This window comes from Aeromonas sp. 600948 (assembly GCF_049174875.1).
GTDB lineage: Bacteria > Pseudomonadota > Gammaproteobacteria > Enterobacterales > Aeromonadaceae > Aeromonas > Aeromonas veronii_A.
In genome coordinates this window covers 230,687-284,273 of record NZ_JAAKTY010000003.1, presented here as the reverse complement: position 1 = coordinate 284,273, position 53,587 = coordinate 230,687, and the positions used below count along the sequence as shown (strand labels likewise).

The 53,587-nt window shown below is 59.9% G+C and carries 43 protein-coding genes (1 of these 43 only partly in view); 28 read left to right on the top strand and 15 right to left on the bottom strand.

Features of this window, described 5'->3' with window-relative positions; all coding sequences use genetic code 11:
• Positions 1-252 precede the first annotated feature (252 nt).
• Complete coding sequence (locus tag G5182_RS04375; RefSeq protein WP_421254215.1) at positions 253-4,053, bottom strand: translocation/assembly module TamB domain-containing protein; 3,801 nt, start codon at positions 4,051-4,053, stop codon at positions 253-255.
• Positions 4,054-4,114: 61 nt separating this feature from the next.
• The gene (locus tag G5182_RS04370) at positions 4,115-5,890 is read right to left on the bottom strand and encodes an autotransporter assembly complex protein TamA (RefSeq protein WP_421254214.1); all 1,776 of its coding nucleotides are present in this window, start codon (positions 5,888-5,890) and stop codon (positions 4,115-4,117) included.
• Positions 5,891-6,402: 512 nt separating this feature from the next.
• On the opposite strand from G5182_RS04370, the gene G5182_RS04365 reads away from it, so the two are divergent.
• The 10 genes from G5182_RS04365 (at position 6,403) to mltB (ending at position 16,252) form a co-directional block, all read left to right on the top strand.
• Positions 6,403-6,777, top strand: a complete 375-nt coding sequence (locus G5182_RS04365; RefSeq protein WP_213389145.1) for a hypothetical protein — start codon at positions 6,403-6,405, stop codon at positions 6,775-6,777.
• A 133-nt stretch (positions 6,778-6,910) separates the two neighbouring features.
• On the top strand, positions 6,911-7,189 hold the full coding sequence (locus G5182_RS04360) for a peptidylprolyl isomerase (protein WP_040066119.1): 279 nt from the start codon (positions 6,911-6,913) through the stop codon (positions 7,187-7,189).
• Positions 7,190-7,368: 179 nt separating this feature from the next.
• Positions 7,369-8,043 (top strand): DUF1499 domain-containing protein, encoded by a 675-nt coding sequence (locus G5182_RS04355; RefSeq protein WP_421254213.1) that lies wholly within the window; start codon positions 7,369-7,371, stop codon positions 8,041-8,043.
• Positions 8,044-8,068: 25 nt separating this feature from the next.
• Positions 8,069-8,650 (top strand): carboxymuconolactone decarboxylase family protein, encoded by a 582-nt coding sequence (locus G5182_RS04350; RefSeq protein ID WP_021231092.1) that lies wholly within the window; start codon positions 8,069-8,071, stop codon positions 8,648-8,650.
• The gene (locus G5182_RS04345) at positions 8,650-10,803 is read left to right on the top strand and encodes an FAD-dependent oxidoreductase (RefSeq protein WP_227340865.1); all 2,154 of its coding nucleotides are present in this window, start codon (positions 8,650-8,652) and stop codon (positions 10,801-10,803) included. Before G5182_RS04350 ends, G5182_RS04345 begins: the two co-directional genes overlap by 1 nt.
• A gap of 17 nt (positions 10,804-10,820) precedes the next feature.
• On the top strand, positions 10,821-12,020 hold the full coding sequence (locus G5182_RS04340; protein WP_227340866.1) for an ABC transporter substrate-binding protein: 1,200 nt from the start codon (positions 10,821-10,823) through the stop codon (positions 12,018-12,020).
• Positions 12,021-12,097: 77 nt separating this feature from the next.
• On the top strand, positions 12,098-13,732 hold the full coding sequence (locus G5182_RS04335; protein ID WP_227340867.1) for an ABC transporter permease: 1,635 nt from the start codon (positions 12,098-12,100) through the stop codon (positions 13,730-13,732).
• Positions 13,733-13,755: 23 nt separating this feature from the next.
• Complete coding sequence (locus G5182_RS04330) at positions 13,756-14,406, top strand: ATP-binding cassette domain-containing protein (RefSeq protein ID WP_227340868.1); 651 nt, start codon at positions 13,756-13,758, stop codon at positions 14,404-14,406.
• Positions 14,407-14,422: 16 nt separating this feature from the next.
• Entirely contained in the window at positions 14,423-15,037 is a 615-nt protein-coding gene (locus G5182_RS04325; protein WP_042010154.1) for a CDP-alcohol phosphatidyltransferase family protein, read from the top strand.
• Positions 15,038-15,169: 132 nt separating this feature from the next.
• On the top strand, positions 15,170-16,252 hold the full coding sequence (gene mltB, locus G5182_RS04320; RefSeq protein WP_227340870.1) for a lytic murein transglycosylase B: 1,083 nt from the start codon (positions 15,170-15,172) through the stop codon (positions 16,250-16,252).
• Between the two features lie 102 nt (positions 16,253-16,354).
• Here mltB and pgm read toward each other — a convergent pair whose 3' ends face one another.
• Positions 16,355-18,019, bottom strand: a complete 1,665-nt coding sequence (gene pgm, locus G5182_RS04315) for a phosphoglucomutase (alpha-D-glucose-1,6-bisphosphate-dependent) (RefSeq protein WP_227340871.1) — start codon at positions 18,017-18,019, stop codon at positions 16,355-16,357.
• A gap of 58 nt (positions 18,020-18,077) precedes the next feature.
• A complete protein-coding gene (seqA, locus tag G5182_RS04310) occupies positions 18,078-18,587 on the bottom strand; it encodes a replication initiation negative regulator SeqA (RefSeq protein WP_227340872.1) in 510 nt (169 codons plus the stop codon).
• Positions 18,588-18,861: 274 nt separating this feature from the next.
• Here seqA and G5182_RS04305 point away from each other — a divergent pair, with 274 nt between their 5' ends.
• The 4 genes from G5182_RS04305 to fldA are packed head-to-tail and all read left to right on the top strand — an operon-like array spanning position 18,862 to position 20,801.
• Positions 18,862-19,644, top strand: coding sequence for an alpha/beta fold hydrolase (locus tag G5182_RS04305; protein WP_227273363.1), 783 nt, complete (start codon positions 18,862-18,864; stop codon positions 19,642-19,644).
• A gap of 55 nt (positions 19,645-19,699) precedes the next feature.
• Entirely contained in the window at positions 19,700-19,921 is a 222-nt protein-coding gene (locus tag G5182_RS04300) for a DUF2788 domain-containing protein (RefSeq protein ID WP_005334296.1), read from the top strand.
• 19 nt (positions 19,922-19,940) lie between these two features.
• Positions 19,941-20,237: a LexA regulated protein gene (gene ybfE, locus G5182_RS04295; protein ID WP_005334297.1), complete on the top strand. Its 297-nt coding sequence runs from the start codon at positions 19,941-19,943 to the stop codon at positions 20,235-20,237.
• A 39-nt stretch (positions 20,238-20,276) separates the two neighbouring features.
• On the top strand, positions 20,277-20,801 hold the full coding sequence (fldA, locus tag G5182_RS04290; protein ID WP_005334298.1) for a flavodoxin FldA: 525 nt from the start codon (positions 20,277-20,279) through the stop codon (positions 20,799-20,801).
• A gap of 90 nt (positions 20,802-20,891) precedes the next feature.
• On the opposite strand, the gene G5182_RS04285 is transcribed toward fldA, so the two are convergent.
• A complete protein-coding gene (locus G5182_RS04285; protein WP_005334300.1) occupies positions 20,892-21,365 on the bottom strand; it encodes a DUF4442 domain-containing protein in 474 nt (157 codons plus the stop codon).
• Between the two features lie 242 nt (positions 21,366-21,607).
• Between G5182_RS04285 and fur the strand changes: the two genes are divergently transcribed.
• Positions 21,608-22,036, top strand: coding sequence for a ferric iron uptake transcriptional regulator (gene fur / locus G5182_RS04280; RefSeq protein WP_005334301.1), 429 nt, complete (start codon positions 21,608-21,610; stop codon positions 22,034-22,036).
• Between the two features lie 115 nt (positions 22,037-22,151).
• Here the strand turns inward: fur and glnS are convergent, their stop codons facing one another.
• The 3 genes from glnS to nagE all read right to left on the bottom strand — a co-directional run bounded on the left by glnS (position 22,152) and on the right by nagE (position 28,432).
• Positions 22,152-23,813, bottom strand: coding sequence for a glutamine--tRNA ligase (glnS, locus tag G5182_RS04275; protein ID WP_421254212.1), 1,662 nt, complete (start codon positions 23,811-23,813; stop codon positions 22,152-22,154).
• A gap of 355 nt (positions 23,814-24,168) precedes the next feature.
• Positions 24,169-26,832: a beta-N-acetylhexosaminidase gene (locus tag G5182_RS04270; RefSeq protein WP_005334304.1), complete on the bottom strand. Its 2,664-nt coding sequence runs from the start codon at positions 26,830-26,832 to the stop codon at positions 24,169-24,171.
• A 121-nt stretch (positions 26,833-26,953) separates the two neighbouring features.
• Positions 26,954-28,432, bottom strand: a complete 1,479-nt coding sequence (gene nagE / locus G5182_RS04265; RefSeq protein WP_058056009.1) for an N-acetylglucosamine-specific PTS transporter subunit IIBC — start codon at positions 28,430-28,432, stop codon at positions 26,954-26,956.
• Positions 28,433-28,705: 273 nt separating this feature from the next.
• On the opposite strand from nagE, the gene nagB reads away from it, so the two are divergent.
• The 3 genes from nagB to nagC are packed head-to-tail and all read left to right on the top strand — an operon-like array spanning position 28,706 to position 31,880.
• Entirely contained in the window at positions 28,706-29,506 is an 801-nt protein-coding gene (gene nagB, locus G5182_RS04260) for a glucosamine-6-phosphate deaminase (protein ID WP_005334308.1), read from the top strand.
• Positions 29,507-29,515: 9 nt separating this feature from the next.
• Positions 29,516-30,661 carry an N-acetylglucosamine-6-phosphate deacetylase gene (gene nagA, locus G5182_RS04255; RefSeq protein ID WP_421254211.1) on the top strand — a complete coding sequence of 382 codons (1,146 nt, stop codon included), beginning with the start codon at positions 29,516-29,518 and terminating at the stop codon, positions 30,659-30,661.
• A gap of 4 nt (positions 30,662-30,665) precedes the next feature.
• Complete coding sequence (gene nagC / locus G5182_RS04250; protein WP_216954163.1) at positions 30,666-31,880, top strand: DNA-binding transcriptional regulator NagC; 1,215 nt, start codon at positions 30,666-30,668, stop codon at positions 31,878-31,880.
• A 71-nt stretch (positions 31,881-31,951) separates the two neighbouring features.
• On the opposite strand, the gene G5182_RS04245 is transcribed toward nagC, so the two are convergent.
• Positions 31,952-33,568, bottom strand: a complete 1,617-nt coding sequence (locus tag G5182_RS04245; RefSeq protein ID WP_421252182.1) for a phosphoethanolamine transferase — start codon at positions 33,566-33,568, stop codon at positions 31,952-31,954.
• A gap of 226 nt (positions 33,569-33,794) precedes the next feature.
• Here G5182_RS04245 and G5182_RS04240 point away from each other — a divergent pair, with 226 nt between their 5' ends.
• The 9 genes from G5182_RS04240 to G5182_RS04200 all read left to right on the top strand — a co-directional run bounded on the left by G5182_RS04240 (position 33,795) and on the right by G5182_RS04200 (position 44,739).
• Positions 33,795-35,030 (top strand): HD-GYP domain-containing protein, encoded by a 1,236-nt coding sequence (locus G5182_RS04240; RefSeq protein WP_421171966.1) that lies wholly within the window; start codon positions 33,795-33,797, stop codon positions 35,028-35,030.
• Between the two features lie 353 nt (positions 35,031-35,383).
• Complete coding sequence (locus G5182_RS04235) at positions 35,384-37,054, top strand: LytS/YhcK type 5TM receptor domain-containing protein (protein ID WP_421254210.1); 1,671 nt, start codon at positions 35,384-35,386, stop codon at positions 37,052-37,054.
• Positions 37,051-37,755 carry a two-component system response regulator BtsR gene (gene btsR, locus G5182_RS04230; RefSeq protein ID WP_421230655.1) on the top strand — a complete coding sequence of 235 codons (705 nt, stop codon included), beginning with the start codon at positions 37,051-37,053 and terminating at the stop codon, positions 37,753-37,755. The genes G5182_RS04235 and btsR overlap by 4 nt, the downstream gene beginning before the upstream one ends.
• 140 nt (positions 37,756-37,895) lie before the next feature.
• Positions 37,896-39,317: a carbon starvation protein A gene (locus tag G5182_RS04225; RefSeq protein WP_421254209.1), complete on the top strand. Its 1,422-nt coding sequence runs from the start codon at positions 37,896-37,898 to the stop codon at positions 39,315-39,317.
• Between the two features lie 223 nt (positions 39,318-39,540).
• A complete protein-coding gene (locus G5182_RS04220; protein ID WP_257124649.1) occupies positions 39,541-39,879 on the top strand; it encodes a DUF3302 domain-containing protein in 339 nt (112 codons plus the stop codon).
• 3 nt (positions 39,880-39,882) lie between these two features.
• Positions 39,883-40,920, top strand: a complete 1,038-nt coding sequence (locus G5182_RS04215; RefSeq protein ID WP_421221454.1) for an HlyD family secretion protein — start codon at positions 39,883-39,885, stop codon at positions 40,918-40,920.
• Between the two features lie 115 nt (positions 40,921-41,035).
• On the top strand, positions 41,036-42,796 hold the full coding sequence (locus G5182_RS04210) for a DEAD/DEAH box helicase (RefSeq protein WP_421254208.1): 1,761 nt from the start codon (positions 41,036-41,038) through the stop codon (positions 42,794-42,796).
• Between the two features lie 112 nt (positions 42,797-42,908).
• The gene (gene dacB / locus G5182_RS04205; RefSeq protein WP_005350510.1) at positions 42,909-44,348 is read left to right on the top strand and encodes a D-alanyl-D-alanine carboxypeptidase/D-alanyl-D-alanine endopeptidase; all 1,440 of its coding nucleotides are present in this window, start codon (positions 42,909-42,911) and stop codon (positions 44,346-44,348) included.
• Between the two features lie 94 nt (positions 44,349-44,442).
• The gene (locus G5182_RS04200) at positions 44,443-44,739 is read left to right on the top strand and encodes a GrxA family glutaredoxin (protein WP_223849348.1); all 297 of its coding nucleotides are present in this window, start codon (positions 44,443-44,445) and stop codon (positions 44,737-44,739) included.
• Between the two features lie 125 nt (positions 44,740-44,864).
• On the opposite strand, the gene G5182_RS04195 is transcribed toward G5182_RS04200, so the two are convergent.
• Positions 44,865-45,710 (bottom strand): endonuclease/exonuclease/phosphatase family protein, encoded by an 846-nt coding sequence (locus G5182_RS04195; RefSeq protein ID WP_005337873.1) that lies wholly within the window; start codon positions 45,708-45,710, stop codon positions 44,865-44,867.
• Between the two features lie 107 nt (positions 45,711-45,817).
• Here G5182_RS04195 and G5182_RS04190 point away from each other — a divergent pair, with 107 nt between their 5' ends.
• Complete coding sequence (locus G5182_RS04190; protein ID WP_005344394.1) at positions 45,818-46,042, top strand: hypothetical protein; 225 nt, start codon at positions 45,818-45,820, stop codon at positions 46,040-46,042.
• Here G5182_RS04190 and yciA read toward each other — a convergent pair whose 3' ends face one another.
• The 5 genes from yciA to G5182_RS04165 form a co-directional block, all read right to left on the bottom strand.
• Positions 46,043-46,447: an acyl-CoA thioester hydrolase YciA gene (gene yciA / locus G5182_RS04185; RefSeq protein WP_005337875.1), complete on the bottom strand. Its 405-nt coding sequence runs from the start codon at positions 46,445-46,447 to the stop codon at positions 46,043-46,045.
• Between the two features lie 59 nt (positions 46,448-46,506).
• Positions 46,507-47,325 carry an NAD-dependent epimerase/dehydratase family protein gene (locus tag G5182_RS04180; protein WP_421254207.1) on the bottom strand — a complete coding sequence of 273 codons (819 nt, stop codon included), beginning with the start codon at positions 47,323-47,325 and terminating at the stop codon, positions 46,507-46,509.
• Positions 47,326-47,549: 224 nt separating this feature from the next.
• Complete coding sequence (locus tag G5182_RS04175) at positions 47,550-48,200, bottom strand: hypothetical protein (RefSeq protein WP_421252178.1); 651 nt, start codon at positions 48,198-48,200, stop codon at positions 47,550-47,552.
• A 241-nt stretch (positions 48,201-48,441) separates the two neighbouring features.
• Entirely contained in the window at positions 48,442-52,017 is a 3,576-nt protein-coding gene (nifJ, locus tag G5182_RS04170) for a pyruvate:ferredoxin (flavodoxin) oxidoreductase (protein WP_421254206.1), read from the bottom strand.
• A protein-coding gene (locus G5182_RS04165; RefSeq protein WP_421254205.1) for an NAD(P)-binding protein crosses the window boundary here: on the bottom strand, positions 52,017-53,587 show its 3' portion. Its footprint extends 73 nt past the window's final position; 1,571 of the gene's 1,644 nt are visible here — the last part of the coding sequence; its start codon lies off the right edge, out of view — the gene reads right to left on this strand; its stop codon occupies positions 52,017-52,019. The genes nifJ and G5182_RS04165 overlap by 1 nt, the downstream gene beginning before the upstream one ends.

The window sequence follows — 53,587 nt, the reverse complement described above, 5'->3', positions numbered from 1 at the left end:
CCCGAGCGGCCAAAGGGATCAGACTGTAAATCTGACGGCTCTGCCTTCGAAGGTTCGAATCCTTCTCCCTCCACCATCATTCAGAAAACCCGGCCTAGTGCCGGGTTTTCGCATTTTTGGCCCATCGCAATTCATTCTCCCTCTGCACTGCCAACCTTTATCACGGCTTGCCCGCGGCCGATCGAGCAATACAAAACGGGAGGCCTGCGCCTCCCGTTTAGATTCATATCAGCCCTGTTACGGGATGAAGCGTTACAGAGTAAAGCGATAGAAGATATCGACCGCCTGAGCCACCCCGCTCATCGCCTGCAGATAGAGCCGTGGCAATACCTCGTAGCGCAGCTTGAACTCGGCGATGGGGCTGAAGACCCCGACCCCGTACTGGAACTGCAGGCCCGGCAGCAGATATGCAGACAGAGTCACCTGGGTGTTGTCACCACTGCCCGCCGTATCGAGGGAGACATCGCTCATCCCCAGCGACTCGCCGATGCTCGACACCACGCCGTTGGCCTGACTCACCGCGCCGGCTACCAGCAGGCCGTTGAAACCGCCATCCTCACCGCCGGTCTGCAACCCTTTGCCGCGCAGCAGATAGGAGAGCTGTTCCGACTGCGCCATCTGCGGTTCGGAGTAGACAGTGATCTCCGGCTTGCTGGCAGGGCCAGTCACCCGCACCCCGACCGTCACCTGACCCTCGATGGTATCGGGATCCCGGTTGGCCTCGATGTTGAGGAACGGCCGATCCAGCGGACCGGAGAAGAGGATCCGCCCCTCCTTGATGATAAGGTTCTGACCATAGGCCTTGAAGCGGCCGTTGGTCAGCACCAGCTGGCCGTTGCCTGCCAGCGGTTTCTCGGGATCCTGACGGATATTGAGGCCACCGGAGACATCTGTCTTCAACCCCATGGCATCGAGCTTCACATCGTTGCCAAGGCGGATCGCCACCTTCATCGCCAGCGGCAGACTTGCCTGCTTGGGAGCAGGGGGCAGATCGTCATAGACCACGGTCACATCATCGGAGACCGCCACCGCCGAATCCGGCAGACTCTTGACCAGAATGCGCGCCCAGGGAATATCCACCTGACCGGTAATGCGGGTCTCCTCACCCAGCGACACCGCGATATCGGGCGAGACTCTGACCCGGCCCATGCCTGGATATTGCGCCTCCAGATCCTTGCCCTGAATGGTGAGGCTGCCGCTGACCGGCATCTTGGCCCAGCTGAGCCAGCCTCCCAGTGCCAGCGGCCCCTTGCCCACCAGCATGGAGCCATCGAGCTCGGCGCGATTTCCCTCGATCTTGAGGCGGGTCACCAGCTTGGTCAGGGTCACCATATCGGAGTGAGTCTGCACTTCACCGTCACGCAGGTTGAGCTGGCCAAACAGCAGGGGCGCCGCAAGCGTGCCGTCGAAACGGGCATCGGCGGAGATGATCCCTTGCAGGGAGCGCACCTCAGGGATGAGCGGCGCGAAGGTATTGAGCTTGAGATCGTCAAACTTGAGCTGACCACCGAGCAGACCGCGACCGGCAGGCTCCCTGATCAGCAGATCGGTATCGATATTGCCGATCTGTTTGGAGGCAAAATCGAGGCGAATGGCCGCCTGCTGCCGCTCGAAATCCAGGGCCAGAGCCAGCTGCTGATAGTCGGTCTTGAGGCCATCTGCCACAAAAGTGCCCGGCGTGGTGCGTACCACCGCATGCAGGGTCGGCTGATTGCCACGCCAGCTGGCACGCCCATCGGCCGAGAGCATCGCCTGCCAGCGGAAGTTGTCCGGCAACCAGGGGCGCAGCCGCTTGAGATCAAACTCGCTCAGGGCAAACTCCAGAGTCCCCTGGGCAGCGGAAACCTGACTCCCCTTGACGCAGAGGCTGGCCCCCTGGGAGCCGAGGCAGAGATCCCCCATCGCCAGACGCTGACGCGGCAGATCGAGATCCAGTGCCCACGGGGAGCTCAAGTCCCAACGGCGCAGCGGGGTTTTCAGCCGCAACTCGGAGAGCGCCCCGCGCCAGTGATCCCCGCGCACGCCGCCACCCAGTTTGAGGTTGGCCGCAACAGGGTCACCCTTCATGGTCAGGGTCAACAGATGTTGACTGATATCGCCGCTGAGGTTCAGGGCAAGCTGGCTGAGCTTGGTTTCGCCCTGTTTCAACTGCGCCACCAACAACGCGAGATCACCGGCCGGTTTGGCGCCGATCGCCGCATTGCCCTTGAGGCTAATACCCTTCATGTCGGTGCCGGCATAGTAGAGCCGCTCGGAGGCGAGATCCGCATCGATTTTTGGCGTCTGCTGATTGCCACTGACCTTCACCTGTCCCTTGATATCCCCTTTCAGGCCGGGATAGATGCCCCCCAGCTGGGGAGCCAGCAGGTTGGCATCGAGCTTCCACTGGGCGCTGCTGATACTGCCCTTGGCCTGCAACTGGTTGGGGCCACTTTGCAGCGAGAGCGTCGGGATCAGCCACTCCATCTTGTCGTTACCGCTAAGCTCCCCCTTGAGGGCCAGCGGATACTGGTTGAGTTTGCCATCCACCTTGAGCTTGGGCAGTTTCAGCTCCCAGTGGCCCGCTTCGTTCATCACGAAACGGCTCTCCAGCTCACCGGCCAGCGTCCCTTTCAGCTCGGGCAGCAGCTCGGCCGGATTGATCCCCTTGAACAGGGTGGTTCCCTGCCACTCGATCCCCTTGTTCCAGGCGAGCTTGCCATCGAGCTTGAGCTCCCCCTTGAGCGCATTGAGCTGCAAGGCGATCTTGCTGAGCCGCTCCAGATCCCCCTTCCCGTCCAGCGCAAGCTTGAAGAGGGGCACATCGGTCCCCTTGCCGGAGGTATTGAGGGCAAACTGGTAGCCGGAGAGCTTGCCCTTGGCAGTCAGGCTCCCTTTGTCCAGCCGATAGCTCGGCTCATCTTTGGCAGGCTTATGAAATGGCCAGCCGAGGCTCTTCCAGTCGAGGGCCAGATCAAAAGGGAGATCCGGGTCGAGGGCGGCCAGCGAGCCCCTGAGATTGGCGGCGACCGGCCCCTTGGCCGACAACGCCAACCCCAGCTTGCCGACCGAACCGCTCAGCGCCAGCGTGGCCTGCTCCCCTTGCAGCTCGCCATCCAGCAGTCCCTTGCGGGCCTTGGCATCCAGCGTCACCGCCAGCGGGTAGTCGTCACTGAGCTGGATGTGCCCCTTGAGCGCCAGACCGGCCATGGCGTGGCGCAGCGAGAGCTCGCGCACCTCGATGCGATCGTCGGCAGCAGTGGCCGACAGCAGCAACCTGTCGAGCCCTTCGATCAACTCGCCCTGCTTATATTGCACCCGGGTCGCGCTGACCCCTTCCAGCTTGATGGGGAAAGGAAGATGAATGGCGGGCAGGAGAATGGGGGCAGCCTTTGCCGTATTTGCAGCTGGCGCCCCTTTGCCCTGTTTGGCTGTCTCGGCGCTGGCCTTGTCGTTGCGCGCCACCGCAGCACCGGCTTGCTTCTCGTTAGCGGCTGGCTGCTTGGCAGATTTGGCTGCGCTGGCGGGTGCCGCGTCATCCAGCGTCACCGTCAGGTTATCAAGCACCGGGCCGCGTACAATCAGCCCCTTGCGGTTGAGGGTGGCGCCGATATCGAGGGACCCCAGGGTCACGGCAACACCGGGCACCGCCAGATCGAGATCGGCCACCTTGAGGCTGTCGACCTGAATTTTGAGTGGCAGCGGGCGCCAGACAAAGGGTTCGGAAGGCTCTTCCGGTGCAGGCTCCGAGTCGGCCACCTTCACCACCGGATGAGTCACTTCAAGCGATTTGATCCAGAGTTTGCCCTGCAGCAACTTGCCGAGATCCCAGTCGAGCACGGCGCGATCCACAGTGACATCCACCAGCTCATCCTGCCAGCCGGCCCCTTCCAGGGTCCAGCCATAGCCAAGCTGACCGGCAACCAGCTCCCCCTTGAGGGAAGGCAGCGCCCCTTTGGCCTGTTGCCACAACCACTTGTTGCCCTGATGGGTAAAGCCCAGCAGGCTGACGCCGATGAGCAGCAGGAACACCAGCCCCATCAGCCAGAGAAAGATGCGTTTTAGCCAGATCACAATGCAGACCCCCGCGAAAGATACAGCCGCAGCGGCCAAAGAAAAAAGCGTTTAGACAACATCATAATTCAGGCCCCAGTGCGAAATGCAGCCGCAAGGGCTTGTCCTCCTCCGATACCCCGACCGCCAGATCCAGCCTGACCTGGCCGATGGGGGTGACCCAGCGCACACCGACGCCGGTACCTATTTTCCAGGGCTCGCTGTAATCGGTGGTGGAGGTGCCGCCATCCACAAACATGGCCCCCAGCCACTTCTCGCTGAAGCGGTAGTTGTATTCCAGACTGGCCACGCTGGTGTAGCGGCCACCGGTCAGCTTGCCATCCGGCCCGGTGGGGGAGATGCTCTCGTAACCAAAGCCGCGCACCGTCTGATCGCCACCGGTAAAGAAGCGCAAAGACGGCGGCACCAACGAGAAGCTGTCACCTATGATGGCCCCCTGCTCTGCCCGCATCAGGAATCTGTGGTTATCGCCGAGGGTTCGCAGCCACTTGCTGCGTCCCCACACCCGCATAAAGCTGATGTCGGAGCCCCATCTGGGGTCGGAGAACTCCAGCGTCAGCTGCTGGCGATCCCCCCAATCGGGCACCAGGGTGCCGCGCACCCGCAGTCGGGACCAGGAGACCCCGGGGATCAGCAGCAAGCTGTTCCCCTCGTCGGCGCCCTGGGTATAGATCTCGTTCTCCAGCCGGATAAAGACGTCCCGATCCCAGCTCTCCGGCCGCCGCGTCCAGCGGTGCACACCGATGGTAGTGAGATCGGATCGGGTATCGTTGTTGTCCTTGTACTGGTAACCGGTCTGGATGGAGTAGTAGTCCCGCAGCGGGTTGCCCACCGGGATCTGGTAGTCGAAGCTGAGCTCGGCCTCCGGCGCCGACACCTTGGCGGTGGCAAACAGGCGGTGGCCGTAGCGGTTGACCCAGGGCTTCTCCCAGGTGGCACTCATCCGCGGCCCTACGTCGGTGGCATAACCGATACCGGTCTCGATTTCGTGATCGACCCGGTTATCCAGCGTCACCGCGATGGGCACCCGATAGTTGCTCGCCTCGCTCAATACCGGCTTGATATCGACCTGACGGAACAGCTTGGTGGAGGAGACATCCTGCGACATCTCGGCCAGACGGATGGCGAGATAGGGGTCGCCGCTCTTGATGTTGATAAGCGGGCGAATAAGGTGAAGCGCTTCGGGGGTGGCATCGTAGCGGATCTCGCCAAAACGGTAGCGATGGCCCGATTCGAACAGAATAAAGATCTCTGCCGTCCCCTTGTCCGGGAACACCTTGACCTGACTCTTGCTCAGCTTGGCATCAAAGTAACCGCGGGCCAGCCCGAGGCTGCCGAGATCGGCCTTGATGGATTCATATTTGGCGTGATTGAGGGGCTCCCCCTCTTTGAGGGGCAACTTGTCCAGCAAGGCGCTGTAGAGCTCGTCGCTGCCCGCATCCCCCTCCAGCAGAATATCGAGGCGGGAGACGATGACCGGTTCCCCCTTGTCCACCTCAATCACCACTTTGGACGGAGTCTTCTTGTCGCGGCTCAGGGTGATTTTCGGCTGGTAGTAGCCATAAACCTGCAGCGCCTTTTGCACACTCTCGGTAATTTTGGCGCGGGCCGGGCGGTATTGCCGCTCCTGATAGACCGGCAAGGCATTGAGGTAGGCTTCAACGTTATCCTTGTTCTCCCCTTTCAACCCCTTGACCTGATAGGTGAGCTTGGCGGCAAACGCGGGCGCAGCCAGCAGCGACAGCAACAGGCCCACCCCCAGTACCCGCAGGCCGCGGCGAAACGCAGGGCCGGACAGTGAACGCCCTGCCAGCAGGGATGAAATGCATCCTGTCAAAGGTCAATATTCCTGAATCTGTGGTGAAGGAAACCAGCGCCCTTTCGGGCCACCCGAATGCGGCGCAGCACGCCATGCCGTGCATGGCCGTGACACAAAAATGCGCGCCAGAAAAATGGCGAACCTTATCCTAACATAGGCATCGGCCAGCGACAGCGCGGTGCCATTGGCAAATTCACCATATCTTTTAAGAGGTTGACCACAAATCACACATTTTGGTGACAATGACGCCGCCCGCTTTCCCGATGGAAGCGAATTGACCTGCCCTGAATAAGGCTCACCCCACCATCAGGCACCATTTGTCACCTCTCCTCCTCTCTTTGCAACCAGAAACCCACCACGACAGAGTTTGTCGGCATCGCCCCACCCTCACCGTTTAACAGGCCCGGCACACCCTAAAGCCCGCCGTAGCGGGTGATTAAGAATTGCTCGTTCAGCGCAATCGAATTATCCCGCTGCCTTTGCGAACGTCCCTCCCTCACACTTGAACCATCAACTGAAGGAGACACATCATGCATGCACGTAGCGAACAGATGGCTGACTATATTGCCGATCGTCTCGAGTTCATCACCTTTCTAGCCTGTTGCAGCGCCCTGCTGGCCCTGCTGACCGGCATGAGTGGCCAGCAGGCGCTGGCCTTTACCGCCCTGAACCTGCCGTTTGGCCTCGGCATTTTGCTAGCGATGGCGCTGCTGGCCCCCCTGCCCGCCCACTGGCGGCTGCCGGGGATCACCTTGCTACTGGCAGGTTGCGCTCTGATGACCCTGCAACTGGGGGGCGAATGGCTCAATCCGCTGGCCATCTGGAGCCTCTACGCCCTGCTCGGGCTGGAGATCATCTGGCAAGCGCGCCCACGCGCCATGCTGGCCACCCGCGCTCGCCAATAACAGGGCTGACGAGCGCCGGTAAATGGCGGGCTGTGATGGCTGACGCCGGTGGCAAATTGGGGTACTCTTGCGCCCCGATTTGCTACCAACCTTGGCGTTAACAACCTTCGCCATCACTCCCAGGAGCGCCCCGATGAAAAAAGCCTGTGCCCAGCACATTCTGGTCAAGACCGAAAAACAGTGTCTGGAGATCAAGGAGAAGATCGAGAAGGGAGCCGACTTCGGCCAGATGGCCAAGCGCTTCTCTACCTGTCCCTCAGGCAAGCGTTTTGGCGATTTGGGAGAATTTTCCAAGGGAGATATGGTGAAAGCATTTGACGATGCCGTATTCAAGGGTGAACTGCTCAAGGTGCTGGGGCCGGTGCGCACCAAGTTCGGCTTCCATCTGATCAAAGTGCTCTATCGCAACTAAGTCATCGCAACTTAACATTATCTCGGTGAAGCTCCCGTCAGGCGGGCTTCACCGACCTCTGTATACCCCTCGCAAAACTGACCAAAACCACGCCAAACTCTCATCAATTTACTAACGTTATCAGGCAATTAAGTTTATCCTTCTCGGCATTGTCCACATTCGACGATGGATCCCGTGCTATGCCCCGCTCTTGCTTGTGGCCCCTGATGGCTTGGTTACTCCCGCTCGCTGGCGCCCTCGGCAGCCGCTTTCATCTCTGGCCTTGGTGGATAGGTTTTGCGATCTGTCTCATCGGAGCCCTTGTCTCCCTGATCTTGCTGGTACGCCTGCCCTGGAGCCGTAACCGCTATGCCAGCGGCCTTGGCGCCTTGCCACTGCTGCTGCCGCTGACCTTTGTGGCGCAGGCGCTGCGCATGCCGCTGATCAACGATGTGAGCACAGATCCCTACAATCCCCCCCAGCTACGCTGGGCGGCAGAGCTCAGAACGGCGCAGGATCTGCCAATTAATAGCGCACCGCTGAAAGCATTTGAAAGAAATCCCGGTCCTCTCTTTACCCATACCGCCCCCGAAGAGGTGGTTATTGAGGCTGAGGAGCTGATGCAGGAGCTGGGCTGGCAGGTACGACCCAGCCCCGACGGTCTGGATGCAGTGGTCACCACCGGCTGGTTCGGCTTTCAGGATGATGTGGCGCTGCGGGTCTTTGCTGGCCCCAAAGAGACCCGCATCGATATGCGATCAGCCTCCCGTCAGGGGCAAAGCGATCTGGGCACCAACCGGGCGCGGATCGAGGATTTCCTGACCCGCCTGAACGAGCGCCTCGGCCAGGCCTACAAACCCAATTTGAAACCGTAAGTGTGAAACAACAAGAAGGTAACTGATGCGCGTTGAGGTCAAACCCGACCGGGAATATGCCTGGTTTATCCGCCCCTTTTTCTGGCTGCAAAAGCGCAACTATGGTCAGGTGCTTATTCCGGGCAAGTGCTGGGGCCGCTCGCCGCGCCTCTTTGCCGCCGTCGCCACCCTCTATGGCGTCATCAACCGCAAGCGCTCCCCCATAGATCCCGTGCTGCGCTCGCTGGTGACGGTGCGGGTCTCCCAGCTCAACTGGTGCCGTTTTTGCGTCGACATCAACGCCATGACCTTGGTAAAGAGAGCCGGTTCCAGCGAGAAAGTGGAGGCGCTGGCCAACTGGCGCGAAAGCCCCTTGTTTGACGAGCGGGAAAAAGCGGTGCTCGACTATACCGAAGCGATGACTGGCCTCGATGGGGTCAGCGATGAGCAGGCCGCCCGCCTCAAGCCCTGGTTTGACGACGACGCCATGGTGGAGCTGACCGGCCTCATCGCCTTCCAGAACATGTCGGCCAAGTTCAACGCCGCCCTCGATATCGCCCCGCAGGGCTTCTGCCAGCTGCCGGTGCAACCGGAACGCCCTGCCCAGCCAGACAGCAAGGACGCCTGATGAACCGGACCCGCCTGCTGCTTGCACTGGTGATGGGGAGCCTTATCGGCACCTTTTTTGCCCTCGATCTTGGCCGTTACCTCACTCTGGACGCCTTGCAGGCCCAGCAGGCGGCAGTGGCGCAATGGGTCGACGGCCACTTTGTCTCGGCCAGCCTGCTGTTCGTGCTTATCTATGTGCTGAGCACCGCCCTCTCCCTACCCGGCGCCAGCTTGCTCACACTGGGTGGCAGCGCTGTGTTCGGCGTCGGCTGGGGGCTACTGCTGGTCTCTTTCGCCAGCACCCTAGGCGCAACCCTGGCTTTTCTCAGCGCCCGCTTTCTGCTGCGCGACTGGGTCGAGCGGCGCTTTGGCGACAAGCTGGCCACCTTTCAGTCCGGCATGGCGAAGGAGGGGGCCTTCTATCTGCTCAGCCTGCGCCTCATCCCCATCTTCCCCTTCTTTTTGGTCAATCTGCTGATGGGGCTCACCCCCATCAGAGTCAGCACCTACTACTGGGTCAGCCAGCTTGGCATGCTGCCCGGCACCTTCGTCTATGTGCTGGCGGGCAGCGAGCTTGGCCAGTTAACCAGCACCGGCAATATCCTCTCCCCCGGCCTGATGGTCGCGTTGACCCTGCTGGGGCTGATGCCCTGGCTGGTCAAGAAATTGACCGACAAGCTCGCGCTGCGCCGCTTGCTCTCCCCCTACCGCAAACCCGCTCGCTACGACTACAACCTGCTGGTGATCGGTGCCGGTGCAGGTGGGCTGGTCACCAGCTATATCGCGGCAGCGGTGAAGGCCAAGGTGGCGCTCATCGAGAAACACAAGATGGGGGGCGATTGCCTCAACAGCGGCTGTGTCCCCTCCAAGGCATTGATCCGAAGCGCCCGCTTTGCCGCAGAGCAGCGTAAAGCCGACGAGCTGGGCTTTAGCCCAAGCCACTCCCGCGCCGATTTTGCCGCCGTGATGGAGCGGGTGGCTGAGGTTATCAAGGAGGTCGAGCCCCACGACTCCATAGAGCGCTATCAGGGGCTTGGAGTGGAATGCATCGAAGGGGAGGCGCGGCTGGTCTCTCCCTGGGAGGTGGAGGTTAACGGCCAGCGCCTTGCCAGCCGCCATATCGTTATCGCCACCGGCGCCCGGCCGCTGGTGCCCAAGCTGCCGGGGCTGGATCAGGTGCCTTACCTCACCTCGGATAGCCTCTGGCAACTGCGCACCCCGCCGCGCCGCCTACTGGTGCTGGGCGGTGGCCCTATCGGCTGCGAGCTGGCCCAGAGCTTCGCCCTGCTCGGCATTCCCGTGACCTTGGTGGAACTCTCGGAGCAACTGCTGCCCCGCGAAGAGAGAGAGGTAGCCGACGCCCTGGCCGGGCAGATGAGCCGAGATGGCGTGCGGCTACTCACCGGCTGGCGCGCCGAACGAGCCGACTATCTGCCCGCAGCCGAGAGGGATCTTCCCATCCGGCTGCAACTGCGCCGGGGCGATGAGACACAAGTGGTTGAAGGGGATCAACTGCTGCTGGCACTGGGTCGGGTCGCCAACGTCAGCGGCTTCGGGCTCGAAGCGTTGGGGGTCGAGCTGGCCCCCCGCGGCACCATAGCGGTCGATGGCTTCCTTGCCACCAACTTCCCCAGCATACTGGCGGTAGGAGACGTAGCGGGCCCTTACCAGTTCACCCACTTCGCCGCCCATCAGGCCTGGTATGCGGCGGTCAATGCCCTGTTTGGTCAGTTCAAGCGCTTTCGGGCCGACTATCGGGTCATTCCGGCGGCCACCTACACCACGCCGGAGATTGCCCGGGTTGGCCTCAATCGCAAGGAAGCCGAGGCGCAGGGGATTCCCTTCGAGGCGACCCGCTTCGAGCTGGCCGAGCTGGACAGAGCCATCGCCGATGGGGAGCGCCACGGTTTTGTCGAGGTGCTGACCGTGCCGGGCAAGGATACTATCCTTGGCGCCACCATAGTGGGCACTCACGCCGGTGAACGGATCGCCGAGTTCGTGCTCGCCATGCGTCACCGCCTCGGCCTTGGCAAGATCCTCGGCACCATTCACGCCTATCCCACCCTGATGGAGGGGAACAAATATGTGGCGGGTGAATGGAAACGGGCCCACCAGCCCACCCGGGTGCTGGCGTTGCTGACCCGTTATCACCGCTGGCGCCGTGGCGCCTGACAATCAGGGAAACGTTTATGCTCAAGCCATTCTCACAACTCAACTCACAGCTCAAACAGCGGCTAAACGCCCTGCTGTGCGCCCTGCCACTGCTGGCCAGCGGCTCGCTGTTGGCGGCCAATCCAGACGGTAACTGGCAACAGACCCTTGAGGAGGCGAGGGGACAGACCGTCTACTTCAACGCCTGGGGCGGCAGCCCGGAGATCAACGCCTATCTGGTGTGGGCCGGGCAGGAGCTGGCGCGCGACTATCAGGTCAAGCTGGTGCAGGTGAAGGTGGATGACATCGCCCAGAGCGTCAGCCAGTTGCTGGCCAACAAGCAGGCGGGCAAACAGGTAAACGGCCCCATCGATCTGCTCTGGGTGAATGGCGAGAACTTCAAGGCGCTCAAGGAGCAGGGGCTGCTTGGCGCTCCCTTTACCGCCGAGCTACCCAACATGGCGCTGGTCGACAGCAGCCTGCCGGTGAGTGAGGACTTCACCCTGCCGGTAGAAGGGCTGGAAGCCCCCTGGGGCATCGGCCAGCTCAATCTGATGGTCGACACCGAAGAGGTCGCCAGAGCGCCCACCTCGGCAGCAGCCCTGCTGGCGTGGGCCAAGGCCCATCCCGGTCGCTTCACCTACCCCAAGCCGCCCCAGTTCCATGGCTCCAGCTTTCTCAAGCAGATCCTGCTGGAATTGACGCCAGACCCGGCCCCCCTCTATCGGGAAGCGACCGAGAGCGACTTTACCCAACTCACCGCCCCGCTCTGGGCCTGGCTCGATGAGCTGCATCCGGCACTCTGGCGCAAGGGAAAACTGTTCCCCACCAGCGCCGCCGAGACCCGCCAACTGCTCGATGATGGCGAACTGGCCATGGCCATCAGCTTCAACCCGCAGGAGGCGCAAAGCGCCGCCCAGATTGGCGCCCTGCCCCCCAGTGTGGAAGCGGTCGCCATGGAGAAAGGGGCACTCACCAACAGCCATTTTCTCGCCATCCCCTTCAACGCCAGTGCCCGTGCGGGTGCCAAGGTGGTGGCAAACTTCCTGCTGAGCCCGGCGGCGCAGGCGCGCAAGGCCAATCCGGCCTTCTGGGGTGATCCCAGCGTGCTGCGGGCCGATGCCCTGCCTGACCCCGCCAAGGGGCAACCGGCACTGCGCTTCAAAGCGGTGGCCGAGCCTCACCCCAGCTGGCAGCTCAAGCTGGAAGCGGCCTGGGCCGAGCGTTACGGTCACTGATGAGTGCCGCTGGTCACCCGCTTTCCCGCTCCCGACCGTGGCGCCAGTTGACACGCCACCCCACTATGAGTACGGGGATGGCGGTCATTTATCTGGCACTCTTCGTCATCCCATTGCTGGCGGGGCTGTGGCAACTGCTGGCGGAGGGGATGGCCGCCTCTCATCTCGCCTTGCTGCTCGCCCAACCCGGTCTTTGGCACTCAGCAGCACTGAGCCTGTGGATTGGCGCCGCCTCGACCCTTGGCAGCCTGCTGTTGACCGCCCTGCTGCTGGCCCACAGCGACAGCCGGGCTTTCGGGCTGCTCCGTCGCCTGCTCTCGCCTATGCTGGCCATGCCCCACGTCGCCTTTGCCATCGGCTTTGCCTTTCTGCTCGCCCCCTCCGGCTGGCTGCTGCGGCTCCTCTCGCCAGCTCTAACGGGGTTTGATCTTCCCCCCGATTGGCAAACCATTCGGGATCCTTGGGGGCTCGGGCTGATTGCACTGCTCGTTTTCAAGGAGACCCCCTTTTTGCTGCTGATGGCGATGGCCGCGCAGCAACCCATCCAGCTGGCACGCCAGCAGTGGCTGGGGACAAGCCTTGGCTTCAGCGCCCCCCAGATCTGGTGGCGCCTGCTGCTGCCGGCGCTCTGGCCTGCCCTGCGCCTGCCCATCTATGCGGTGGCGGCCTACGGAGTGGCGGTGGTGGATCTCGCCCAGCTGCTCGGGCCTGACACCCCCGCCCCGCTGGCGGTACGGCTGTGGCTTTGGTATCAGGATCCGGATCTGCTCTGGCGCGGCGCCACCGCCAGCGGCGCCCTGCTGCTGCTCGCTATCACGGCGCTGCTGATCGCCATGCTCAGATTACTGGAGTGGCTTCATCAAGAGGTGGGCAAAGGCTGCTGGCTCGATGGCAAACGAGCTGCGTCCCACTCCTTTGCCAACCGGCTCGCAGCAGGCTCTGCACTCACTCTGATCACCCTCAATCTGGCGGTGCTGGCGGCCCTGCTGCTCTGGTCACTGGCGCGCCGCTGGCCCTTTCCCGCCCTCTGGCCCAGCCAGTGGAGCAGTCATTACTGGCTGGATCTGCTGCCAACCCTGCTGCCACTGCTGGCAACCAGCGTACTGCTGGCGCTGGTGAGCGGCTTGCTGGCACTGGGAATGGCGGTGTGTAGTCTGGAGGCGCAAGCCGGGCGCCGCCCCTGGCCGCTCTGGCTCATCTGCCTGCCGCTGTTGCTGCCACAGGCGAGCCTGCTGTTTGGTATCCGGCTCGGGTTGGACTGGCTTGCACATGACGCGATAAGCAGCGGCATTGGCTGGGGCTGGGTGCTCTGGAGCCAGCTGCTGTTTGTCTTTCCCTATGTCTATTTGTGTCTGCTCGGCCCCTATCGCCAGTTCGATCCACGGATCACCCAGAGCGCCCTGCTGCTGGGGGCAACGCCATGGCGAGCCTGGTGGCAAGTGAAAGCGCCGCTGCTGGCGCGCCCGCTGCTGTTTGCCTTCAGCGTCGGGGCGGCGGTGAGTTTGGCCCAGTATCTGCCGACCCTGCTCTTTGGTGCTGGCAGAGTGGTCACCATCACCACCGAAGCGGTGGCCATCGGCAGCGGCCTCAACCGGCGGCTGGCGGGGCTCTACGGCCTGCTGCAACTGCTGCTGCCGCTCGTTATCTATCTGCTGGCGCTATGGCTGCCAGCGCGGATCAATCAGGCGCTCAAGGGGGGCGGCTCACGATGAACTCTCATAATGGAAACAACCATATGCTGAGCACCACGCCTCTTCGACTTTACCTTGATGAAAATCTGCTGCTTTCGCTGCCCCCCCTGCAGGTGGCCCCCGGCGAGGTATTGACCCTGATGGGGCCAAGCGGCTGCGGCAAAAGCTCCCTGCTGGCGGGGCTGGCCGGGGTACTACCGAGCGCGCAGACAGAAAATGGCCCGATCCGGCTGGAGGGGGAGATAAGGCTCGGCGAGCGGCCACTCAACACCTTGCCTGCGCAAGCGCGGCGCATCGGCATGCTGTTTCAGGATGACCTGCTGTTCGACCATCTGACAGTGGCGGAGAACCTGATGTTCGGCATGCCTGCGATCATCAAGGGAAAACGTGCGCGGCGGGAAAAGGCGCTGACCGCATTGGCACAGGTCGCACTGGCGGATCAGGCTGACAAGCTGCCACAACTGTTGTCAGGGGGTCAGCGAGCGCGGGTCAGTCTGCTGCGGGCGCTGTTGGCGGAACCCGACGCCCTGCTGCTGGACGAGCCCTTCTCCCGCCTCGACAAGCCGCTGCGGGCCGCCTTTCGCGAGCTGGTGTTCGCGCAGATCAAGGCGCTGGCCATCCCCGCCATCCTGGTGACCCACGATGCGGAAGACGCACCGGGCACCATACTCAACCTCACCGAATGCCACTGTTAACCGAGGAGTGTTCACCTTGTTTGATCGCCATCTGATCCCCGTGATCCGCAGCCCCCTCACCCAGCTTGCCAAACCGCTCTGCCGCGCCGGGATCAGTGCCAATCAGGTGAGCCTCACCGGCTTTGCCATCGGCATGTTGGCGCTGCCGCTACTGGCCTTTGGCTGCTATCAATGGGCGCTCGCAGCCATTCTGCTCAACCGGCTGCTGGACGGGCTCGATGGCGCCGTGGCGCGGGAAACCGGCATCACCGATTGCGGTGGCTTTCTCGACATCACCCTCGACTTTATTTTCTACGCCGCCGTGGTGCTGGGCTTTGCCCTCGCCGCCCCCGCCAATGCGCTGCCCGCCGCCACCCTGCTGTTTGCCTTTATGGGCACCGGCTCGAGCTTTCTGGCGTTTGCCATCATGGCGGGCAAGCGGGGCATCGACAATCCGGTCTACCACCACAAATCCCTCTACTATCTGGGCGGCCTCACCGAGGGGAGCGAGACCATCGCCCTCTTTGTGCTGATGTGCCTGTGGCCCGCCGCCTTCGCCCCGCTCGCCTACGGCTTTGCCCTGCTCTGCGCCATCACCACCCTGACCCGACTCTGGAGCGGCTACCACACGCTACGTCCCCCCCAGCCATAAACAGCACAGCCCTCACCGGAGGGCTAATCCATCGCACGATGAATTGGCGGCAAACAAGGCACACGGAACACTTGCACGGGGATGACAATGTTTTACCATGACGGCACTTTTATCAGTCTCTTTGAGAACCCTATGCGTCGCCTTGCCTCTCTTCTCACTCTGTCGTTATTCCCCCTGCTCGGTGGCTGCAGCAGCGCCCCAGCGCCAAAGCCCGTGGTCGTCCCCCAGCCCAAGAGCGCCTTTATCAATCAGGCGCCATCGAGCAAACCCGTTTATACACAAGGGGTTAGCAAGGGGGACTTCGCCAATCGCCCCAACGTGGACAGGTTCGTCCAGAAAATGGTCGAGAAGCACGGTTTTGACAACGCCCAGCTGCATCAGGTGCTGGCACAGGCAGAGCGTTACGACTGGATCATCCGCCTGATGGATGCCCAGGCGCCGACCACCGCGAAGCCCACTGGCCCGACCGGTGCCTGGAACCGCTATCGCGCCAAGTTCATCACCCCGGACAACGTACAGAACGGCGTCAACTTCTGGCGTGAATACGCAAGCGAGCTGAACCGTGCGGAGCAGATCTACGGGGTGCCGCCGGAGATCATCGTCGGCATTATCGGGGTGGAGACCCGCTGGGGCCGGGTGATGGGCAAGACCCGCATTCTGGATGCGCTGGCCACTCTGGCATTTGATTATCCGCGCCGCGCCGAGTTCTTCACGAGCGAGCTGGAAGCCTTCCTGGTGATGACCCGCGACGAGGGGATGGATCCCACCGAACCCAAGGGCTCCTATGCGGGCGCCATGGGCTACGGCCAGTTTATGCCCTCCAGCTTCCAGCGCTATGCGGTGGACTTTGATGGCAACGGCCACACCAACCTGTGGGATCCGGTAGATGCCATCGGCAGCGTCGCCAACTACTTCAAGGCCCACGGCTGGGAGAAAGGCCAACCGGTTGCGGTGCGCGGTCAGGGCCAACTGCCCGGCTATGAGCATGGCTTCCAGACCCGCTACCCGGTCGCTACCCTGCGCCGCGCAGGGCTCACCCCCACCAGCACCCTCGGCAACCACAGCGAAGCGAGCCTGCTGCGCCTCGATGTGGGCACCGGCTACCAATACTGGTACGGTCTGCCCAACTTCTACACCATCACCCGCTATAACCACAGCACCCACTACGCCATGGCGGTATGGCAGTTGGGGCTGGCGGTGAAGGCGGCGCGCTGACAACTCGCTGGCATAAAACAGACAATGAAAAAGGAGCCATTATGGCTCCTTTGTTATATCCAACGTTCCACCCCATCAGGGGCTCAAGGATGGCTACCTGATTTAGACGCCTGCCTTGGCCAGTGCCGCGGAGACGATCTGCTGGGCCTCTTGCTGGATGAGGTCGAGGTGCGCGTCGCCCTTGAAGCTCTCCATATAGATCTTGTAGATGGACTCGGTACCGGAGGGGCGCGCCGCGAACCAGCCGTTCTCGGTCACCACCTTGAGACCGCCGATGGCGGCATCGTTGCCAGGTGCCTTGGTCAGCTTGGCAATGATGGGCTCACCAGCGAGCGTTGAGGCTTCTACCAATGCCGGATCCAGCTTGGAGAGCACCGCTTTCTGGGCGCTGTTGGCCGGGGCGTCGATACGGCGATAGCTGGAGCGGCCAAACTTGGCTTCCAGTGCGTCGTAATGAGCCTGCGGATCCTTGCCGGTGACCGCCAGAATTTCCGCCGCCAGCAGCGCCAGAATGAAGCCATCCTTGTCAGTGGTCCAGACGGTGCCATCTTTGCGCAGGAAGGAGGCGCCCGCGCTCTCCTCGCCACCAAAGCCGAACTCGCCGCTGTAGAGGCCATCCACGAACCACTTGAAGCCGACCGGCACCTCTTTCAGGGTGCGGCCAATCTCACCGGCAACCCGGTCGATCATCGAAGAGGATACCAGCGTCTTGCCAACGGCCGCATCCGCAGACCAGCCGGTGCGATGGGTAAACAGATACTGGATTGCCACCGCCAGATAGTGGTTCGGGTTCATCAGGCCGGACTTGGTGACGATACCGTGACGGTCGTAGTCAGGGTCGTTGCCAAGGGCGATGTCGAACTTGTCTTTAAGGGCAATCAGGCTAGCCATGGCGAACGGGCTGGAGCAGTCCATCCGGATCTTGCCGTCTTTATCCAGGGTCATGAAGGAGAAGGTCGGGTCGACCTTGTAGTTCACCACCTCGATGTTCAGGCCGTAGGTCTTGGCGATAACGTCCCAGTAGGCAACGCCGGAGCCGCCCAGCGGATCGACACCGATCTTGATACCCGCGTTCTTGATGGCGTCCATGTCCAGCACGTTCTTCAGATCATCCACATAAGGGGTGACATAGTCGTGCTCGACCACGAACGGGCTCTTGAGCGCTTCGGCGAACGGCATCCGCTTCACACCGGCCAGACCCGCTTCCAGAATGGCGTTGGCACGATCCTCCACCCACTTGGTGATCTCCCCTTCGGCGGGGCCACCATGGGGCGGGTTGTACTTGAAGCCACCATCTTCCGGCGGGTTGTGGGACGGAGTGATCACCACGCCGTCGGCGCGCACTGCAGGCTTGCTGGCCCCTTCTTTGCCAGAGTTGTAGCGCAGGATGGCGTGAGAGATGACCGGGGTCGGGGTAAAGCCCATACCGGCTTGAATGCGAGTTTCAACGCCGTTGGCCGCCAGCACTTCGACGGCGCTGGCAAAGGCGGATTCAGACAGGGCGTGGGTATCCATGCCGACAAACAGCGGGCCAGTGATGCCGGCCTGCTGGCGATACTCCACCAGGGCCTGGGTCACCGCCAGAATATGGGATTCGGTAAAGGCGCTGTGCAGGGCGCTGCCACGGTGGCCGGAGGTACCAAAGGCCACCCGCTGCTCGGGGCGGCTCATGTCCGGCTTGTTGAGGTAGTAGGCGCTGACCAGACGGGGGATGTTGGTCAGGTCGCTTAAACGGGCCGGTTGACCGGCGTGGGAATGCTGAGCCATGGCGTTTTCCTTGCGTAATGGCGGCCTTGCCGGGCAAGGCCTGAGTCTTGAAGAATCGTTAAATGGCGCCACACACCAGCGCGATCACCTCTTCGCCATAGCCCATGCTGGCCATCAGCTGGGCCACCATGTTCTGCTTGCGGCTGGTGTTGGTGTTGGTGATCACCCAGAACGGGGTCTCCGGTACCGGCTTGGGCTTGGTGGTGCTGCCACTGGCGCGCAGAGCCTCGGGATCCTGCGAGAAATAGACGCGCTTGCGCCCCTTGATTTCGGTGGCCTGGGTAAAGCCTTCCGGGTTATCCCGGTAGAGGGTACTCAGCACCAGCATAAAGCGGTTGATGGACTTCTCTTCCTTTTGCAGCTCACCGGAATCGAGCAAGGCTTGCAGCCCTTGTTGGGTGGCTACCGTACTGGACTGTGCGACGGCAACTGGCTCGGCAACCGACACACCTTGGTGAGCAGGCTGTTCCAGCAGACGGCGCAGGATATCGGAGGCACTCTCACCAATGTGCCGGGTCTGGCTGGCGATATAGAAGTAGAGATCGTCATCAAGCTCGATGGTTTTCATAGGGATGCGCTGGACTCGTCGAAATTCGGATGCGGCGATTATACATAGGCAAACCCGACAGCCCAAGCAAGGGGCTGGCAGATGTACATGAATCTCATCGAGAATACGGCATAATAGCGGGCCAAGTGTGTGATCAGCCGCACTGATAGCCGATCCGGACGGGATTTTTTAGAAAAAAAACCACATAAAATCCCAATCCATTGGACGAAATCCTTTTCTTTCCAGTGCGTTAAATAAAACAGCGATACGCACCCACGACCGACAAGGTGTCATTTTGCAACAAAACAGCATATTGAACTTCAAGGAGCAGGGTCAGGGACCGGCGGTCATTCTGATCCACGGCCTGTTTGGCAGCCTCGACAACCTCGGCCTGCTGGCCCGTGCCCTCGGCGAACACTATCGGGTGGTCAGCGTCGATCTGCGCAACCACGGAGCCTCCTTTCATAGCAGCGAGATGAGCTATCCGGCGCAAGCGGCCGACATCCTGACCCTGATGGATCGGCTGGAGATTGCCGAAGCCACCCTGATTGGCCACTCGATGGGTGGCAAGGTGGCGATGCAGGTCGCCAAGCTGGCGCCAGAGCGGGTGACCAAACTGGTGGTGGCCGACATGGCGCCGGTCGCCTATCCCCACTCCCGCCACCAGAATGTCTTTGCCGGACTCAACGCCACACGACGCACGCCGCCGCAAAGCCGCAGTGAAGCAGAAGCCATGCTGGCGCAGCATATCGAGATCGCCGGGGTACGCCAGTTCCTGCTCAAATCGTTCGCCAGAGGCGAGCATGGCTGGGGATGGTGCTTCAATGTGCCCGCCCTTGAGCAAAACTACGCCAACATCATGGGCTGGCCAGAGGATGAACGCCGCTTCGAGGGGCAGGTGCTCTTTATCAAAGGGGGGGATTCTGACTATATGCAGCCCCAATACAGCGAGACGGCACTGGCCCAATTCCCGGCGGCAAAGGTGCGTGTCATCGCGGGTACCGGCCACTGGCTGCATGCGGAAAAACCGGCTCTGTTCAACAAATTGGTTGTGGATTTCCTGTCGACAGGCGGTTAACAGTTTCAAATCCTTTGTGATATAGTGCGCCCGTCATAAGGAGTGTGCGCAATCCATGCTAAGTGAACATATCGACCTGATCGAAAGTTTGGGCCTCAAGTTATTCTTTGTGGCCATTTTCATATTGATTGGCCTGGCCATTCAGGACGTGCTCAAGCGCGGCAACGTGCCCCGTTTCGGTCGTTTTATCGTCTGGTTGGTACTGTTTCTGGGTTGTGCGGGTTTTGTCGCCAAGGGGCTGATCGAACTGGGCTGGGAAGGCTCAGGACTAGGCTAACAATTTTCATCTGTGATGTATGGCCAAACAGCAAACTGATCGAACAACACTGGATCTGTTCGCAAATGAGAAGCGCCCCGGCAGGCCAAAGACCAATCCACTCCCCCGCGAGACCCAGCTCAAGATCAACAAGCGTAACCAGCTTAAGCGCGATCGGGAAAATGGGCTGAAGCGGGTAGAGTTAAAGGTGGAGGCCGAGTTGCTGGAGCGCCTGAACCAACTTGCGTTACAACAGAACATCAGCCGAGCCGAGCTGATCCAATCTATCCTGAAACAACAGATTGAGTCCGCCTTTGCGGTGGACATTGCAGTCTGAGCGTTGAGCATTAACACCAAATACGGGTAACTAAACACTATGGCAAGTGTAGGTCTGTTTTTTGGCAGCGATACCGGTAACACCGAAGCTGTCGCCAAGATGATCCAGAAAGAGCTGGGCAAAAACCTGATTGAAGTCCGTGACATCGCCAAGAGCAGCAAGGCCGACATCGAGAGCTTTGATCTGCTGATGTTCGGCATCCCGACTTGGTACTACGGCGAAGCCCAGGCCGACTGGGACGACTTCTTCCCCGATCTGGGCGAAATCGACTTCACCAACAAGCTGGTCGCCATCTTCGGTTGCGGTGATCAGGAAGACTATTCCGAGTACTTCCTCGACGCCATGGGCACCCTGCGCGACATCGTCGAAGCCAAAGGCGCCATCATCATCGGTCACTGGCCGACTGCCGGCTACGAGTTCGAAGCCTCCAAGGCACTGGTCGATGACAAGCACTTTGTCGGTCTGGGTATCGATGAAGATCGCCAGCCGGAGCTGACCGCCGAGCGCGTCAAGGGCTGGTGCAAGCAGCTGCACGAAGAGATGTGCCTGGGCGAGCTGGAGTAATCCGCCTCCCCTCATACCTCTGACAACAAGGGCCCCGACGGGGCCCTTGTTGTATCTGCTTGTTGCGATGCCTGCCTTTATTCTTCCCTGTTATTCACCTCTGTGCTCCGGTTTGGCCCGCACATAGAGGGTGCGCTTGACCTGCGCCACCAGCTCGCCGCTCTTGTCTTGTACCGTCACCTCGAATTCGGGGAAATGCTTGTTGCCACCTTCAGTCGCCGCCACGATTTCGGCCAGCTTGCCCTCGGTCAGGTTGAACTCGGCCACCAGCTTGCCCTTGCCCGGCTTGATGTAGTTGATGCTGCCCGCCTTGTCCCAGACGTAGTAGCGATTCTTGAAGTAGCCCATCAGCATCAGCGGATAGATGGGGTCCGTCATGGCAAACATGCTGCCGCCAAACTGAGTGCGGTTGGCGTTCTTGTTCCACCAGCGGGATTTCAGGGTCACCCGACAGTAGCGAAAGTCATCGCTCAGGGTCTCTATCTTGATACCGGCGCCCCAGAAGGGGGGCCAAGCGTTGAGTGCGCGGCGCACCCAGGCCGCATTGTCAAAAAGCCAATCCATGGATCTCATCCGACCAGAAATATGAAAGTTACATCTTATCAACATCTGCCATGCCAGCAAGTCGGACGACACGATTGATTATTTCAATCCAACCGGCCATTTATGGCTAAACCCCTTGAATTGCTGGGTTTATTTTTAGGGAGGCTACGACCTATAATGACAGGCCAAGCGAGTTCAAGGTTGCCATTCCTGCGGCAGTCCATCAGAATAACCCCACCTTCGAGAATGCGAATAAGTAGAATATGGCAGACAACAACCAAGCGTTAAAAAAGGCCGGGCTCAAGATCACCTTGCCCCGGGTCAAAATCCTGGAAATCCTGCAACAGCCGGACTGCCAGCACACCAGCGCCGAAGATCTCTATAAACGACTGATCGACCTGGGTGAAGAGATTGGTCTCGCTACCGTCTATCGCGTTCTCAACCAGTTTGATGATGCCGGTATCGTTACCCGTCACCACTTCGAAGGTGGCAAGTCGGTATTCGAGCTGGCCACTCAGGAGCACCACGACCACCTGGTTTGCCTCGACTGCGGCAAGGTGATCGAGTTCTCCGACGAGGTGATCGAACAGCGTCAGCGCGAGATCGCCAAGAAATTCAATATCCGTCTCACCAATCACAGCCTCTACCTCTACGGTCACTGTGCTACCGGTGAGTGCAAGCACGACGAATAAGTCGCCCGCGACTTGCAGATAACGGACAATAAAAAAGCCAGCATCAGCTGGCTTTTTTATTGTCCGGCGCAGGCCGTGGCATCGCACAGGGCAGGGTCTCCCCTGCCCTACTGAGTTAGCCTTCGACTTTGCCCCAGGAGTCGCGCAGGGCAACGGTGCGGTTGAACACCAGATGCTCCTGGCTGGAGAGCTTGTTGTCGGCGCAGAAGTAACCTTCACGCTCGAACTGGTAAGCTTGCTCCGGCTTGGCGTTCTTGAGCGAAGCCTCGACACGGGCCCCCTCGATGATCACCAGAGATTCCGGGTTCAGCGCGGCTTCGAAGTCATCCTCGGCGCCCGGGTTCGGCACCTTGAACAGACGGTCGTAGAGACGCACTTCCGCTGGCAGGGAGTGAGTGGCGCTGACCCAGTGGATCACCCCTTTCACCTTGCGGCCATCGGCCGGATCCTTGCCCAGAGTCTCGGGGTCGTAGGAGCAGTAGATGCAGGTGACTTTGCCATCGGCATCTTTCTCGATGCGCTCGGCCTTGATCACATAGGCATTGCGCAGACGCACTTCCTTGCCCAGCACCAGACGCTTGAACTGCTTGTTCGCCTCTTCTTTGAAGTCCGCTTCGTCGATGAAGATTTCACGGGTAAAGTTCAGCTCGCGGGTCCCCATCTCGGCATTGCTCGGGTGGGCCGGGGCAGTCAGCACTTCGTCGGCAGCCAGATTCTCGATGACCACTTTCACCGGATGCAGCACGGCCATGGCGCGCGGCGCATTCTCGTTGAGGTCTTCACGGATGCAGGCTTCCAGCATGCTCATCTCGACGATGTTGTCCTGCTTGGTCACGCCGATGCGCTTGCAGAACTCGCGAATGGAGGCCGGAGTGTAACCACGGCGACGCAGACCGGAGACGGTCAGCATGCGCGGGTCATCCCAACCATCGACGTGCTTCTCGGTCACCAGCAGGTTCAGCTTGCGCTTGGACATGACGGTGTATTCGAGGTTCAGACGAGAGAACTCGTACTGACGCGGGTGGCAGTCGATGGTGATGTTGTCCAGCACCCAGTCGTACAGACGACGGTTGTCCTGGAACTCCAGGGTACAGATGGAGTGGGTGATCCCTTCCAGCGCGTCCGAGATGCAGTGGGTGAAGTCATACATCGGGTAGATGCACCACTTGTCACCGGTCTGGTGGTGGTGGGCAAACTTGATGCGGTAAATAACCGGATCACGCATCACCATGAAGGGAGATGCCATGTCGATCTTGGCGCGCAGGCAGGCGGTGCCTTCGGCGAACTCGCCGTTCTTCATCTTGGCAAACAGCGCCAGGTTCTCTTCCACGCTGCGATCGCGGAACGGGCTGTTCTTGCCAGCTTCAGTCAGGGTGCCACGGTACTCGCGCATCTGCTCGGGCGTCAGCTCGTCCACATAGGCCAGACCCTTTTCAATCAGCTCTATGGCGTAGCCGTGCAGCTTGTCGAAATAGTCGGAGGAGTAGCAAATCTCGCCGTTCCACTGGAAGCCGAGCCACTGTACGTCCTGCTTGATGGACTCTACGTACTCGATATCTTCCTTCACCGGGTTGGTGTCATCGAAACGCAGGTTGCACTGGCCCTGATAGTCGCGGGCGATGCCGAAGTTCAGGCAGATGGATTTGGCGTGGCCGATATGGAGATAACCGTTCGGCTCGGGCGGAAAACGGGTATGCACGCTGCTGTGCTTACCGCTGGCCAGATCTTCATCAATGATCTGACGAATAAAGTTAGTTGGGCTGTTCGCCTGACTCATGGCTCACCTCAAAAAAGCGTCACTGGCGGAAGTTGTGCCGGCTGGCACCCTCATCCCCCCGCCGTCAAGCCGGGTATGATCCCTTATTACGGGCGCTGTCTCAACCTGAATTTGGCACTTCCGGGCCATTTCCCGGCCATTGCTCCGCTAAAAACGGCGTGGCTTTGCACATTGCGCCCCAAATGCATAAAAAAGCCCCGCACTAGGCGGGGCCGAAAGTGATGAAAAACACAAAACAGACAATTACACACAACAAAGGCTCACACGCACAGTCAACCTTTCCCAAATCCGATGCGCCATCGCCCTTGGGAAAGGCGGGTCTTGCGACCCACCTCATGTTAACGGTTGACTGCTATCAGTTCAGTTCGGTGACACGGCTGGTGCGTTTGCCATCGAAGCTGGTGGTACGCAGGTAGACCTTGCCGTTCACGCTCGGCTTGGCCGCGGCGTCATAGGCACTCCAGTTGGTACCGTCCAGGCTGTACTGGATGGGCAGACCCGGCAGATCCACGTTCGCTTCCAGCACACCGTTCACTACCTTGGCACCCGGTACGGAGAGGCGGTATTCAACACCGGCCTGATCCAGCTTCGGCAGCACGCGCTGACCCAGTACGTTGGCAAACTGGTTCCACTCTTTGTTGAGGGTGGCCTTGTTGACGAACTTGGTCTCGCCGGAGAACTCGCGACCCTTCACATAGTTCAGCTCAAAGCCACCTTTGTGCCAGGCACGCTCGGCCACAGAGAAGATACGCGGGTAGACCATGTACTCGTACTGAGCATCGGTACGCACAGTTTCACTCCACTGCTGACCGGAGATCCCCTTGAACTTGACCGGATCCTGGTCACCCTTGGCCACGAAGGCATTGCCGTCGCGGTCAACCGAGGTCTCGGCGTTCTGCGGCAGGTTTTCCGGGGCGAAGGCGAACACCTTGCGGGTGTCGTTGAAACGGGTTGCCCAGTAGTAGCCACGCTCGGCCGGGTGTACTTCGTTCGGGAAGTCGAAGTAGAGGTAATCCGGGTTGGACAGCACCACTTGGTAACCCTTGTGGGCCCACTTCATCGCTTCGTTGAAGCCACCCCAGTAGAGGGTTTCCCAGAAGTTGACACGGGTGTTGTCGGTGGCGAAGTCCTTGGCACCGCTGGCGTACTTCAGACCATCTTCCCACGCCTGCAGGGTAGAGAAGCCGCGGTCTTTGACCATCTGGCCCACTTCCTTGGCGAAGTAAACCGGCAGCTCGCCCACTTCCTTGATCTTGCCTTCATCGATCATCTTCTGGCACATCGGGGACTTGCCAAACGGTTTGTCCTGCTTGCTGGAGTCGACGTTACCTTTCCAAGCGACCAGCTCTTCTTTCTTGGTGACGGCCGGATCCTGATAGCCACCGCCCTGCATGATGTTCTTCGCCTCATCACCACCGTAGTGCCATGCGGTCAGCGGCTGACCGGCGGCCTGGTGCATCTGGGCAACTTCATCCATTACCTTGGCCACGAAGGTGGCAGCACCCGGCTGGCAAGGGTTGATGAAGGACATCTTGTCGTAGAACTGGACGGAGGTGACGTTGGAGGTGTCAGCCGGATCAGTCAGACGGAACTGGTTGGCTTCCGCTTCTTTGCCTTCCGCCATCAGACGCTTGTAGCGCGCTTCCATGGAGACCACGGCAGCACGGGCGTGAGCCGGCATGTTGATCTCGGGGATCACGGTCACACCGCGTGCCTTGGCATAACGCACCAGATCCACGTAGTCAGACTTGCTGTAGAAACCGGAACCCTGGTTGTCGCTGGTCGGGCCGGAACCCAGTTGCGGCATCAGGCACTTGGTTTCGGACTCGTCGTGGCAACGCTGGCTACCGACCTGGGTCAGCTCCGGCAGACCCGGGATCTCCAGACGCCAGCCTTCATCGTTGGTCAGGCCAAGGTGCAGCACGTTGAGCTTCATGGCAGACATCTGGTCAACCAGCTTCTTCATGGTATCCAGACTGCGGAAGTGGCGGGCCACGTCGGTCTGCATGCCACGGTATTCAAAGCGCGGCGCATCCTCGACGGTCATCGGGCTCACCAGCTTGTCATCAACACCCAGCAGGGAGATCAGGGATTGTGCACCCCAGAATGCCCCATCGATGTCGCGACCCTGGATCACTGTGCCCTTCTGACCGATGGTCATGTCATAGCCTTCAGCCTGCTTGAGCTTGCTGCCGAGCTTGATGGTCACCGGGTAGCCGGTGTCGGAGAGGGTAACACCCAGCTTGGTCAGTTGAGCCTTCAGGGCCTCGGCGCGATCGCTCGGCAAGTCCAAGGCATTGAGTTTGATGGTGGAGAAGTCAACCTGCGGACCAGCTTTGACTACCTGCTTCATCGGGGTCGGCAGGATCTGGTTGTCAATCTTGCCAGCCGGCAGCAGGGTGCTGGTCTGGTTGGCCGCGAAACGGGTCTCGCTGTTCATCAGGATGTTCTTGTCATCCTTGGTACGCTTCCAGCCATCAGCCGGCATCGGCTTCTCGTAGGTGCTGGCATCATTGATGTTGCTCATGCTGGCCAGTACTTTCGGCTCGGCACCTTCGCTGGCGACATACCAGTTCGGCATGATGTCAGATTCGAACAGTACCCAGTATTCCACCACCAGCGGCACTTCGACCGTGGCATCCTTGGCAAAGCCCTGGAACTTCTCGGTTGGCGTCAAACGATAGAGATCGCCGGTCAGGTGAGTGATGGTGAACTGGTCGTTATCCACACGCTGGATACGACGGATGGAGGAGACGTAGATGCTCCAGTCTTTGGAGGTCACGTCCGCACCGGTATTGGTCAGGTGCAGCTTGGCAACGCCACAGCTCGCCCACTCGGAACCGAGTGCCTGGCAATCGAGGCCGGCACCGGCACCGTCGTTGGTGACCACTTCATACTTGACCACCAGGTTGTTGGCGAGGGAGTCGACCACTGCCTGCTTGGCGGCATCGGCTGCCTGGACCTGGCTGACAAAAACGGTAGACATGGCAATGGCTAACAGAGAATGTTTCAAGTTCATAACTGCTGCTCTCATTTGAAGTAAAGGTTGGATTTTCTTGGCTTTTTTATATGGGGCCCCTGAGCGGGGCCCTTAGTTATGTCAACAATGGACTTAGACTTGAGGTGAGCGAGTCGCTCGATTAACGCAGGGCTTTCATCTCACCGGCGATGATTTCGGCCAATGGGCCCAGAATCACCTGCAGGTTCTGCTCACCGAGTTTGACCACACCGGCCGCACCCAGGGCTTTCAGCTTGCGCTCATCGACGATGCTGCGGTCTTTCAGAGTCAGACGCAGACGGGTGATGCAGGCATCGATGGAGACCAGGTTCTCTTGACCACCCAACACTTCCAGGTATTGCTTGGCCAGCTCGGTACGGTTGGTAGATTGAGCGGCAGCCGGAGCACTCTCTTCGTCATCTTCACGACCCGGGGTTTTCAGGTTCAGCTTGGCAATCACTACGCGGAACACGGTGTAGTAGAGGCCGAAGAAGACCAGACCCTGAGGGATCAGCATGTACCAGTTGGTCGCCAGCGGGTTACGGCTGGAGAGCACCATATCCACCAGACCGGCACTGAAACCGAAACCGGCCATCCACTGCATGGAGGCAGCGATGAACACGGAGATACCAGTCAGTACGGCGTGGATGACATACAGTACCGGCGCCACGAACATGAAGGAGAACTCGAGCGGCTCGGTTACACCAGTGAAGAAGGAGGCAAAGGCAGCTGCGATCATGATGGAAGCAACTTTCTCTTTGTTCTCTTTCTTGGCGGAGTGGTAGATGGCCAGAGCGGCACCCGGCAGACCGAACATCATGATGGGGAAGAAGCCAGCCTGGTACATACCGACCACGCCTTTCACCTGATCCAGGCTCTTGCCAGCGGCCAGAGCGGCATCGATGGTAGCCTGACCACCCAGGAAGTTCGGGATGTCGTTGATACCGGCCACGTTGAACCAGAACACGGAGTTCAGGGCGTGGTGCAGACCGATCGGGATCAGCAGACGGTTGAAGAAGGCGTAGATACCGGCACCGGTAGAGCCCAGGCTCACGATGGACTCACCGAAGGAGACCAGACCACCGTAGATTGCCGGCCATACGGCCATCAGGATGAAGGATACGACGATCATCACCACGGAGGTTACGATCGGTACCAGACGACGACCGGAGAAGAAGGAGAGTGCCTTGTGCAGCTCAACGCTGCTGAAGCGGTTGTACAGCTCAGCGGCGATAACACCACACAGGATACCCACGAACTGGTTGCTGATCTTGGCAAACGCGGCAGGAACCTGCTCCACCGGGATGCTCTTGATCTGGGCCACAGCGCCCGGGCTCAGCAGGGTGGTAACGACCAGGAAGCCGACCAGACCTGCCAGAGCAGCAGAACCGTCTTTATCCTTGGACATACCGTAAGCGACACCGACGGCGAACAGTACGGACATGTTATCGATAATGGCTGCGCCCGCTTTAATCAGGAAGGCAGCCAGCGCACTGTCACCACCCCAACCATTCGGGTCAATCCAGTAGCCAACCCCCATCAGGATCGCGGCGGCAGGCAATACCGCTACCGGCACCATCAGGGCACGGCCGATCTTTTGCAAATAACCGAGAATGTTCACGGTTCCTCTCCTTAGTTAATGTTTTTCTAGAAATTAAGTGCTTATCACGTTTGACGCATAAGCCATCAAGGCTTGATTGGCAGTCTAGGGCTTTTATTTCGCTGCGCAAATTAATAAACCGATAATCGTGATCGTTATCACCCAAACAAGATAAAGGTGGTGGATAGATGTGGCTTAGTTCGCAATCTTTATTTACGCTATAAAACAACTTGAATCCGTCTTAGCCAATTGCCACCGCCAAACCGGTCGCAACCCGACACAGAGGTATCCCATATGCGCCTGATCCCGTTGAAATCTGCCAGCCAAGTAGGCCTGTGGTCTGCTCGTTACATCGTTGACCGCATCAACGCGTTCAAGCCGACCAGCGATCGCCCTTTCGTACTGGGCCTGCCCACCGGTGGCACCCCGCTCAACACCTACAAGCGCCTGATCGAGTTGCACAAAGCCGGTGAAGTGAGCTTCCAGAATGTGGTCACCTTCAACATGGACGAGTACGTCGGCCTGCCGGAAGATCACCCGGAGAGCTACCACAGCTTCATGCACAACAACTTCTTCAGCCACATCGACATTCGTCCCGAGAACATCAACATCCTCAACGGCAATGCCGAGGATCTGGTGGCCGAGTGCAAGCGCTACGAAGACAAAATCAAGTCCTACGGCAAGATCCACCTGTTCATGGGGGGCGTGGGTAACGACGGCCACATCGCATTCAACGAGCCGGCCTCTTCCCTCTCCTCCCGCACCCGGGTCAAGACCCTGACCGAAGACACCCGTATCGCCAACTCCCGCTTCTTCGGTGGCGACATGGAGCAGGTGCCCAAACTGGCCCTGACCGTGGGTGTCGGCACCCTGATGGATGCGGAAGAGATCATGATCCTGGTCACCGGTCACGGCAAGGCACTGGCCCTGCAGGCCGCCGTGGAAGGCAGCGTCAACCACATGTGGACCATCTCCACCCTGCAACTGCATCCGAAGGGAATGATGGTGTGCGACGAGCCCTCCACCATGGAGCTCAAGGTCAAGACCGTTCGTTACTTCCAGCAGCTGGAAGCCGCCAACATCGGCCGTCTGTAAGGAGTCGTCATGTACGCATTGACCAACTGCACCCTCTACACCGGCAGCTGCGTGCTGACCGGCTACGGGGTGCTTATCGAGGGCGACAAGATTGTCGCCATCTCTCACCTGGCCGAGCTGCCTGCAGGCATCGAGCAGATTGACCTCAAAGGCGCCAACCTGACCGCCGGTTTTATCGACGTGCAGCTCAACGGCTGTGGCGGGGTGATGTTCAACACCGACATCACGGTCGAGACCCTGGCAACCATGCAGGCGGCCAACCTCAAATCCGGTACCACCAGCTTCCTGCCGACCCTGATCACCAGTCCGGATGCGGATATGAAGCAGGCCGTTGCGGTGACCCGTAACTACATGGCTGCACACCCCAACGAGGTGCTGGGCGTCCATCTGGAAGGGCCTTACACCAACCTCAAGCGCAAGGGGATCCACCCTGCCGCGCAAATTCGCCAGCCAGCGGACGAGATGATCGACTTCTTCTGCGCCAACGCGGATGCCATCACCAAAATCACCCTGGCACCGGAGCGCAACGAGCCGGCCCATATCCGCCGTCTGGTGGAAGCGGGCATTCTGGTCTCGGCCGGTCACACTGCCGCCAGTTACGATCAGGCGATGGCCGGGTTCGATAACGGTATTCGCTTTGCGACCCACCTCTACAACGCCATGACCCCGACCCTCAACGGTCGCGAGCCGGGCGTCGTGGGTGCCATTTACGATCGCAAGGATGTCTATGCGGGCATCATCGTCGATGGCCACCATGTGCACTGGGCCAACGTGCGTCTGGCTCACAAGGCGCTGGGGGAGCGACTGGTGCTGGTCACCGATGCCACCGCGGCAGCCGGAGCGCCGGAAGGCTTTGAGAAATTTGATTTTTGTGGCACCACCGTCTTTTTACGCGATGGTCAGTGTGTCGATGAGAATGGTACACTCGGCGGTTCCTCCCTCACCATGATTGAGGGGGTGGAAAATCTGGTCAAGCAGGTCGGATTACCGCTCGATGAAGCACTGAGAATGGCCAGCCTCTACCCCGCTCGCGCCATTGGATGGGACTCACGTCTCGGTAGTATCCAGGTCGGTAAAGTAGCCAACCTCACTGTCTTCGATCAGGACTTCACGGTCCGTGGGACCGTGGTTAACGGACACTACACACAACAGTGACATCATGACTGGCGGACAAATAGCAAACGTAGATCTTATCAAGCAGGTCAACAGTGCAGCCGTGTATCGGCTCATCGACTTGCAAGGCCCCATCTCCCGGGTCAAGATTGCCGAGTTGAGTCAGCTGGCCCCGGCCAGCGTGACCAAAATAACCCGGCAACTGATCGAGCATGGCCTGATTAAGGAGACCTCTCCGCAAGCCTCAACCGGCGGGCGGCGTGCCATCTCCCTGACCACCATCAAACATCGCTTTCAGTTTGTCTCTGCCAAGCTGGGCCGCGGCTACCTGCAACTGAGTCTCTATGACCTCGATGGCAAGGAGCTCGACCAGCACGTCATTCAGGTGACCGAGATCGATCAGCAACCCGTGGTCGACATGCTACTGCGGGAGATTGGCGCCTTCATCGATGCCAACAGCGAACGCTGTCGCAACCTCATCAGCATCGCGCTGACCATGCCGGGTCTGGTCAACCCGGAATCCGGTATGGTCATCTACACCCCCAAGTACCAGATCCGCAATCTGGGGCTGGCGAAGCTGCTTGAGAACCACTTCAACCTTCCCTGCTACGTGGGTAACGACACCCGTTCCCTCGCGCTGGCCGAACACTTCTTCGGTGAGTCCCGCGACTGCATGGACTCCATTCTGGTGAGTGTTCACCAGGGGACGGGCTCGGGGATCATCACCAAGGGTCAGGTGTTCCTCGGTCAGAACCGCAACGTCGGCGAGATCGGCCATATCCAGGTCGAACCGCTCGGCAAGCGCTGCCACTGCGGCAACTTCGGCTGCCTCGAGACCATCGCCTCCAACGAGGCCATTGTCGACAAGGTGAAAGAGCTCATCAGCCGCGGTCACCAGAGCGTGCTGCAAGAGAAGCACATCACCATTCAGGAGGTGTGCAAGGCGGCGCTGGCGGGCGATGAACTGGCCCGCAGCGTCATCGAGAACGTGGGTGAGCATCTGGGACGGGCGGTGGCGATTACGGTCAACCTGTTCAACCCGCAGAAGGTGCTGATCGCCGGAGAAATCACCGCCGCCGAAGAGCTCCTCTTCCCGGCCATTCGTCGCTGTGTCGAGCATCAATCCCTGCCGAGCTTCCACCGTGGCCTGCCCATCGTGAAGGCCCGCTTCCAGAACCAGCCGACCTATGGCGGCTTTGCGCTGGTCAAGCGCGCCCTGCTGGAGGGAGATCTGCTGCAGATCATCATGGAGCAGAAGTAAGACACTGATCTTGCGAGATAACAAAACGGCAGCCAGTGGCTGCCGTTTTCTATTGTGTGCTTGCTAGCGGTTTAGCCCGCCCGACATGGCTTGAACAGATCCAGCTTGTTGTCGTAAACACTCGTCTGCACATCCATGATCCCCAGCATGGAGTGAAAGAGGTTGTCATGGGAGAAGCGCTGACTGCTCGCCTCCGCCGCCAGGCAACCCATATCAAGCTGGCGATCGGCCTGTAACTGGGGCGAGAACCAGGTCAGCAGCGGCACCCGGGTCTGATCATCCGGCGCAAACTTGTAGGGCGTGCCGTGCAGATAGAGCCCCATAGCCCCAAGGGATTCGCCGTGATCGGAGAGATAGACCAGTCCCACATCGTACTGGCTCTCCAGCAACTTGAGCTTGTCTATCAGCAGCCCCACCACCTTGTCGGTGTAGCGGATGGTGTTGTCATAGGTGTTGACCAGCTCTTCGTTGCTGCAGTTTTCGATGTCGCTGCGCGGGCAGTCGGGCACGAATACCCGATCAGTGGCAGGATAGCGGCGATAGTAGGTCGGGCCATGGCTACCCATCAGGTGAAAAGCCACCAGCTTGTTGCCCTTCATGCCGGCAATCTGCTGATCCAGCCCCTCAAGCAGCACCTCGTCATAGCAGGACTCCCCCTGACAGAGCGCAGGATAGGATTTGGGGAGGATCTCGATGGTCGGTACATTGCGGCACACCCCTTTGCAGCCGCCATCGTTCTCTTTCCACAGCACAGATACACCGGCATGTTGCAGCACATCGAGCAGGCCGTCACGGGAGCTGGCAAGCTGTTCATCGTAACCGCGGCGAGTGAGGTTGGAGAACATGCAGGGCACCGAGACCGCAGTGGCCGTACCGCAGGAACGCACATCTCTGAACGACACCACCCCCTGCTCTTTTGCCGTAAAGCTGTTGGTCGCCTTGCCATACCCGTTAAGGGAGTAGTTCTGGCTGCGCGCCGTCTCACCCACCACCAGGAACATCAAAGTCGGCTTGCTTCCCCGTGCCACCACCCTGGCATCTGTCCCCAAATACTGGTAAGGGATCGGCGTGGCAAACAGCACATCCCGCCCATACTTGTAGAGGCCGTGCACATAGTTGGCTGGCACAATCTCTTTGGCCAGCGACTTGTTGTTGCGCCCGACCGAGGCGTAATCCTGATAGTAAAGTGACGCGACGCCCCCGATAAACAGCAGAGAGATAGCCAGTGCACCCGTCCGCAACGCCAACCCCTGATACCAGCGAGCCGGATAGCGGATCCGCAGTGACCAGAGCACCATAACAGGCAGCAGCCCGGTCAGCAGAAACCAGAGCGCAACCGAACCATTCAAATAGGCCCCCGCCTCACCGCTGTTAGTCTCTACTATGTTCTGGATCATGCCGGCATCAAAGATGACGCCGTATTTGAGCATGGCGTAACTGACGATGGAGCCACTCAGGATCAGCACGGTAAAAAACGGCTTGAGCACAAACCGGAACGTGAAGGGAATAAACACTGTATTTAGCGCCGCAATCAGCACCAGCGGGATCGAAATGACAAATCCGGCTTTGACGTGACTCAGCTCACTGAGCGCCGTGTAAAAGTGCAACAGGATTGGCCAGTTGAGAACCAGCGCGAAAAAGAGAACAAGCAGCAGATTGGTCTGCAGTACACCGAGGGTTACACGCATAAACAACTCCTACATACCGGCCTGCAGTACAGGGGGCCGGTCAAGCCAACAAAAACTACGGGGCCAGCGTAGGAAGTAAAACTTAAGAGCAAATTAAGAGCCCTCTGATGCTAGTGCGCTTTATCACAGCGCGGGGGATCCCACTCCCCTTAATGGATTTTTAGTTGTCTATCCATCGGATTTTGCTAGCTTGTTGAGTAGGCATTCCAGAAATGCAGGTTAACCGATGGCACTGATCCAAGCCTCCATAGAACAGTTGCGGGTAGGCCACTATATCCATCTCCCCACCGGATGGACCAACCACCCGTTTATGTTCAATGCCTTCAAAATCAAAGATCAGCAGCAGCTGGATATCATCCGCCACCTTGATCTGAGCCTGATGATGGTGGATCCGGACAAGAGCGATCTGCCTATCGAGCCACTGTTGCGTGGCGATATCCCCGATGCCGGGCCTGATCTTGATGAACTGGAAGAGCTGATTGCCTCGGGCCCGCCCCCCTTTGACGAGAAAGCCTTTCGCCGCTCCATGCGCGCCGCCGACAAGGCCTTTGGCCAGTCCATGAGTGAGCTGCGCGATGCACTCGGGGCGCTCAACCTCAAACCGGATGAGGGGCTGGCCAATACCGCCCAGATCGTCCGCAATGCCGCCTTCACCCTCAGTCAGCATGAAGGGCCTCTCGGGCTCCACCTTATTCGCAGCCCCCACACCGATATCCTGCTGCAACACAGCCTCAATGTGGCTTTCATTGCCATGCTGATGGCACGCGAATTGGGGATGAATCCTATAGAACTGGAAGAGACGGGACTTGCGGGACTTATCCACGATATCGGTGAACTGAAGATCCCGAGCCAGATCACCCAAAAACGCGGGGATCTCAACAAGGCCGAGCAGAACTTCCTCAATATGCATCCCCAGTACGGATTTGACATGCTGACCCAGCTCAACGCCTTTGAACCGAAAATCCGTCAGGTCGCCCATCTGCACCACGAGCGGCTCGATGGCAGCGGGTATCCGCTCGGGATCAAGGGCGGGGAGATCCCGCCGCTGGCGCGGTTGATCGGGCTGGTCGACTTCTACGATGAGCTGCTCCATCCCCGCAACAGCGGCAACCCGGCCGCGCCGAGTCAGGCCATCAGCCAGCTCTACAAGTTATCCCAGAAGAAGTTCGACCAGAATCTGGTCAAGTTGCTGGTCAAAGTACTGGGGGTCTATCCGCCGGGATCACTGGTGAAACTCTCGGACGAGAGCATCGCGCTGGTGCTCTCTACCGAACCCACCATGCCCCTCAAGCCGAAGATCCTGCCCTATATCAAGGCCCAGCGGCCAGAAGCCGTCGCCATGATCGATCTGCGGGAAGATGAACGCACCATCACTGCTTTTATCAAACAGGAAGAGCTGGATGAGGGACAACGGCAGTTCTTCAACCTGACCCGCCGCTTCTGCTACTACTTTGCATTCTGAGTTATCCCCAGAAGCTGGGGATAACTCATTGGACAAACCGGAATAATTGCTCAAACCCCCATCAGAAGGTTGCCAACTGACCATGTATAAAAAACGCCCAGCCAAGGGGCCGGGCGGAGCATGCCACCTCCGTGTGGCGTATCCAGCGGATACATTCATGCTCCATCCATCAATATCAACCCGCTGCCGCTTACACAAATATCAATTTAACATGCTGATTTAATATGGTTTTATCCACTTGTTCTGGCAAACTGACGGCCCGTTGCGCCCAGTTGGGCCAACAGAACAAGATCCTGATCACACTTATTCACGGGCTGGCTATTTTTTCAGCTGGCGTATGAGGAGCGTTTTTTATGCAGTTGGTCCTCTCCTTGCTGCAACAGATGAGCGTCAGCCTGGTGATCGCCTATCTCTTCTCGAAAAGCCCGCTGCTTCGCCCGCTTGCCAACTATTCAGTGAGGCTTCCTCACAAGATACTGATATACATAATATTTTCATGTTTTTGCATCCTCGGAACCTATGTAGGCCTCGATATCGACGATGCCATCGCCAACACCCGGGCGGTCGGCGCCGTCTTGGGGGGATTATTGGGGGGACCGCTGGTGGGCTTTCTGGTGGGGCTGACCGGCGGTCTGCACCGCTATACGCTGGGGGGATTTACCGATCTCGCCTGCGCCATCTCCACCACCTGCGAGGGGTTGCTCGGGGGCATGGTGCACTGGCGCCTGATGCGCTCGGGACGAACGGATGCCCTGTTTGAACCGCGCATCGCCTTTTTTACCACCCTCTACGCCGAGATCATGCAGATGGTCATCATCCTGCTGGTGGCGACCCCGTTCGACAAATCCCTGCTGTTGGTGCGCACCATCGCCACCCCGATGATTCTGGCCAACTCCTGCGGCGCGGCGCTCTTTATCAGCATGATCCGCGACCAGCAGCGGATGTATGAGAAGTTCTCCCGGGTCTTCTCCGCCAAGGCGCTCAATATCGCCAACCGTACAGTGGGGATCATGAGTCAGGGCTTTACCCCACAGGCAAGCAACAAGATTGCCCGCATCATTCAGGAGGAGACCGGCGTTGGGGCGGTCGCCATCACGGACACCGAGCAGATCCTCGCCTTTATCGGCACCGGCGAAGATCACCATCTGCCGGGCACCCCCATCGCGTCAGCCATCACCATGCAGGCCATCGCCCAGAACAAGGTGCTGTTTGCCGATGGCAACAGCCAGCCCTATCGCTGCAGCCTCTCCTCCGCCTGCCAGCTGGGCTCGGTGCTGGTGATCCCGCTGCAGGGGGACAAGGGGGTGATCGGCACCATCAAGCTCTACGAGCCGAAGAAGCGGCTGTTTCTCAAGATCAACCACACCCTGGGGGAAGGGATTGCCAACCTGCTGTCACAGCAGTTGCTGGCCGGTCGGCTGGAGCAGCATCAGCGGCTGCTGGTGCAGTCCGAACTCAAGCTGATCCAAGCCCAGATCAACCCCCACTTTCTGTTCAACACCCTCAACACCATCAGTGCCATCACCCGGCGCGATCCGGACAAGGCGCGGGATCTGCTGCTGCATCTGTCGCTGTTCTTTCGCAAGAACCTCAAACGCCAAAGCGGCCTTGCGACTCTGCAGGAGGAGCAGGAGCACTGCCAATCCTATCTGGAGATCGAGCTGGCCCGCTTTGGCGATCGGCTGACGGTGATAAACGAGATCCCGCCCCATCTGGCCACACTGCGACTGCCCAGCTTCACCCTGCAACCGTTGATCGAGAATGCCATCAAGCACGGCATCTCGACTCTGCTGGAGCAGGGGCGTATTCGCCTCTATACCGATGAGCATCCCACCAGCGTCACCATCCACGTGGAAGATAATGCAGGCACCTGGCAAGCGCATCCCGCTGGCGACGGTCTGGGCATGACCATTGTCGATCGGCGACTGAAAAGCGCCTTTGGCGAGCGCTATGGCGTGACTATTGCGTGCGAGCCGGAACAGTGGACCCGGGTCTCGTTCACCATCCCCAAGGAGCAATCATGATCCGCACCCTGATTGTCGATGACGAACACTATGCCCGCGAAGAGCTGAGGCAACATCTGACCTGCGATCCTGCCATCGAGATCGTGGGGGAAGCGGCCAACGCCATCGAGGCGCTGCCGCTTATTCAGCGCCTCAAGCCTGATGTGGTGTTCCTCGATATCCAGATGCCCAAGCTGAGCGGCATGGAGCTGGTCGCCATGCTCGACCCCCTGCCCCGCATCGTCTTTGTCACCGCCTTTGACGAATATGCCATTCAGGCCTTTGAAGAGAACGCCTTCGACTACCTGCTCAAGCCGGTGGAGCCCGCCCGGCTCGCCAAGACCCTCGCTCGCCTCAAGCAGGATATCTCCCCGCAGCCCATCGAGCGGCTGGCCCCGACTATCGAACATATTCCGGGCTATCTGCACAATCGGGTCAGGCTGCTGCCCATCGCGCAGGTGGAGTATGCCTTCTCCGATCTGGGCGGGGTCCATGTGGCCTGTCAGGGCGAGCTGTTCCACACCCAGCTCACCCTCAAATCGCTGGAAGAAAAGAGCCCGCTGCTGCGCTGCCACCGCCAGTATCTGGTCTCCCCCAACGCCATCTTCGAGATCCAGCTGCTGGATAACCAGCTGGCAGAGATTGTCACCCCGAGCGGCGCCCGGGTGCCGGTCAGTCGTCGCTATCTCAAGGAGCTCAAAGATCAGCTGGGGCTGGACTGAGCCGCGGAGTGTGCGCCTGATCACAGCCGCCGACCGCTCGGCGCGCCAAAGCGCCGCTCGGGGAGTTTCACCTGCCAGTCAGGCGCAACCGTTTTAGACTCGCGCTGCACACTAAAAAATAACAATGCAGGAGCGTAGCAATGATCTGGTTCTTCCTCTGTGTCGGCTTACTTGTGGCCGGCTACTTCATATACGGCAAATTCATCGAACGGATATTCAGCCCGAAACCCGAGCTGAAAACCCCCGCCATCACCATGGCTGACGGGGTGGACTATGTCCCGATGTCGGACAAGAAAGTCTATCTGGTTCAACTGCTCAACATCGCAGGCGTCGGCCCCATCTTCGGCCCCATCCTGGGTGCCCTCTACGGCCCGGTCGCCATGCTGTGGATCGTCTTTGGCTGCATCTTCGCCGGTGCGGTACATGACTACTTCTCCGGCATGCTGTCGGTACGCGCCAAGGGGGCCTCGGTGCCAACCGTGGTCGGTGAGCATCTGGGCACCGCCGCCAAGCACTTCATGAACCTGTTTGCCGTGGTGCTGCTGATGCTGGTGGGCGTGGTATTCGTGCTGAGCCCGGCGGGCCTCTTGGCCAACCTCACCTCCACCGATCTGGTCTACTGGATTGTGGCAATCTTTGCCTACTACATCCTCGCGACCATTGTCCCCATCGACAAGATCATCGGTCGCTTCTATCCCATCTTCGGCGCCCTGCTGGTCTTCATGTCGGTCGGCCTCATCGTTGGCCTGATCGCCTCCGGCAAAGGCTTCTACAACACCGGGATGGACTTCTCCAACCTGCACCCGACCGAACTGCCGCTCTGGCCGCTGCTCTTCATCACCATCGCCTGTGGCGCGGTATCCGGCTTCCACGCCACCCAGTCACCACTGATGGCGCGCTGCATGCAGAACGAAAAATCCGGCCGCTTCATTTTCTACGGTGCAATGATCGGTGAAGGGATCATCGCCCTTATCTGGTGCACCCTGGGTCTCTCCTTCTACGACAGCACCGAAGCGCTCAACGCTACCATGGCCAACGGCGGCCCGGCAGCCGTGGTACACGAAGTCTCCACCAGCCTGCTCGGCACCGTGGGCGGCATTCTGGCCATTCTCGGTGTGGTGATCCTGCCTATCACCTCGGGCGACACCGCGTTTCGCAGTGCTCGCCTGATCGTGGCGGACTTCCTGAAGATGACCCAGAAACCGCTGGCCAAGCGTCTGCTGATTGCCATCCCCATGTTTATCCTTGGTTTTATCATCTCCAAGGCTGAATTCGGGGTGATCTGGCGCTACTTCGGCTGGGCCAACCAGACCACCGCCGTCATCATGCTGTGGGCTGCGGCTGCCTACCTCATCAAAGAGGGCAAGCTGCACTGGATCTGCACCATTCCCGCCATGTTCATGACTGCTGTGGTGATCACCTATCTGGCCAACGCCCCCATCGGATTCGGGCTGGAGATGGGGACCTCCACCATCATCGGCCTGACTGCAACAGCGGCCATTACCGTGGTCTTCCTGATGAAATTCCGCCAGCCGCTGGTCAGCAGTACCAGCGAAGGGTAAAGCAGCAAAAAATTGCTGCGAAAGCAGCACAAAAAAGGCGCCTGATGGCGCCTTTTTTAATGACAAAAAGACTAATAAGACAACTGTCGAACGGCTTCAGCTTCAATACAGCGAATAGCTTTAAGATTCCGGGCAAACTGACGATAAATGTGTGATTCTTAATTGCTTTAGTGCTTGTTGGAACCCATGATTAAGCTGTGCGTCATGCCAGTGGAGGTTATAAATGGCCCTTGATTATTTTGCCCTTGGTCTGCTCGTCTTTGTCGGGCTAGTCATTTTTTATGGCGTCATCGTTATCCACGATATTCCTTACGAGATTGCCAAACATCGGAATCACCCTCATCAGGATGCCATTCACGTGGCAGGTTGGGTCAGCCTGTTTACCCTGCACGTGCTGTGGCCCTTCCTCTGGATCTGGGCAACCCTCTATCGCCCCGATCGCGGCTGGGGCTTTAGCCAGCGGCTGCAAGAAGATGAAGAGGAGCTGGCGGCCCTCAAGCAGGAGTTGGCGGATCTGAAGAGCCGTATCAACACTATCGAACAGAGTGAGCAACAGGGATAAACCATGGACCTGCTACTGATCCTGACCTACACGGCGCTGTGTGTCGCCATATTCAAAATCTTCCGCATCCCGCTCAACAAGTGGACCGTCCCCACCGCAGCATTGGGTGGCGTGCTGCTCATCGGCACCCTGATCATGCTGATGAACTACAACCACCCCTACTCCGAGATGGCGCGCAACTACTACGTCTCCACCCCCATAGTGCCGCTGGTCAAGGGCCGGGTGGTTGAGGTGCCGGTACAGGCCAACCAGCCGGTGAAAAAAGGGGATGTGCTGTTTCGCATCGATGACGAGCCGTTCCGCCTGAAAGTGGAGAGCCTCACCGCACGGGTCGAATCCAACCGCGAACACCTCAAGTCCATCGAGGCGAGACTGCGCTCCGCCAGGCTGGATCGGGATCGCGCCAGCGACCTGATGCGCCGTGGCGTGGGCAAGCAGCGCGACCTCGACGTCACCCAGGCCAACGTGGACGACATCGTGGCCCAGATTGACCAGCAGAAAGCCACCCTGAACGATCTGCAGGCCCAGCTGATGGAAGCCAAGTACCAGCAGTCACAAACCGTGGTCTATGCCCCGAGCGATGGTCATGTGGTGCAATTGGCCCTACGCCCCGGCATGATCGCCACCCCCTTCATGTATCGTCCGGTGATGACCTTCATCCACAAGGATGACACCGCCTACGTCGGCTGGTTCTGGCAGAACAGCATGCAGAGACTGGCGGTGGGCGATGAGGCCGAAGTGGTGATCGATGGCGTACCCGGCAAGATCTTCAAAGGCAAGGTGACAGCCGTGGTTCCGGCCATTGCCGCCGGTAACGTGCAGGCCAACGCCGGTCTGCTGGATCAGACCACGGCGGTGCGTCCGGGTCGCCTGCCGGTGGTTATCTCCATCACCGACCCCGAATGGGCCAAGTATCAGATGATTGCCGGTGCCAGCGGGCAGGCTGCCATCTATACCCACTACTTCCACCATGTATCTGTGATGCGCAAAGTGCTGCTGCGCATGGCAAGCTGGATGAACTACATCTTCCCGTTCCATTGATCAGCACCCAAGCACCCTGCGGGCCGGCATCATGCCGGCCCGCTGTTTTTGTGACGGCAAGCACCCTATAATGGCGCCATCTTGCACCACCCCACATCGACATACCCAAGCCTGCATGTTCGTTCTCAGACCCTATCAGACCGACGCCGTCAACGCCGTGATCAGCCACTTTCGCAAACACCCGGATCCCGCCGTAGTGGTGCTGCCCACCGGGGCCGGCAAGAGTCTGGTGATCGCCGAGCTGGCCCGCAAAGCGCGCGGTCGGGTGCTGGTGCTGGCCCACGTCAAGGAGCTGGTGGAGCAGAACCACGCTAAATACGAGGCGTGGGGGCTCAAGGCCGATATTTTCGCTGCCGGCCTGGATCGCAAGGAGGCGAGCGCCCAGGTGGTGTTCGGCTCGGTGCAGTCGGTCGCCCGCAATCTGGCGGCCTTCGACGGGGCGTTTTCGCTGCTGATCATCGATGAGTGCCATCGGGTCTCGCTCGATGACGACAGCCAGTACCATCAGGTGTTAGGCCACCTCAAGGCCGCCAATCCCGCCCTCAAGATCCTCGGCCTCACCGCCACCCCCTATCGGCTCGGGCTGGGCTGGATCTACCGGCGCCACTACCACGGCATGGTCAAGAGCCACGGCGAGCGGCTGTTTGGCGACTGCGTGTTCGAGCTGCCCTTGCGTTTTATGGTGAAAAACGGCTACCTCACTCCGCCGCGCATGGTGGATGCCCCCATCGTCCACTACGACTTCAGCAAGCTGGTGGCACGGGAGAACGGCCTCTTTAGCGAGGCAGATCTCAACGGAGAGCTCAAGCGCCAGCAGCGGGTCACCCCCCATATCCTGAGTCAGGTGCTGGAGTATGCCGCCGACCGGCAGGGGGTGATGATCTTCGCCGCCACCGTCGCGCATGCCCGCGAAATTCACGGTCTGCTGGGCGCCCGAGGCCAGCAGGCAGCCCTTATCACCGGCGAGACGCCGGGGCCGGAGCGCGATGCCCTTATCAGCGCCTTCAAGGCGCGGGAGCTCAAGTTTCTGGTCAACGTGGCGGTACTCACCACCGGCTTCGACGCCCCCCATGTCGATCTTATCGTGATGCTCAGGCCCACTGAGTCGGTCTCCCTCTACCAGCAGATCGTGGGGCGGGGCCTGCGCCTCTCGCCGGGCAAGAGCGATTGTCTGGTGCTCGACTATGCGGGCAACAACTTCAACCTGTTCGCCCCCGAAGTGGGGGAGCCTCGCCCCCACGCCGGTACCGAGCCGGTACAAGTACCCTGCCCCGCCTGCGGTTTTGCCAACACCTTCTGGGGCAAGACCGACGAGGATGGCAAGGTGATCGAGCACTACGGACGCCGCTGTCAGGGGCTGTTTGAAGATGACGAGGGCAACCGTGAAGAGTGCGACTACCGCTTTCGCGCCAAGATCTGCCCCGGCTGTGGCGCGGAGAACGACATCGCCGCCCGCCGCTGCCAGAGCTGCGATCAGCTGCTGGTGGACCCTGACGACAAGCTCAAAGAGGCGCTCAATCTCAAGGATTGTATGGTGATCCGCTGTGCGGGGCTAACCCTCACAGCAGGGCGCGGCAAACAGGGGGAGCGGCTGGAGGTGACCTACCACGATGAGGATGGATTGACCCTCAGTGAATACTTCGGATTTCACTCCCCGGGCGCACGGCGCTTGTTTCAACAGCACTTTGTGCGTCATCATTGGCCCGCCCCGGGGCTGGAGCCCGAATTTGCCACCCTGGCGAGCGTGCTGGCCGCGCAAAGCCAGTTCCGTCATCCGGATTTTGTCATCGCCCGCAAATCGGGTCGCTTCTGGCAGATAAAAGAGAAAATTTTTGATTATGAGGGTCGCTATCGTACCGCCAACTCGATGACATGATGGCGACCGGCATACATGGCATGAATTGCGTTATCCCGTCGATCCCGCATCGGCGGGTTGAATTATCAGGGTCGGCACCACTGCCGGGCCCTTCGTCACGTTAGAGGATGTTATGCAGCGGCTGTTGATTGGTTTTTGTGCTCTCTTTTCTTCTCTGGCGGCTCATGCCGCCCCGCTGACGCCCCCTCAGGGTGGCCAGTACGCCATCATGGTGCAGGGCAATAACGGCGTCGAGTTCGCCCGCCATGCGGATCAGATGATCGCCCCCGCCTCCACCATGAAGGTGCTCACCGCGCTGGCGGCCCGCCTCGAGCTGGGTGCCGATTTCCGCTTCGCCACCGACATTCAGGCCCAGCCGGGCGCCAAACAGGGTGACACCATCAACGGCGATATCTGGATCAACTTCGTCGGCGACCCCACCCTCTCCCGCATGGATCTGCTGGCCCTGTTCAAACAGCTCGGCGTCACCAGCATCAAGGGCAATGTCTACGTCAACACCGGCGCCTACAACGGCTATGAGCGCGGCAACGGCTGGTCGTGGGGAGATCAGACCCTCTGCTTCGCAGCGCCCGTCTCCTCGGTCATCATCGACAAGAACTGCGCCTACGGCACCATCACTGCCACCCAGATTGGCAAACCGGCGGTGGGCAATGTAGCTACCGGCGTGCCCATCGGCATCGGTGCCGACAACGTGGAGGTGATGAGCTATGGCGACATGGCGCGCCAGTTCTGCGCACTGGAAGTGGACATGGCTAAGGGCAACTTCTACGAGCTCAAGGGCTGCATCACCCCGAACAAGGAGCCGCAGGGACTGCGTTTCGCCATTCACGACGTGGAAGCCTGGGGCTGGGACAACATCCGCTGGGCGATGAACCGTGCCGGTATCAAGCATGATGGCCTGCTGCGGGTCACCCACAAGGCCCCTGAAGGGGCAGAGACGCTGGGCACCCACTACTCGGTCTCCCTGCCGGTGATGCTCGCCAAGATGCTGAAGAAATCGGACAACCTCTACGCCGATACCTTCCTCAAAACCGTGGGTCGTCACTACTACAACAAGCCGGGCAGCTATCGCAGCGGCACCATGGCAGTGCGCGCCATCCTGACCAAGAACGGCATCGATCTGGGCAATGCCACCCTGGCTGACGGCTCCGGTCTCTCCGCTCACAATCTCATCAGCGCCCGTCAGATGATGTCGGTGCTGAACTTCATCCAGAAAAATGATGCCGAGCTTGGTCTGATCAAGCTGCTGCCAAGCTCCCAGGTGGATGGCACCCTGGCGTGGCGGCGCAGCGTCACCGCCCCCATGATGAAGAACAAGGTCCACGCCAAGACCGGCACCATCACCGGCACCTCCAATCTGGTGGGCTTTATCGATACGGCAGGCGGCCAGCGCAAGGCGTTCGTGATGTTCCAGCGCGGCCTGTCCCAAGATCCGGCCACCCATGAGCGCTACCGTGCCAGCAAGGCGCCGTGGCCCTGGACTGTGTTCGAGAAGGGGGTGCTGGAGAGCATCTATCAGCAGCAGCCGATCCAGATCGCCGATGAGAGCTGAGCCAATAGGCCCACTCGAATCAGGGTATCGATAATTTCAGCTTCAAGTCGCTACGAGGCAGGGCTATGCTGTTGCCTGCCTCATATCAACGGCCATACATAAACGGCTTAAGAAACGGAGAGAAAATATGTTTGCAGTGATTTTTGGTCGCCCGGGTTGCCCCTACTGTGTCCGTGCCGTACAGATCGCCGAGCAGCTGACCGAACAGCGCGATGACTTCAAATTCCGCTACGTGGATATCCACGCAGAAGGGATCACCAAAGAAGATCTGGCCAAGAGCGCCGGCAAGCCGGTCAATACCGTGCCGCAGATCTTCCTGGACGAGCAGCACATCGGTGGCTGCACCGATTTCGAAGCCTACGCCAAAGCGAATCTGGGTCTCTACCAGTAATGCCTGCGGGTCATCCCGAGCGGGTTGACCGCCAGAGCGTATAAAAAAATCCGGCGCCATCAGGCGCCGGTTTTTTTTATGAGCGGAACTCGCACCATCCCTTGTCAGGATGTCACAGACTGGGGTCAGGGAGTCACAGACTGGGCAGCAAAGCGCGCAATGATGGGGTTGTGATCCGAGCTGTCGGTGGCCGGTGAGCTCACCTCAACCAGGTCCAGATTGCGGTAATAGAGGTGATCCAGCGGGCGGCCAAAGGCGGTACGGCGCAAGTCAGGCACCGGCACGGCCTCTTGCAGACCCAGCTCGTCCACCAGCTTGTTTAGCCAGAACTGGCGCTTGTCGCTCCAGGTGTTGAAATCACCGGCCAGGATCACCGGCCCCTGATGGCGGCGCACCAGCGCAGTCAAGTCGTTAAGCTGCTCGCGGAAGGTAGCCATCCCCAGTTCGAAGTTGACCGCATGGATATTGATGACCATCACGCCATCAGGATCGCCCTGCAGCGGATAGAGGCTCACCAGCCCGGATTTGGGGATGCGCAGCAAAGGCTCGGGGGAGCGCACACCACAGACGAACGCCTGCGGGGTCTTGGCCACCGTCATTACCCCGAACGACACGCCGCCCTGGGTGAAGGCTTGCAGCTGTTGCCACTGGAAATCACCGGCGCGCAGCCAGTCGAGCATATCGGGACGGGTGGCCGACTCTTGCAGCAGCACCAGATCCTGCCCCTTGGCATAACTGTCCATCCCTTCACGCCAGTTTTTGCGCTGGCCCTTGTAGAGATTCCACACCGTCACCCCGAATTCACGGGGCAGCGCCGTGGTCGCCAGCGCCACCAGCGGCGGACGCTGGCAGTCGAGTCCCGGCACAATCCCTTGAGCTGTGACCAGATGGTTCTGATCCGGCACCTCAAAACAGCCTACCAACCCCAGGGTCAGCAGGGAGGTGCCAAGAATGCGATAACTATTTTTCATTGGCTAACAACCGCCCGCCTTTGCTTTTTGTTGCGACCATCACAAACGTCATCCACGCCGACTAAGCTGATAGTCCCTGTTCCACCCAACCAGAAGGACCTTGTCTCATGGCGAAAGAACTTCGGTACAACGTGACGTTTTATGATCAACAAGGAAATTGTCATCAAGTGGAGCTGTCCACCGTCTATCAGATAAGACGGGACCCTCAATGCGATCTCTGCCTGTTCGACACCCTGCAATATGTGGGCTCGGAAGAGATGCTGGAACGCATGATACGGCAAAAAACCGGGCTTGAGCAGGAAATATCCATCATCAATGCCCGGCTGATTTAATCAGGCACTCACCGGAACCGGGCGGGATTTGCCCTGCTCGTCGATGGCGACATAGGTGAAGATCCCCTCGGTCACACAGTAGCGCTGGGCGTCGTTTTCCCGCAGTACCGGCTTGACCCACACCTCCAGCTTGAGCTTCATGGAGCTACGGCCGATCTTCATGCAGCGGCCGTAGCAGCAGACCACATCGCCCACCTTGACCGGACTGTGAAAGGTCATGCCTTCGACGGATACGGTACAAATACGTCCTTTTGCCAGCTCCTTGGCCATAATGCCCCCACCTATATCCATCTGGGACATGATCCAGCCACCAAAGATGTCGCCATTGGGGTTGGTATCGGCTGGCATTGCCAGGGTTCTCAGCAACAACTCCCCATCGGGGTGACGTTTTGTATCTACCATCATTACCGCCTCTCTCTCATGGATGGCGGCATGATAGGGGGCGATCACCCCCTTGGCAAACCTCAATTGCCCGAGGCGGCGAGCTCGGCAAACCAGTGGGCCGGATCGGGCCAGCGATAGTTGAATCCCATCTGCTGGCAAATCAGCTGACCGTCGATGGGCTGAAATTCACCGGCGGGCTCGATAAAGACAGGTGCGGGCAGCCCCTGCTGGCGCGCCGCAAAGGGGTAGAACTGCTCGCGGCGCGGATGCACCGGCGCGCTCAGGTTGAAAACATCCCCGTCCTTGCCCCGCTCCAGCAGCAGCATGCAAGCCGCTACCACATCGTCCAGATGAACCAGATTGACCGACTGGGCGCCGCCATCGAGAGTCTTGCCCGCCAGGAAACGGCCGGGATGACGATCCGGGCCATAAAGGCCGGAGGGACGCACTATCATCACCGCCTCGAAACCGGCCGCCAGCACCGCCTGCTCCGCCGCCAGCATCCGCTCGCCACGGGCATGGCGGGGTTTGGGCTCTTCCCCCTCCTGCTGTCCTGCGCCCCATACCGAGGTGGCGCTGACAAACAGCACCCGCCGGGTGCCACTCGCTTTGGCCAACGCACAGGCCCTTGCCACCGCCTGCGGATAGTCATCGGTCTTGCTGGGCGGTACGCAGATCACCAGACTCTCGCAGGGGATGGGCCACGCATCCGACATATGGGCAGAAATCGTCAGCGGATGGGCAGCGATCCCCTCCCCCCGCAGACGTACCGCCTTCTCGGCGCTGCTGACCGTCACCGCGACCTGCTTGCCTGCCGCCAGCAGAGCCCGCGCCAGCGGCAACCCGAGCCACCCCGCCCCCAGAATGCCGATCGTCCCGGCGAAATGTTGTTCTGTCATTGTCCCTTCTCCTGCTTGACGCTATTTGCCCCGCAGCTTACCTGCCTTGGTAGGAAAAGGAAGCCTGATGCTGTAGATAGGAGGATTATGCCAAAGTGGCGGTATATTGTGTCGTGCTTTGGAGGCATTCCTTGTCTAACGTTCCTTCTTATCTACACATTTTTCTAATACCGACCACCCAATATATTTTTCACCAAAAAAACATTATTTCTACATAGTCCGTTCTATTTTGGGTGAACAAAAAAGCCTGCGTACTTTCGTCTATATCTCAAATCTAAAAACTTTTGAGTATTTAACACTCTGACTTTTAACTTGGAGAACTCGTCAAACATACTAGCTTGCTTACTCTTATCAACGTTGTAATACCAATATACTTGGCTTTGAAGTGCCCCCGCGACAACAAAAGCATTAGATACTTCTTTCAATATGCTCTCATGGTTTTTTTCGAATTCCGGAACTAGGCTTACCCCCCAAAAGCTCAACTCTGATTTTGTCCTTGCCAACTTATTAGCCTTTGCCATCAGTTTATGACGAGCTTCGTTACGACCAGCTAGCAATGAATCACTCTGCTCACGATTAATTGGTATGCAGCCAGCTTGTGGGACACATTGTTCAAAAGGGGACATTAGTTCATAAAGCGACTCTGATATGTCCACCAAACAGGATATATAATCCTTTGAAGTCTGATAGGCATCTTCTCTTTTCTTTGAGTCTAGCCATCTTGAATAAGTCCTATATACGATAATTGTCGCCACAACGGTGGCGAACGTAGTAATAACATCAGTCCATTTTACTTCCTTTATTAAAAATTGATAATCAGGAGCATCTATGATTACTCCTAATAAAAACACCATCGTGTAACTTAAAAATCTCAAACTGCCTCCAAAATAAAGCAAAGCGGACTATTCAATATACGAAAACTGTTCATATATCACATAATATGTCATATATCCTGTCCAGCTTATCCTAACATATCAACACATCACTTTGGTTTTCATGATATCACCACGGCTACGCCTGTAGTTGCTATCAGATAGTGAGTAGTGACATCCAATTGTCGCCCGGTATAAAAAGCGGGCCATTGGCCCGCTTGGTTGTATTTTACTCACCCTATCATCACACCGGCGGATGGAAATGACTGGCTTCGCGGGTGGCCATCTCCTCGTAGGTGGCCCACTTCTGCCACGCCACTTTTTGCGCTACCTGCATCAGCCGCTGCGCCTCCTCCGGGTGGCTCTGGGCCAGCACCCGATAACGGGTCTCCTCCTGCCGGTATTCAGCAAGGGGAATGGAGGGGCGCAGGCTGTCGAGGCTGAAGGGGTTCTGCCCCGCTTGTCGCAGTACCGGGTTGTAGCGCATCAGCGGCCAGTGACCGGAGGCCACGGCTCGTTTTTGCTGGGTCAGGCCAAACTCCATATCGATGCCGTGGGCGATACAGTGGCTGTAGGCAATGATCAGCGACGGGCCCGGATAGGCCTCAGCCTCACGCAAGGCTTGCAGCGCCTGCTGCGGGTTGGCACCAAAGGCGATGCGGGCAACATAGACGTTGCCGTAGGAGATGGCCTGCAACGCTACATCCTTCTTGGCCAGCGTCTTGCCTCCCGCCGCGAACTTGGCGACGGCGCCGAGCGGCGTCGATTTCGACATCTGGCCGCCGGTGTTGGAGTAGACCTCGGTATCCATCACCAGCACGTTCACATCGCGGCCGGAGGCGAGCACGTGATCGAGCCCCGCCGAGCCGATGTCATAGGCCCAGCCATCGCCGCCGATGATCCAGACCGAACGGCGCACCAGCTGATCGATAAGCGACAGCAGCTCGCGGGCCTTGCCGGATTTCACCTCTTCCAGCCGCTCGCGCACTTGTGCGACCCGGGTGCGCTGGGCGCGGATCTCCGACTCCAGCCGCTGCGGAGCGTTGATAAGCGACTCGACCAGCGCCTCCCCCAGCTCCCCCTTCATCGCTTCGAGGGCCGCCACCGCCTGACCGTGATGCTGATCGGCGGTGAGACGAAAACCAAAGCCAAACTCGGCGTTGTCCTCGAACAGGGAGTTCGACCAGGCCGGCCCCTTCCCTTCGCCATTCTTGGCCCACGGCGTAGTCGGCAAGTTGCCGCCGTAGATAGAGGAGCAACCGGTGGCGTTGGCTACCAGCATGCGATCGCCAAACAGCTGGGTCAGCAGCTTGAGATAGGGGGTCTCGCCACAGCCGGCGCAGGCGCCGGAGAACTCGAACAGGGGTTCGAGGAACTGGGTGCCGCGCACCGTGGAGAAGTCCACCCGCTCGCGGGCAGGCCACGGCAGGCTTTCGAACCAGCGCAGCGCCTGCTTCTGGCCAGCCAGATGCGGGGCCTTGTCCATCATGGTGATGGCGCGCTCGCCCTCGTGTTCCTCATCGGCCTCAGCCCGCACCGGACAAGCCTGCACACACTGACCGCAGCCGGTGCAATCTTCCGGATAGAGCTGCAAGGTGTAGCGGCTGTCGGGGAAGCCCTTGGCGGTGACGGGCACCGACTGAGCGGCCTCGGGGGCGGTCGCCAGCCAGTCCTGATGGTAGAACTTGGCCCGCAGCGCCGCGTGGGGGCAGACAAAGACGCAGTTGCCACACTGGATGCAGATATCCGAGTGCCAGACTGGGATCTCCCGGGCGATATCCCGCTTCTCGAAGCGGCTGGTGGCGGTGGGGTAAGTGCCATCCACCGGCAGCATGGAGACGGGGATCAGATCGCCGCGCCCCGCCAGCATCTCGCCAGTGACCCGCTGGACAAACTCGCTGCCGCCGGGAGCCAATGGCAACGGATAGTCGCTGATCTGCTCCTCACCGGCCGGGATGGCCACCCGGTGCAGATGAGCCAGGGTGTCATCCACCGCCGCGAAGTTGCGCTCGACCACCTCGGGCCCCTTGCGGGCATAGCTCTTCTCGATGCTCTCCTTGATCAGCGCAATCGCCTCATCCCGCGGCAAGATGCCAGCCAACGCGAAGAAGCAGGTCTGCATAATGGTGTTGATGCGATTGCCCATGCCGTTGCGCTCGGCCACCCGATCGCCGTCGATGCAGTAGAGGCGAATATCGAGAGCGCGAATACGGGCACGCAGCCGCTCGGGCAGCTGGTCCCACACCTTGTCCGCCTCATGGGGGGCATTAAGCAGCAGGGTCGCCCCTTCCGCGGCATGTTCCAGCAGATCCACCGACTCGACAAAGCCCCACTGGTGGCAACCGATAAAGCTCGCCTGCTCGATAAGCCAGGGGGCGTCGATGGGCTCGGGGCCAAAGCGCAGGTGGGAGACGGTGCGCGAGCCCGACTTCTTGGAGTCGTAGACGAAGTAGCCCTGGGCGTGGAACCCCTCCAGCTCACCGATGATCTTGATGCTGTTCTTGTTGGCGCCCACGGTGCCGTCGGCACCGAGGCCGAAAAAGAGCGCCCGCACCCGACTGGCGGGCTCAAGATCACCGATGGGGTGCCAGGCCAGACTGAGGCCCGACACATCATCGACGATCCCCACGGTAAAGCGCGGGCGCGGCACATCGGATGCCAGCTCCTCGAACACAGCCGCGCACATGGCGGGGGTGAACTCTTTGGAAGAGAGGCCGTAGCGACCGCCACTGAGCCACGGCAACCGCTTGATAAGGCCGCGCTGCAAGCCGTCGATCAGCGCGCTCTGTACATCCAGCAGCAGCGGCTCACCGCCCGCCCCCGGCTCCTTGGTACGATCCAGCACTGCGATGCGGCGAACGCTCGCGGGCAGCGCATCGAGCAGCGCCTGTACCGGGAAGGGGCGATAGAGGCGAATGACCAGTACCCCGGTCTTGCGATCCTGCCGGTTGAGCCAATCCACGGTAGTGCGGGCGGTGGCCGCTCCCGAGCCCATCAGCACGATGACGTCGGTGGCATCGGGCGCGCCGTGATACTCCACCAGCCGATAGTGGCGGCCGGTCAGCTCGCCCAAGTTGTCCATGCACTGCTGCACCCTCGCCGGTACCGCCTCGTAGAAGGGGTTGACGCTCTCGCGGGACTGGAAATAGGTATCCGGGTTCTGGGCGGTGCCGCGCATCACCGGATGATCCGGGTTGAGGGCCCGGGCACGGTGGGCGCGTACCCAGTCGTTGTCGATAAGGGCCCGGATCTCATCTTTATGCAACGCGACTATCTTGTTCACCTCGTGGGAGGTACGGAAACCGTCGAAGAAGTGGATAAAGGGCACCCGGCATTGCAAGGTGACGCTGTGGGCAACCAAGGCCAGGTCCTGCGCCTCCTGCACCGAGCCGGAGGCGAGCATGGCAAAGCCAGTGCTGCGCGCCGCCATCACATCCTGATGGTCGCCAAAAATCGACAGCCCCTGCGCCGCCAGCGAGCGGGCCGCCACATGGAACACCGCCGAGGTCAATTCACCTGCGATCTTGTACATGTTGGGCAGCATCAACATCAGCCCCTGACTGGCAGTGAAGGTGGTGGCGAGCGCCCCCGCCTGCAGGGCGCCGTGTACCGTACCGGCCGCCCCTCCTTCACTCTGCATCTCCACCACTGTGGGGATGTTGCCCCAGAGGTTGGTCTGCCCCTCCGCCGCCCAGGCATCGGCCAGTTCGGCCATGGTCGAGCTCGGGGTAATGGGGTAGATGGCACACACTTCACTCAGCTGGTACGCCACCCGGGCCGCGGCTTCGTTGCCGTCGACCATGATCAGTTCATGTTTCATTAGGACTCCTCCGGTTGGCACAGCTCGATGGCGTGACAAGGGCACTGGTCATGGCAGGCACCGCAGCCGGTGCAGCGCTCGGCATCCACCTGATAGCCTTTGCCCGGCCCCAGCTTGGCGATGGCCTGTTCGGGGCAACTGCCATAGCAGCCGTCGCACTCGAAGCAGTTGCCGCAGGAGTAGCAGCGCGCCGCCTCGTAGCGGGCGGCCACCTCATCCAGCCCGCCGATGATCTCGCCAAAGTCATCCCGCGCCCACGCCGGTTTGACCGGCTGACTGCTGGCGGGCGCGTGGGTCTGGAACCAGAGTTGCAACTGCTCCGGCCCCACCAGCGGGTAGGAGAGCGGTTTGTGGTAGTGGCGACCGCGCAGCCAGGCATCCATATGGCGTGCCGCCTTCTTGCCGTGACCGGTGGCAATGGTGACGGTGCGCTCGGAGGGCACCATGTCGCCACCAGCAAACAGGCCCGGCACGTCCGTCATCAGGTTCTCGCCAACCTGTACCACTCCCTCCTTGTTGACCCGTACGCCGGGAATGCTCTCCAGCACCGAAAGGTCGACCTCCTGACCGAGCGCCAGAATGAGGGAGTCCGCTTCGAGGGTTTCAAACTTGCCGGTGGGTACCGGCTTGCCCTCAGCATCCAACGCCATCACCTCCACTTCGATATTGGTGCTATCGAGCTGGCGGATGCTGCGCAGCCAGTTGATCTTGATCCCCTCCTCCTCGGCCTCGTCGGCTTCAAAGGCGTGGGCCGGCATATGGTCCCGGTCGCGGCGGTAGATGATCATTGCCTCTTCAACGCCCAAACGGCGGGCGGTACGGGCCGCATCCATGGCGGTATTGCCGCCACCGTAGATGGCCACCCGCCGTCCCAGTTTGGGTGGCGGCAAGCCCTGCTCTTCGGCCAGACTGGCTTGTTCGAGGAAGCTCACCGCATCGAGGATCTTGCCCGCTTCCCGGGCCGGAATATCGACCCGCTTGGCCAGATGGGCGCCGATGGCCATAAAGACGGCATCAAAGCCCCCCTCGTCACGCTCGCGCAGCACATCCTCCACCTTGTGGTTGAGGGTCAGCGTCACTCCGGCCGCCACGATACGGGCTACCTCCCGATCCAGCACATCGCGGGGCAGACGGTAGGCGGGAATGCCAAAGCGCAGCATGCCGCCGGCAAGCGGCCCCGCTTCGCGGATCTCCACCTGATGTCCGAGCCGGTTGAGGTGCCAGGCACAGGAGAGACCGGAGGGGCCAGCGCCAATGACCAGCACCTTCTTGCCGCTGGCAGGGGCAGGTGGCGCAGGCTGCCAACCACGGGCCAGCGCCTCGTCGCCGAGGAAACGCTCGATGGCGTGGATGGAGACGGATTCATCCACCTGACCGCGGTTGCAGGCGCTCTCGCAGGGGTGGTAGCAGACCCGGCCATGAATGGCGGGCAAAGGGTTCTCTTCGATCAGGGTCTGCCAGGCCGCCTCAAAACGGCCGGCCTGCGCCAAAGAGAGCCAGGCCTGGATATTTTCTCCGGCCGGGCAGGCGTGATTGCAGGGTGGCAGGGCCGGCCGCCAGACGGGTAGCC

Bases quoted from the DNA above. Each gene is read 5' to 3' on its own strand.
- G5182_RS04365 (WP_213389145.1), top strand. From the start codon at position 6,403: ATGCATGCACGTAGCGAACAGATGGCTGACTATATTGCCGATCGTCTC.
- G5182_RS04360 (WP_040066119.1), top strand. From the start codon at position 6,911: ATGAAAAAAGCCTGTGCCCAGCACATTCTGGTCAAGACCGAAAAACAG.
- G5182_RS04355 (WP_421254213.1), top strand. From the start codon at position 7,369: ATGCCCCGCTCTTGCTTGTGGCCCCTGATGGCTTGGTTACTCCCGCTC.
- G5182_RS04350 (WP_021231092.1), top strand. From the start codon at position 8,069: ATGCGCGTTGAGGTCAAACCCGACCGGGAATATGCCTGGTTTATCCGC.
- G5182_RS04345 (WP_227340865.1), top strand. From the start codon at position 8,650: ATGAACCGGACCCGCCTGCTGCTTGCACTGGTGATGGGGAGCCTTATC.
- G5182_RS04340 (WP_227340866.1), top strand. From the start codon at position 10,821: ATGCTCAAGCCATTCTCACAACTCAACTCACAGCTCAAACAGCGGCTA.
- G5182_RS04335 (WP_227340867.1), top strand. From the start codon at position 12,098: ATGGCGGTCATTTATCTGGCACTCTTCGTCATCCCATTGCTGGCGGGG.
- G5182_RS04330 (WP_227340868.1), top strand. From the start codon at position 13,756: ATGCTGAGCACCACGCCTCTTCGACTTTACCTTGATGAAAATCTGCTG.
- mltB (WP_227340870.1), top strand. From the start codon at position 15,170: ATGCGTCGCCTTGCCTCTCTTCTCACTCTGTCGTTATTCCCCCTGCTC.
- pgm (WP_227340871.1), bottom strand. From the start codon at position 18,019: ATGGCTCAGCATTCCCACGCCGGTCAACCGGCCCGTTTAAGCGACCTG.
- seqA (WP_227340872.1), bottom strand. From the start codon at position 18,587: ATGAAAACCATCGAGCTTGATGACGATCTCTACTTCTATATCGCCAGC.
- G5182_RS04300 (WP_005334296.1), top strand. From the start codon at position 19,700: ATGCTAAGTGAACATATCGACCTGATCGAAAGTTTGGGCCTCAAGTTA.
- ybfE (WP_005334297.1), top strand. From the start codon at position 19,941: ATGGCCAAACAGCAAACTGATCGAACAACACTGGATCTGTTCGCAAAT.
- fldA (WP_005334298.1), top strand. From the start codon at position 20,277: ATGGCAAGTGTAGGTCTGTTTTTTGGCAGCGATACCGGTAACACCGAA.
- G5182_RS04285 (WP_005334300.1), bottom strand. From the start codon at position 21,365: ATGGATTGGCTTTTTGACAATGCGGCCTGGGTGCGCCGCGCACTCAAC.
- fur (WP_005334301.1), top strand. From the start codon at position 21,608: ATGGCAGACAACAACCAAGCGTTAAAAAAGGCCGGGCTCAAGATCACC.
- glnS (WP_421254212.1), bottom strand. From the start codon at position 23,813: ATGAGTCAGGCGAACAGCCCAACTAACTTTATTCGTCAGATCATTGAT.
- G5182_RS04270 (WP_005334304.1), bottom strand. From the start codon at position 26,832: ATGAACTTGAAACATTCTCTGTTAGCCATTGCCATGTCTACCGTTTTT.
- nagB (WP_005334308.1), top strand. From the start codon at position 28,706: ATGCGCCTGATCCCGTTGAAATCTGCCAGCCAAGTAGGCCTGTGGTCT.
- nagA (WP_421254211.1), top strand. From the start codon at position 29,516: ATGTACGCATTGACCAACTGCACCCTCTACACCGGCAGCTGCGTGCTG.
- nagC (WP_216954163.1), top strand. From the start codon at position 30,666: ATGACTGGCGGACAAATAGCAAACGTAGATCTTATCAAGCAGGTCAAC.
- G5182_RS04245 (WP_421252182.1), bottom strand. From the start codon at position 33,568: ATGCGTGTAACCCTCGGTGTACTGCAGACCAATCTGCTGCTTGTTCTC.
- G5182_RS04240 (WP_421171966.1), top strand. From the start codon at position 33,795: ATGGCACTGATCCAAGCCTCCATAGAACAGTTGCGGGTAGGCCACTAT.
- G5182_RS04235 (WP_421254210.1), top strand. From the start codon at position 35,384: ATGCAGTTGGTCCTCTCCTTGCTGCAACAGATGAGCGTCAGCCTGGTG.
- btsR (WP_421230655.1), top strand. From the start codon at position 37,051: ATGATCCGCACCCTGATTGTCGATGACGAACACTATGCCCGCGAAGAG.
- G5182_RS04225 (WP_421254209.1), top strand. From the start codon at position 37,896: ATGATCTGGTTCTTCCTCTGTGTCGGCTTACTTGTGGCCGGCTACTTC.
- G5182_RS04220 (WP_257124649.1), top strand. From the start codon at position 39,541: ATGGCCCTTGATTATTTTGCCCTTGGTCTGCTCGTCTTTGTCGGGCTA.
- G5182_RS04215 (WP_421221454.1), top strand. From the start codon at position 39,883: ATGGACCTGCTACTGATCCTGACCTACACGGCGCTGTGTGTCGCCATA.
- G5182_RS04210 (WP_421254208.1), top strand. From the start codon at position 41,036: ATGTTCGTTCTCAGACCCTATCAGACCGACGCCGTCAACGCCGTGATC.
- dacB (WP_005350510.1), top strand. From the start codon at position 42,909: ATGCAGCGGCTGTTGATTGGTTTTTGTGCTCTCTTTTCTTCTCTGGCG.
- G5182_RS04195 (WP_005337873.1), bottom strand. From the start codon at position 45,710: ATGAAAAATAGTTATCGCATTCTTGGCACCTCCCTGCTGACCCTGGGG.
- G5182_RS04190 (WP_005344394.1), top strand. From the start codon at position 45,818: ATGGCGAAAGAACTTCGGTACAACGTGACGTTTTATGATCAACAAGGA.
- yciA (WP_005337875.1), bottom strand. From the start codon at position 46,447: ATGATGGTAGATACAAAACGTCACCCCGATGGGGAGTTGTTGCTGAGA.
- G5182_RS04180 (WP_421254207.1), bottom strand. From the start codon at position 47,325: ATGACAGAACAACATTTCGCCGGGACGATCGGCATTCTGGGGGCGGGG.
- nifJ (WP_421254206.1), bottom strand. From the start codon at position 52,017: ATGAAACATGAACTGATCATGGTCGACGGCAACGAAGCCGCGGCCCGG.